At 64.2% G+C, this 56402-nt stretch carries 51 protein-coding genes and 1 tRNA gene (2 of these 52 cut by a window edge); 28 read left to right on the forward strand and 24 right to left on the reverse strand.

Annotated features, from left to right (window positions below):
* From FVD38_RS02175 to corA, 4 genes are all read left to right on the forward strand, one after another.
* Positions 1-100: the end of a TonB C-terminal domain-containing protein gene (locus FVD38_RS02175; RefSeq protein ID WP_147933424.1), read on the forward strand. Its footprint begins 758 nt before the window's first position; only the last 100 of its 858 coding nucleotides appear in the window; its start codon lies beyond the left edge, outside the window; its stop codon occupies positions 98-100.
* Positions 97-912 (forward strand): shikimate dehydrogenase, encoded by an 816-nt coding sequence (gene aroE / locus FVD38_RS02180; RefSeq protein ID WP_147933331.1) that lies wholly within the window; start codon positions 97-99, stop codon positions 910-912. Before FVD38_RS02175 ends, aroE begins: the two co-directional genes overlap by 4 nt.
* A gap of 2 nt (positions 913-914) precedes the next feature.
* Positions 915-1631, forward strand: coding sequence for a monofunctional biosynthetic peptidoglycan transglycosylase (mtgA, locus tag FVD38_RS02185; protein WP_147933332.1), 717 nt, complete (start codon positions 915-917; stop codon positions 1629-1631).
* 108 nt (positions 1632-1739) lie between these two features.
* A complete protein-coding gene (gene corA, locus FVD38_RS02190) occupies positions 1740-2705 on the forward strand; it encodes a magnesium/cobalt transporter CorA (protein ID WP_123072015.1) in 966 nt (321 codons plus the stop codon).
* A 214-nt stretch (positions 2706-2919) separates the two neighbouring features.
* Here the strand turns inward: corA and hemL are convergent, their stop codons facing one another.
* Together hemL and thiD are read right to left on the reverse strand one after the other, a co-directional pair.
* Positions 2920-4218 (reverse strand): glutamate-1-semialdehyde 2,1-aminomutase, encoded by a 1299-nt coding sequence (gene hemL / locus FVD38_RS02195; protein ID WP_147933333.1) that lies wholly within the window; start codon positions 4216-4218, stop codon positions 2920-2922.
* A gap of 48 nt (positions 4219-4266) precedes the next feature.
* On the reverse strand, positions 4267-5076 hold the full coding sequence (gene thiD / locus FVD38_RS02200) for a bifunctional hydroxymethylpyrimidine kinase/phosphomethylpyrimidine kinase (protein WP_123072018.1): 810 nt from the start codon (positions 5074-5076) through the stop codon (positions 4267-4269).
* Between the two features lie 98 nt (positions 5077-5174).
* Here thiD and FVD38_RS02205 point away from each other — a divergent pair, with 98 nt between their 5' ends.
* The 6 genes from FVD38_RS02205 (at position 5175) to FVD38_RS02230 (ending at position 14348) form a co-directional block, all read left to right on the forward strand.
* A complete protein-coding gene (locus FVD38_RS02205) occupies positions 5175-5327 on the forward strand; it encodes a rubredoxin (RefSeq protein WP_123072063.1) in 153 nt (50 codons plus the stop codon).
* Positions 5328-5490: 163 nt separating this feature from the next.
* Positions 5491-5886 (forward strand): response regulator, encoded by a 396-nt coding sequence (locus tag FVD38_RS02210; RefSeq protein WP_137174851.1) that lies wholly within the window; start codon positions 5491-5493, stop codon positions 5884-5886.
* A gap of 25 nt (positions 5887-5911) precedes the next feature.
* Positions 5912-6298: a response regulator transcription factor gene (locus FVD38_RS02215; RefSeq protein WP_147933334.1), complete on the forward strand. Its 387-nt coding sequence runs from the start codon at positions 5912-5914 to the stop codon at positions 6296-6298.
* Entirely contained in the window at positions 6295-6840 is a 546-nt protein-coding gene (locus tag FVD38_RS02220) for a chemotaxis protein CheW (protein ID WP_147933335.1), read from the forward strand. The genes FVD38_RS02215 and FVD38_RS02220 overlap by 4 nt, the downstream gene beginning before the upstream one ends.
* Positions 6841-6877: 37 nt before the next feature.
* Positions 6878-9157, forward strand: coding sequence for a methyl-accepting chemotaxis protein (locus FVD38_RS02225; protein WP_147933336.1), 2280 nt, complete (start codon positions 6878-6880; stop codon positions 9155-9157).
* 7 nt (positions 9158-9164) lie between these two features.
* The gene (locus FVD38_RS02230; protein ID WP_147933337.1) at positions 9165-14348 is read left to right on the forward strand and encodes an Hpt domain-containing protein; all 5184 of its coding nucleotides are present in this window, start codon (positions 9165-9167) and stop codon (positions 14346-14348) included.
* Here FVD38_RS02230 and FVD38_RS02235 read toward each other — a convergent pair.
* The gene (locus FVD38_RS02235) at positions 14338-15804 is read right to left on the reverse strand and encodes a cryptochrome/photolyase family protein (RefSeq protein WP_147933338.1); all 1467 of its coding nucleotides are present in this window, start codon (positions 15802-15804) and stop codon (positions 14338-14340) included. The genes FVD38_RS02230 and FVD38_RS02235 overlap by 11 nt on opposite strands.
* A 232-nt stretch (positions 15805-16036) precedes the next feature.
* On the opposite strand from FVD38_RS02235, the gene FVD38_RS02240 reads away from it, so the two are divergent.
* From FVD38_RS02240 to FVD38_RS02265, 6 genes are read left to right on the forward strand one after another with little or no spacing between them, the layout of a single operon-like run.
* Positions 16037-16651: a YqgE/AlgH family protein gene (locus tag FVD38_RS02240; protein ID WP_123072064.1), complete on the forward strand. Its 615-nt coding sequence runs from the start codon at positions 16037-16039 to the stop codon at positions 16649-16651.
* A 14-nt stretch (positions 16652-16665) separates the two neighbouring features.
* Positions 16666-17058, forward strand: coding sequence for a Holliday junction resolvase RuvX (ruvX, locus tag FVD38_RS02245; RefSeq protein ID WP_147933339.1), 393 nt, complete (start codon positions 16666-16668; stop codon positions 17056-17058).
* Positions 17045-17575: a bifunctional pyr operon transcriptional regulator/uracil phosphoribosyltransferase PyrR gene (gene pyrR / locus FVD38_RS02250; protein ID WP_147933340.1), complete on the forward strand. Its 531-nt coding sequence runs from the start codon at positions 17045-17047 to the stop codon at positions 17573-17575. Before ruvX ends, pyrR begins: the two co-directional genes overlap by 14 nt.
* Positions 17556-18530, forward strand: coding sequence for an aspartate carbamoyltransferase catalytic subunit (locus tag FVD38_RS02255; RefSeq protein WP_147933341.1), 975 nt, complete (start codon positions 17556-17558; stop codon positions 18528-18530). Before pyrR ends, FVD38_RS02255 begins: the two co-directional genes overlap by 20 nt.
* A complete protein-coding gene (locus FVD38_RS02260; RefSeq protein WP_147933342.1) occupies positions 18527-19810 on the forward strand; it encodes a dihydroorotase in 1284 nt (427 codons plus the stop codon). Before FVD38_RS02255 ends, FVD38_RS02260 begins: the two co-directional genes overlap by 4 nt.
* Before the next feature lie 56 nt (positions 19811-19866).
* Positions 19867-20598, forward strand: a complete 732-nt coding sequence (locus FVD38_RS02265; protein ID WP_147933343.1) for a lysophospholipid acyltransferase family protein — start codon at positions 19867-19869, stop codon at positions 20596-20598.
* Here the strand turns inward: FVD38_RS02265 and FVD38_RS02270 are convergent.
* Positions 20595-21443, reverse strand: a complete 849-nt coding sequence (locus FVD38_RS02270) for a symmetrical bis(5'-nucleosyl)-tetraphosphatase (protein ID WP_147933344.1) — start codon at positions 21441-21443, stop codon at positions 20595-20597. The genes FVD38_RS02265 and FVD38_RS02270 overlap by 4 nt on opposite strands.
* A gap of 329 nt (positions 21444-21772) precedes the next feature.
* On the opposite strand from FVD38_RS02270, the gene FVD38_RS02275 reads away from it, so the two are divergent.
* The 6 genes from FVD38_RS02275 to FVD38_RS02300 all read left to right on the forward strand — a co-directional run bounded on the left by FVD38_RS02275 (position 21773) and on the right by FVD38_RS02300 (position 27779).
* Positions 21773-22867, forward strand: coding sequence for an MraY family glycosyltransferase (locus FVD38_RS02275; RefSeq protein ID WP_147933345.1), 1095 nt, complete (start codon positions 21773-21775; stop codon positions 22865-22867).
* 102 nt (positions 22868-22969) lie between these two features.
* The gene (locus FVD38_RS02280) at positions 22970-23281 is read left to right on the forward strand and encodes an H-NS histone family protein (RefSeq protein ID WP_109348056.1); all 312 of its coding nucleotides are present in this window, start codon (positions 22970-22972) and stop codon (positions 23279-23281) included.
* A gap of 240 nt (positions 23282-23521) precedes the next feature.
* Positions 23522-24904, forward strand: coding sequence for a phosphomannomutase/phosphoglucomutase (locus FVD38_RS02285; protein WP_147933346.1), 1383 nt, complete (start codon positions 23522-23524; stop codon positions 24902-24904).
* A 9-nt stretch (positions 24905-24913) separates the two neighbouring features.
* Positions 24914-25894 carry a lipopolysaccharide heptosyltransferase I gene (gene waaC / locus FVD38_RS02290; protein ID WP_147933347.1) on the forward strand — a complete coding sequence of 327 codons (981 nt, stop codon included), beginning with the start codon at positions 24914-24916 and terminating at the stop codon, positions 25892-25894.
* Complete coding sequence (gene waaA / locus FVD38_RS02295; RefSeq protein WP_147933348.1) at positions 25891-27177, forward strand: lipid IV(A) 3-deoxy-D-manno-octulosonic acid transferase; 1287 nt, start codon at positions 25891-25893, stop codon at positions 27175-27177. The genes waaC and waaA overlap by 4 nt, the downstream gene beginning before the upstream one ends.
* A 95-nt stretch (positions 27178-27272) precedes the next feature.
* On the forward strand, positions 27273-27779 hold the full coding sequence (locus FVD38_RS02300) for a YcxB family protein (RefSeq protein ID WP_229493351.1): 507 nt from the start codon (positions 27273-27275) through the stop codon (positions 27777-27779).
* 161 nt (positions 27780-27940) lie between these two features.
* Here FVD38_RS02300 and FVD38_RS02305 read toward each other — a convergent pair whose 3' ends face one another.
* From FVD38_RS02305 to miaB, 10 genes are all read right to left on the reverse strand, one after another.
* Positions 27941-28843, reverse strand: coding sequence for a M48 family metallopeptidase (locus tag FVD38_RS02305; RefSeq protein WP_147933350.1), 903 nt, complete (start codon positions 28841-28843; stop codon positions 27941-27943).
* Between the two features lie 41 nt (positions 28844-28884).
* Entirely contained in the window at positions 28885-29625 is a 741-nt protein-coding gene (locus tag FVD38_RS02310) for a lysophospholipid acyltransferase family protein (protein WP_147933351.1), read from the reverse strand.
* Between the two features lie 70 nt (positions 29626-29695).
* A complete protein-coding gene (gmhB, locus tag FVD38_RS02315; protein WP_123072065.1) occupies positions 29696-30265 on the reverse strand; it encodes a D-glycero-beta-D-manno-heptose 1,7-bisphosphate 7-phosphatase in 570 nt (189 codons plus the stop codon).
* Positions 30266-30299: 34 nt separating this feature from the next.
* The gene (glyS, locus tag FVD38_RS02320; protein ID WP_147933352.1) at positions 30300-32408 is read right to left on the reverse strand and encodes a glycine--tRNA ligase subunit beta; all 2109 of its coding nucleotides are present in this window, start codon (positions 32406-32408) and stop codon (positions 30300-30302) included.
* Between the two features lie 15 nt (positions 32409-32423).
* Complete coding sequence (gene glyQ, locus FVD38_RS02325) at positions 32424-33338, reverse strand: glycine--tRNA ligase subunit alpha (protein WP_147933353.1); 915 nt, start codon at positions 33336-33338, stop codon at positions 32424-32426.
* Between the two features lie 97 nt (positions 33339-33435).
* Positions 33436-35025 carry an apolipoprotein N-acyltransferase gene (gene lnt, locus FVD38_RS02330; protein ID WP_147933354.1) on the reverse strand — a complete coding sequence of 530 codons (1590 nt, stop codon included), beginning with the start codon at positions 35023-35025 and terminating at the stop codon, positions 33436-33438.
* Positions 35025-35903, reverse strand: a complete 879-nt coding sequence (locus FVD38_RS02335) for a CorC family transporter (RefSeq protein ID WP_147933355.1) — start codon at positions 35901-35903, stop codon at positions 35025-35027. The genes lnt and FVD38_RS02335 overlap by 1 nt, the downstream gene beginning before the upstream one ends.
* Before the next feature lie 93 nt (positions 35904-35996).
* Complete coding sequence (ybeY, locus tag FVD38_RS02340; RefSeq protein ID WP_123072041.1) at positions 35997-36464, reverse strand: rRNA maturation RNase YbeY; 468 nt, start codon at positions 36462-36464, stop codon at positions 35997-35999.
* The gene (locus FVD38_RS02345; RefSeq protein ID WP_147933356.1) at positions 36439-37527 is read right to left on the reverse strand and encodes a PhoH family protein; all 1089 of its coding nucleotides are present in this window, start codon (positions 37525-37527) and stop codon (positions 36439-36441) included. Before FVD38_RS02345 ends, ybeY begins: the two co-directional genes overlap by 26 nt.
* A complete protein-coding gene (miaB, locus tag FVD38_RS02350; RefSeq protein ID WP_123072043.1) occupies positions 37524-38885 on the reverse strand; it encodes a tRNA (N6-isopentenyl adenosine(37)-C2)-methylthiotransferase MiaB in 1362 nt (453 codons plus the stop codon). Before miaB ends, FVD38_RS02345 begins: the two co-directional genes overlap by 4 nt.
* Before the next feature lie 607 nt (positions 38886-39492).
* Between miaB and FVD38_RS02355 the strand changes: the two genes are divergently transcribed.
* Positions 39493-39900, forward strand: a complete 408-nt coding sequence (locus FVD38_RS02355; protein WP_147933357.1) for a hypothetical protein — start codon at positions 39493-39495, stop codon at positions 39898-39900.
* A 134-nt stretch (positions 39901-40034) separates the two neighbouring features.
* Here the strand turns inward: FVD38_RS02355 and FVD38_RS02360 are convergent, their stop codons facing one another.
* Together FVD38_RS02360 and FVD38_RS02365 are read right to left on the reverse strand one after the other, a co-directional pair.
* The gene (locus tag FVD38_RS02360) at positions 40035-40886 is read right to left on the reverse strand and encodes an HDOD domain-containing protein (RefSeq protein ID WP_147933358.1); all 852 of its coding nucleotides are present in this window, start codon (positions 40884-40886) and stop codon (positions 40035-40037) included.
* Positions 40883-41212 (reverse strand): hypothetical protein, encoded by a 330-nt coding sequence (locus tag FVD38_RS02365; RefSeq protein WP_147933359.1) that lies wholly within the window; start codon positions 41210-41212, stop codon positions 40883-40885. Before FVD38_RS02365 ends, FVD38_RS02360 begins: the two co-directional genes overlap by 4 nt.
* Positions 41213-41353: 141 nt before the next feature.
* Here FVD38_RS02365 and FVD38_RS02370 point away from each other — a divergent pair, with 141 nt between their 5' ends.
* Positions 41354-41905 carry a DUF1697 domain-containing protein gene (locus FVD38_RS02370; RefSeq protein WP_147933360.1) on the forward strand — a complete coding sequence of 184 codons (552 nt, stop codon included), beginning with the start codon at positions 41354-41356 and terminating at the stop codon, positions 41903-41905.
* Between the two features lie 18 nt (positions 41906-41923).
* Here FVD38_RS02370 and FVD38_RS02375 read toward each other — a convergent pair whose 3' ends face one another.
* Entirely contained in the window at positions 41924-42196 is a 273-nt protein-coding gene (locus FVD38_RS02375) for a hypothetical protein (protein WP_147933361.1), read from the reverse strand.
* A gap of 561 nt (positions 42197-42757) precedes the next feature.
* Here FVD38_RS02375 and FVD38_RS02380 point away from each other — a divergent pair.
* A complete protein-coding gene (locus FVD38_RS02380) occupies positions 42758-44716 on the forward strand; it encodes an AAA family ATPase (protein ID WP_147933362.1) in 1959 nt (652 codons plus the stop codon).
* Between the two features lie 83 nt (positions 44717-44799).
* Here the strand turns inward: FVD38_RS02380 and FVD38_RS02385 are convergent, their stop codons facing one another.
* Genes FVD38_RS02385 through FVD38_RS02400 form a run of 4 tightly spaced genes read right to left on the reverse strand, consistent with a single transcriptional unit; the run spans position 44800 to position 51289 of the window.
* Positions 44800-46890, reverse strand: a complete 2091-nt coding sequence (locus FVD38_RS02385; RefSeq protein WP_147933363.1) for a T6SS phospholipase effector Tle1-like catalytic domain-containing protein — start codon at positions 46888-46890, stop codon at positions 44800-44802.
* Entirely contained in the window at positions 46887-47636 is a 750-nt protein-coding gene (locus FVD38_RS02390) for a DUF3304 domain-containing protein (protein ID WP_147933364.1), read from the reverse strand. The genes FVD38_RS02385 and FVD38_RS02390 overlap by 4 nt, the downstream gene beginning before the upstream one ends.
* A 16-nt stretch (positions 47637-47652) precedes the next feature.
* Positions 47653-48465, reverse strand: coding sequence for a DUF4123 domain-containing protein (locus FVD38_RS02395; protein WP_147933365.1), 813 nt, complete (start codon positions 48463-48465; stop codon positions 47653-47655).
* Position 48466: 1 nt separating this feature from the next.
* The gene (locus tag FVD38_RS02400) at positions 48467-51289 is read right to left on the reverse strand and encodes a type VI secretion system Vgr family protein (RefSeq protein WP_147933366.1); all 2823 of its coding nucleotides are present in this window, start codon (positions 51287-51289) and stop codon (positions 48467-48469) included.
* Positions 51290-51520: 231 nt separating this feature from the next.
* Here FVD38_RS02400 and FVD38_RS02405 point away from each other — a divergent pair, with 231 nt between their 5' ends.
* Positions 51521-52027: a lipocalin-like domain-containing protein gene (locus tag FVD38_RS02405; RefSeq protein WP_147933367.1), complete on the forward strand. Its 507-nt coding sequence runs from the start codon at positions 51521-51523 to the stop codon at positions 52025-52027.
* Between the two features lie 461 nt (positions 52028-52488).
* On the opposite strand, the gene FVD38_RS02410 is transcribed toward FVD38_RS02405, so the two are convergent.
* Both FVD38_RS02410 and FVD38_RS02415 read right to left on the reverse strand, forming a co-directional pair.
* Positions 52489-52743 (reverse strand): hypothetical protein, encoded by a 255-nt coding sequence (locus FVD38_RS02410; protein ID WP_147933368.1) that lies wholly within the window; start codon positions 52741-52743, stop codon positions 52489-52491.
* Positions 52744-52800: 57 nt separating this feature from the next.
* Entirely contained in the window at positions 52801-54504 is a 1704-nt protein-coding gene (locus tag FVD38_RS02415) for a cation:proton antiporter domain-containing protein (protein ID WP_147933369.1), read from the reverse strand.
* Positions 54505-54651: 147 nt separating this feature from the next.
* On the opposite strand from FVD38_RS02415, the gene FVD38_RS02420 reads away from it, so the two are divergent.
* A complete protein-coding gene (locus FVD38_RS02420) occupies positions 54652-55920 on the forward strand; it encodes a DUF445 domain-containing protein (RefSeq protein ID WP_147933370.1) in 1269 nt (422 codons plus the stop codon).
* An 11-nt stretch (positions 55921-55931) separates the two neighbouring features.
* Positions 55932-56264, forward strand: a complete 333-nt coding sequence (locus FVD38_RS02425; protein WP_147933371.1) for a putative signal transducing protein — start codon at positions 55932-55934, stop codon at positions 56262-56264.
* A 93-nt stretch (positions 56265-56357) separates the two neighbouring features.
* Here FVD38_RS02425 and FVD38_RS02430 read toward each other — a convergent pair.
* Positions 56358-56402: transfer RNA gene (locus tag FVD38_RS02430), tRNA-Met, on the reverse strand (it continues 32 nt past the right edge of the window).

Raw genomic sequence — 56402 nt, forward strand, 5'->3', positions numbered from 1 at the left:
GCGCACCGAGGGCAAGGACGACCTGTGGGAAGTGTTCACCCGTTTCCGTTTCACCCGTGAGGACAAGATGCAGGCAACCCTTGGAGAAGCCGCCAAATGAGCGACCGCTATTGCGTCATCGGCAATCCGATCGCCCACAGCAAATCCCCGCAGATCCACGCCGCCTACGCGCTGCAGACCGGCCAGGATCTGGCGTACGAACGCTGCCTGGCGCCACTGGACGGCTTCGAGGCCACGGTGCGGCGCCTGGTCGCCGAAGGTTATCGGGGCGCCAACGTCACGCTGCCGTTCAAGCTCGATGCGGCGCGGCTGGCGACCCGGCTGGCGCCGCGCGCCCAGGCTGCGGGCGCCGTGAACACCCTGATCTTCGACCACGGCGAGATCGTCGGCGACAACACCGACGGCCCCGGCCTGGTGGCGGACATCGTGCGCAATGCCGGCGTGCCGTTGGCCGGAAAGCGCATCCTGCTGTTGGGCGCCGGCGGCGCGGCGCGCGGCGCGCTGCTGCCGCTGCTGACGGAAAACCCGCGCCAGATCGTGATCGCCAACCGCACGCTGGTGACGGCCGAACGGCTGGCGGCCGATTTCGCGGCGCACGCGGACCGGCTGGCGGTGAGCGGCTTCGCCGACGTGGAGGGCGGCTTCGACGTCGTCATCAACGCCACCTCGGCCAGCCTGGCGGCCGACGTGCCGCCCGTGCCGCCATCGGTATTCGGCCCCGGCGTGCTGGCGCTGGACATGATGTACGGGAAGGAGCCGACCGTGTTCATGGCATTCGCCGCGAGCCATGGCGCTAGTGTGCGCGACGGCCTGGGCATGCTGGTCGAGCAGGCGGCCGAAGCCTTCCTGCTGTGGCGCGGCGTGCGGCCGGAAACGGATGCCGTGCTGGCCGCGACGCGCCAGGCAGGCTGACCATGGCCAAGTCGCGCAAGGCCGCGCCGACCGGGCGCCGCTGGATCAAGTGGATCTTCCTGGCCCCGCTGCTGCTGGTGCTGCTGGTCCAGCTGTATTTCTTTGCGATGGTGTGCTGGTATTCCCAATTCAATCCCGGCTCGACCAGCTTCATGCGCGAGCAGCTGTCCCAGCTGCGCGAAAAAAATCCGAACGCGACCCTCAAGCACCAGTGGGTGCCGTACGAGCGCATCTCGCGCAACCTGAAGCGCGCGGTGGTGGCGTCGGAAGACGCCAACTTCAGCGTGCACAATGGCGTGGACTGGGAAGGCATCGAGCGCGCCTACGAGCGCAACAACCGGCGCAGCAAGGTGGTCGGCGGCGGCTCGACCATAACCCAGCAACTGGCCAAGAACCTGTTCCTGTCCGGCTCGCGCAGCTATGTGCGCAAGGGGCAGGAGCTGGTGATCGCCTTCATGCTCGAGACGGTGATGAGCAAGGAGCGCATCCTCGAGCTCTACCTGAATGTGGTCGAGTATGGCCGCGGCGTGTTCGGCGCGGAAGCTGCTGCGCGCTACTACTACAAGACGTCGGCGGCCAAGCTGAACCCGGCCCAGGCCGCCCGGCTGGCGGTAATGCTGCCCAACCCGCGCTACTACGACAAGCACGGCACGACCAATTATCTGCAGCGCCGCACCAACGCGATCATGCGCCAGATGCGTTTCGCCGAGGTGCCTTGACGCGAAATTGTCGTTACTGAGTTGGCTCAGTGCACGGCGAACGGTTACACTTGCGCTACTTTCCGACCCGGCTAGAGATTTGCAAGAACAGCGAACGAGACCCAGCGCATGATCAACGTATTTGTCCTACAGAATGGCCGCCTGAATCAGGCAACGATCGCTTCCCGGGAAGACCTGGAAAACGTCGCGCCGGTCTGGGTCGACCTGACCGATCCGGACGAAGAAGAGCGCACCTGGGTCAAGTCCAAGTATGGCGTCACCCTGCCGGGCGAGGACGAAGTCCAGGACATCGAAGCCTCGGCGCGCTACTACGAGGCCGAAAACGGCGACCTGCACCTGCGCACCGACTTTTTGCTCGAAGAAGAAGACGGCCCATCGCGCGTGGTGACGGTGGCCTTCATCCTGTCCGGCAAAATCCTGTTCTCGGTCCATAACGACGACTTGCCCGTGTTCCGCCTGGTGCGCATGCGCGCGCGTTCGCGGCCCGGCTCGATCGAAGACTATATGGACGTGCTGCTCGACCTGTACGCGACCGACGCCGAGTATTCGGCCGACGCGCTGGAGGGCATCTACGAAAGCCTCGAAGAAGTCTCGACCCGCGTGCTGCAGAAGGAATTCACCGACAATGACGCGGCCGCCGCGCTGAACGCCATCGCGCACGAGGAAGACTTGAACGGCCGCATCCGCCGCAATATGATGGACACGCGGCGCGCGGTCAGCTTCCTGATGCGCGGCCGGCTGCTCAATTCCGACCAGTTCGAGGAAGCGCGCCAGATCCTGCGCGACATCGAGTCGCTCGACGGCCACACGTCCTTCCTGTTCGACAAGGTGAACTTCCTGATGGACGCCACCGTCGGCTTCATCAACATCAACCAGAACAAGATCATCAAGATCTTCTCGGTGGCCTCGGTCGCCTTCCTGCCGCCGACCCTGATCGCCAGCCTGTACGGCATGAACTTCGCCCTGATGCCGGAACTGAACTGGCGCTTCGGCTATCCGTTCGCGATCGCCCTGATGGCGGCCAGCGCGGTGGCGCCGTTGTTGTACTTCCGCCGGCGCGGGTGGTTGAAGTAACGTTCACTTGGGCTCAGGTTCGCAGACCCGCACCGGCATTCTTCCTCTAACCGCTGAATCGTCATTCCCGCGCAGGCGGGAATCCAAGTCCTGTGCGCTGCCACTGCGATTTGCCCTAGTGGTAGGTTAAGAACTTAGGTTCCCGCCTGCGCGGGAACGACGGCCATCAGTCAACAATGGAATAGGCGGGACGGCATTGCACCGTCCCCCATCCTTAGCCGATCCGCTTGAACACCCGCCGCGCCGCCTCGATCGTCTCGTCGATCACGGCGTCGTCGTGCTGGATCGACACGAACCCCGCCTCGAACATGGCCGGCGCAAAATACACGCCTTCCTCCAGCATGCCGTGGAAGAAGCGGTTGAAGCGTTCCTTGTCGCCCGCCATCATCTCGCTATAGCTGCCCGGCACGTCCTTCGAGAAGTAGAAGCCGAACATGCCGCCCACCGAGTCGCCGCAGAAATCGATGCCGGCTTCTTGCGCCGCCGCGGTCAGCCCCGTCACCAGGCGGTCGGCGGTCGCCGTCAGCTGCTCGTAGAAGCCGTCTTCCTGGATCAGCTTCAGCGTGGTCATGCCGGCCGCCACTGCCACCGGATTGCCCGACAGCGTGCCGGCCTGGTACACCGGGCCGATCGGGGCCATCTTCTGCATCAGGTCCGCGCGCCCGCCGAAGGCTGCCACCGGCATGCCGCCGCCGATCACCTTGCCCAGCGCGGTCAGGTCGGGGGTGATGCCGTACATGCCCTGGGCGCCTTCGAGGCCCACGCGGAAGCCGCACATCACTTCGTCGAAGATCAGCACCGCGCCATGTTCGGTGCACAGTTCGCGCATGCGCTGCAGGAACTCCGGGGTGGCGCGGATCAGGTTCATATTGCCGGCCACCGGCTCCACGATCACGCAGGCGATGGTGTCGCCCATCGAGGCGAAGGCGTCTTCCAGCTGCGGGACGTTGTTATAGTCGAGCACCAGGGTGTGCTTGACGAAGTCTTCCGGCACGCCGGCCGAGGTCGGGTTGCCGAAGGTGAGCAGGCCGCTGCCGGCCTTCACCAGCAGCGAATCGGCGTGGCCGTGGTAGCAGCCTTCGAACTTGACGATCTTGTCGCGGCCGGTGGCGCCGCGCGCCAGGCGCAGGGCGCTCATGGTCGCCTCGGTGCCCGACGAGACCAGGCGCACCTGCTCGATCGACGGCAGCAGGCGGCAGATTTCCTCGGCGATCTCGATCTCGCCCTCGGTCGGTGCGCCGAAAGATAGACCATTCTCGGCCGCGGCCTGCACCGCCTTCACGACTTCGGGACGGGCGTGGCCCAGGATGGCCGGGCCCCACGAACCGATGTAGTCGATATAGCGCTTGCCGTCGGCATCCCAGAAATGCGGGCCCTTGGCGCGTTCGATGAAGCGCGGGGTGCCGCCCACCGAGCGGAAGGCGCGCACCGGCGAATTGACGCCGCCAGGGGTCGATTGCTGGGCGCGGGCGAACAGGGTGTCGTTGCGCGAGGTGGTGTGTTCAGTGGTCATGATCGATGCTTCGTGAATGAAAAGAACCCGTCCGCGCGCTACGCGTGACTACGGACGGAAGAATTTACTGGGAATGAACTTGCCCATGCCGAAGCGCTGCGCATGCTCGAGCGCGCCGGTGGTGTACTCCTGGGCCAGGGCCAGCGCCTGCGGCGCGTCCATGCCGCGCGCCAGGCAGGCGGTGAAGGCGGCCGAGTAGGTGTTGCCGGCGCCCAGGAAGGGGCCGGGCAGGTGCTGCCAGTCGACCCGCGCGACTTCGCCGCTGGCGTCGTACAGGCGGTTCGAGCAGGCGCCGTGTTCGTCGCGGCTGCCGGTCACCAGCACGTAATGCAAGCCGCTCGAGGTGAGCTCGGCCACGTCTTCCTCGAAGTCGCCGTCCTTGCCGTCGGCGCCATCGCGCCACAGCTCGGCCATGCGGCCCAGTTCGGACTGCGACAGGATCAGCGCGGTGGCCTGCGGCGCCAGGATCGAGCGCAGCGCGGACAGCATTTCCTCGTCGCCCAGGCCGGCGTCGGGCAGGGCCGACAGGAAGGGATCGAGGACCAGCGGCGCGTCCGGGTAGTCGGACACGATCTCGGCAATCGCGGCCAGGTGCAGGGCCGAGCCGACGGCGCCGACCTTGAAGGCGGCGATCGGCATGTCTTCCAGCAGGGTACGCGCCTGCTCGGCCATCCAGTCGCTGTCGAGCTCGTACATATTCTCGATGCGTGCGCTGTCCGAGACCAGCAGGCCGGCGATGGCCGACAGCCCATGGCACCCGAGGGCGGCGAATGCGGCGCAATCCGCCTGTACGCCGATGGCGCCGACAGGATCGCAGACGCCGAAGCTCAGGATGAGGGGGAACGTTTGGTTTTGCACGTCGGGTAGATTAAGATGCCGGATTCCGATTCCACATTTTACTAGATACAAGGACCAATACTGTGAGTACCGAATCCACCGCGCCTTTCCAGACCTGGATGTGCCTGATTTGTGGCTGGGTCTACGACGAGGCTACCGGTTCGCCCGACGACGGCATCGCTCCCGGTACGCGCTGGGCCGACGTTCCGATGAACTGGACCTGCCCGGAGTGTGGCGCGCGCAAGGACGACTTCGAAATGACGATGATCTGAACCTCGAGCCATGCAATAAAGATCACAACGTGATCAGCTTGATAATGGCATCTCGTCCACTCTCGGGATGCCATGTTGCGGGGTAGTTGACTCCCTGCAACACTTTGCGCACAAGAAAGATGCGCTGTGCTATCGTGGCGCTTCAAGCCGAAGTGAAACGAAAATGACGACATCGCCGCAATCCACGGCCCTGACCATCATGGTAATCGACGACAGCAGCACGATCCGCCGCTCCGCCGAGATTTTCCTGAACCAGGCCGGTTACCAGGTGGTGTTGGCCGACGACGGCTTCGACGCCCTGGCCAAGATCAACGACCATCATCCGGCGCTGGTGTTTTGCGACATCCTGATGCCGCGCCTGGACGGTTACCAGACCTGCGCCCTGATCAAGAAGAGCGCGCGCTTTCGCGCCACGCCGGTGCTGATGCTGTCGTCCAAGGATGGCCTGTTCGACCGCGCGCGCGGCGCGATGGTCGGCGCCAGCGCCTATCTCACCAAGCCCTTTACCAAAGACAGCCTGCTGGCGGCCGTGCGCGAGCACGCCACGCCCCAGGCCTGATTTACCTACTGACCCGGAGCCGTAAGTGGCCATCAACAAGATCCTCATCGTCGACGACTCCCCGACCGAACGACTGTACCTGACCGACATCCTGGTGAAGAACGGCTTTACCGTCAGCACCGCCGTGAATGGCGACGAAGCGATCGAGCGCATCCGCGCCGAACGCCCCGAACTGATCCTCATGGATGTGGTCATGCCGGGCGCCAACGGCTTCCAGGTCACGCGCGCCATCGCGCGCGACCCGGAGCTGGCGGCGCTGCCGGTCATCATCTGCAGCAGCAAGAACCAGGAAACCGACCGCATCTGGGGCCTGCGCCAGGGCGCGAAGGATTACCTGGTCAAGCCGGTCGATCCCGAGCGCCTGCTGGCCAGCATCGCGGCCCTGGCGACCGCCGGCAGTGTGAGCGCATGACGGTCACTGCGGGCGACGTCGGCGAGAGTGAAGAGGGCGGCCGGCGCGATCCCGCGGCGCGCCGTACCCGCCTGCGCCTGTACCAGGAGCAGCTGCTGGGAAAGATGCAGGCGGCCAAAACCGGCGCCGGCGCCAGCACCGGCCAGCTGGGCCTGGCGATCGGCGCCACGCGCTACCTGGTCGACCTGCTCGAGGCCGGCGAGATCGTCGCGCCTCCGCCCCTGACCGCCGTCCCGCTGACCCAGCCCTGGTACCTGGGCCTGGCCAATGTGCGCGGCAGCCTGCTGGGCGTGATCGACCTGGCGCGCTACCTGGGCGAGGAAGCAGCGCCCGATGGTCCGGCGACGCCGCGCCTGGTGGTGTTCGCACCGCATCTCGGCTTCAACTGCGCCTTGCTAGCCTCGAACGTCTACGGACTGCGCCAGGCCAGTGCGATGGAACGCGTGGGGGATGCCTTGCGCGACGCCGACGGCAATACCTGGACGCCGCTGTCGCTGGCGGCGCTGGTGCGCGAAGAGCGATTCCTACAGGTCGCACGCTAAAACAACCACACTCACAAGCAGGAAACAGGGAGCAGTAATGGGATTCGCTTCGAAACTGACCACGAATTTTTTCGCCAAGGATGATGCCGCTGTCGATGCGGCCACGCCCGGCGAGTCCCCGCAAAACGCCGACAGCGGCGGTTCGGCCACCGCGGCCGCGCGCCGGCTGGGGGGCTTTCGCAGCCGCAGCGCGAGCGAGGCGCTGGCGGCGGAAAGCGCCGGCGACCTGCGCGCCGTCCAGGTCGGGGGGCAGTTCGGCAGTCAGTTCCAGCCCAGCCGCCTGAACCTGCTGCTGGGCGTCTTCGTTGGCGGCGTGCTGCTGACCATGCTGGCGGCCTGGCAGAATTCTGCGCACGACGCCCGCCTGGCCGGCCAGAGCCAGGTGACCGGCGACGCCGTGATGCACTCCCAGCGTTTCGCCAAGGCGGCGCCGATCGCGCTGCGCGGCGATGCCGCCGCCTTCGACCAGCTCGAAGACAGCCGCACCCAGCTGGGCCGCGAACTGGACCTGCTGGCGCGCGGCGGCCAGTCGCCGACCGGCCGCATCCCGGCCGCCAGCGGCCAGCGCGCCGACGACCTGCAAAAGGCGATCGTGCTGTGGAACGCCTCGTCCAAGGCCGCCGCCAGCATCATCGCCAACAAGCGCAACCTGCTGGCCTTCGGCGTCAGCCTGCGCCAGTATGAAGAAGTCGGCCCCGAACTGACGGCGATCGCCGAGCGCCTGCAAAAGGACGAGTCGAGCGACGCCCGCCGCCAGGTGGCGGCGCTGAGCATGCAGTCGCTGGCCCAGCGCCTGTCGGCCGGCACCCAGACCTTCACCACCCCGGGCTCGGCCCAGAACGCGGTGACCTACATCATGGGCGACATCGAGTCGCTGCGCGCGATCGTCGACGGCCTGCTCGACGGCGGCGGCAAGCTGGGCCTGGCGCCGCTGACCGACCTCGAACAGCGCATGCGCCTGGCGCGCACCCGCGACAGCTTCGACGAGTACGTCAAGACCATCACCCCGCTGCTGGGCAATCTGACCAACTACGCCAGCGCGCGCGCCGCCGAGCGCGTGATCTCGCGCGACAGCGAGCAGCTGCGCGTCATGCTGGCCAAGCTGCACGGCGACTATCAACGCGACCAGGCCGGCACCAGCGGCTGGTTCTGGCTGACGGTCGGCGCCGCCCTGTTTACCCTGGTCGCGGCGCTGGGCATCTCGCGCGCCATGCTGCACGATGCCGCCTCCCGTGCGCGCGCCGCCGACGAGCGTCGCCGCGAAGCGGAAGCGATGCGCCAGCTGGCCCAGGCCAAGGAAGAAGAAGCCAAGGCCACCAACGACCAGAACCAGGCCGCGATTTTGCGCCTGATGAACGAGCTGCAAGAAGTGGCGGACGGCGACCTGACGGTGCAGGCCACGGTGTCGGAAGACATCACGGGCGCGATCGCCGACTCGGTCAACTACACGGTCGAGGAATTGCGCGAGCTGGTGGTGCGCGTCATCAAGACCTCGGAACAGGTGGCGCGCGCCTCGAACGGCGCGCAGCAGGTCTCGACCGAGCTGCTGGGCGCGGCCGAGCGCCAGTCGCGCGAGATCCAGGAAGCATCCAGCACCACCATGAAACTGGCCGGCCTGATCACCGACGTGTCGCGCTCGGCCCTCGAATCGGCCAGCGTGGCGCGCCAGTCGGTGGCGGCGGCGGAGCAGGGCGCGACCGCGGTGCAGAACGCCATCGAAGGCATGCAGGAGATCCGCGAGCAGATCCAGGAAACCTCGAAGCGCATCAAGCGCCTGGGCGAATCCTCGCAGGAGATCGGCGAGATCACCGAACTCATTTCGGACATTACCGAGCAGACCAACGTGCTGGCGCTGAACGCCGCGATCCAGGCCGCGTCGGCCGGCGAGGCCGGTCGCGGCTTCTCGGTGGTGGCCGAAGAGGTGCAGCGCCTGGCGGAACGCTCGGGCGATGCGGCCAAGCAGATCGGCGCGCTGGTGCGCACCATCCAGACCGACACCCACGACGCGGTGGCGGCCATGGAAAAATCGACCCAGGGCGTGGTCGAGGGCGCGCGCCTGTCGGACGCCGCCGGCGCCGCGCTGTCGGACATCTCGCGCGTGTCGAACCGCCTCGGTGAACTGATCGGGGACATGTCGACCGCCACCGAGCGCCAGGCCACCAAGGCCACCGGCGTGGCCGACAAGATGCAGGAAATCCTGTCGGTGACCGAACATACCCAGCAGGGTACCCGCCAGACCGCGCGGTCGATTCATGAACTGGCCTCCCTGGCCCAGGAGCTCAAGGATTCGGTGTCGCGCTTCCGCGTGGTATCCTGAGCGGCCCATGGCTACCCCGAGTCCGACCTTGCAACGTTCCAGCTTCGACACCGGCCCGCTGTCCTGGGTTATCGGCGAAATCCGCGACGCCCTGGCGCGCGCCTCCACCGCCTTGCGCGAGGCCGCCGGACGTTCGCCGGAGGCCCAGCCGACCCTGCTGCTGCACGCCAAGACCCACCTGCACCAGGCGCACGGCGCCCTGCAACTGGTCGACGTCGAGGGTGTCGGGGTGTACACCGGCGCGGCCGAGGCGGTGCTCGATCGCTTCAAGAATGGGGAACTGCCGTGCACCGTGGATAGCGTGCAGGTGGTGCTGGACGCCTTCGGGGCGCTCGGCGAATACCTCGACGAACTGCTGGCCGGCATGCCGCAACAGCCGGCGCGCCTGTTCCCGTATTACCGCGACATGGTCGAGCGCCAGGGCGAGCGCAAGGTGCATCCTTCCGACCTGATGCCGCTCGACCTGTCGGCGGTACCCGATTTGCCCGCGCCGGAAGGTGACGGCGGGCTTGACGTCGCGGCCTGCCGTGGTCGATTCGAAAAAGCCTTGTTACCCTACCTGAAGGCCGAGGACGACGCCGGGCGCCAGATACACGCCGCCGACCTGGTGGCCGCGATCGCGCCGATCGCAGCGACACAGGACGAGCCGCGCGTGCGCCTGTTCTGGCAGGCGATGCATGCCTTCGCCACCGTGGTGGCCGACGGCCAGGTCGAGAGCGATCTCTATATCAAGCAGCTGTTCGGCCAGGTCAACCTGCAATTGCGGCGCCTGGTGAAGGGCGAGACGGACGCGCCGGAAGCGATGCTGCGCGATGCGCTGTTCTTCATCGCCGCCGCGCGCGAACCGGGACCCGAGGCGCGCGCGTTGCGCCAGGCCCTGGGCCTGGATGGCGCCGTGCCGCCCGACTATGCCGAGCGCCGTTACGGCAAGCTCGATCCGCAAGCGCTGCAAGAGGCGCGCGAAGCGCTGGCGCGCACCAAGTCGGACTGGGACCGCATCGCCGGCGAGGGCAAGCCCGACGCCCAGGTCGAGAGCGACTTCAACGACGCGCTGGCGCGCCTGGCTGGCGCCAGCGAAAAGCTGGGCGCCCCCGCGCTGGCCCAGCTGCTGCGCGAACTGGGCCGCGCGGCGAGCGACTCGGTGCAGTCGGGCCGCGACGACCAGTTCGGGCTCGAGATGGCGGCCGCCATGCTGTTCGTCGAGAACGGCCTGGACCAGCTGCGCCAGCTGCCCGACGATTTCTCGGAGAATGCCGAAGCCGTCGGCGCGCGCCTGCTGGCGCTGGCCGCCGGCGAGACGCCGCCCGACGCCCCGCACTGGCAGGGCGAGCTGGCGCGCCAGATCCAGCAAGGCCAGACCGTGGCCGTGCTGGCGAACGAGGTCAAGGCCGGCCTGCGCCAGATCGAGAAGCTGCTCGACGATTACTACGACGACCCAGGCAAGCGCCAGGTGCTCGAACAGGCGGCGCCGATCCTGCACCAGTTGCAGGGGGCGTTCGCCATCCTCGACCAGGACCAGGCGGTGCAGGCCGTGCGCCACGTCGAGGAAGCGGTGCGCGCCTTGGCCGCCAGCCAGGCCGATGTGACCAACCAGCACGCCTCGCTGCACAATATCGCCCAGAATATCGGCGCGCTCGGTTTCTTTGCCGACCTGCTGGCCCAGGACGCCGAGGCCGCGCGCGGCCGCTTCACCTTCGACCTCGACAAGCTGCTGCTGCGCGAGCTGCCGTTCGAGTTCGTCGAGGCGCCGGCTGAGGCCGAGCAGGTGGCCGAGTCGGCGGAGGAGATCGCGAACGGCGTCGACGCCGAACTGCTCGGCATCTTCATCGCCGAGGCGCAGGAAGTGCTGGCCTTCGTGGTCGAGACGCTGCCGCGCGCGGCCGACGAGCCGTCCAACCAGGAAATCCTGACCCAGTTGCGCCGCGCCTTCCATACGCTCAAGGGCAGCAGCCGCATGGTGGACCTGGAGGCCTTCGCCGCCACCGCCGCCGCCATCGAACGGGTGATGAACGTGTGGCTGGCCGACGGCCGTTCGGCCACCGCCGACCTGCTGGCCCTGCTGGCCCATGCCTATGCCGAACTCGATGCCTGGGTGGCCGAGCTGGCCGCCGGCCGCACGCCGGACCGTGATGGCGCGGCGCTGATCGAGGCTGCCGCGCGGGTGCAGGAGGGCGGACCGTTCGAGCCGCTGGGCGATGAGCCACTGGTGCTGGACGATATCATCGAAGCGCCGGCGCTCGACGACATTCCGCTGCTCGACGAGCCTTTGGCGATGCCGGGCGACGATGGCGTGAAGCGCGTCGGCGACCTGGCCATCCCGCAGGCCTTGCACGACGTCTACCTGGGCGAAACCGAGACCCTGTGCGCCACCCTGGAGCAGGCTTTCGACGCGCTGCGCCGCGGCCTGGACAAACAGCTGGTGCAGGACGCGGTGATGGCGGCGCATACCTTGTCCGGCACCTCCGCCACGGTCGGCTACGGTGCCCTGCGCGACCTCGCGCACGAGCTGGAGACGACGCTCGAGAAGCTGGCGGCGCCGGGCACGAAGCTCGAGGACGCCCAGTTCGAGCTGTTCGATGCGACCCTGTCGCGCATGCGCACCATGCTGCAGGTGTTCACCCTGGGCGAGCTGGCCCCCGGCCAGCCCGACCTGGTGGAACAGCTGGCGGCGCTGCGCGAGCGCCTGGCCAGCCAGCAGGCGGCCGCCTTGTATGGCGAGGCCGATCCGGCCCTGGCCAGCCAGCTCGACGCGCTGTTCGCGGCCGCCTACGAGCAGTTGCTGGCCGCGCCGCCCGCATTCGAAGCGCGCCAGGCGCCAGAGGCTGCGCCGAAACCGGCCGTGACGGACGACGTCGACGACCTGTTCGATTCCTTCCTCGACGATGCCTTCGCCGCGCCGCCAGCCGATTTTGTGGCCGTCACCCCTGACGAAGCGGTGCTGGTTGAAGCGGCCGCGGAACCCATGCCAGAGGCCGAACCGGAGCCTGAGCCCGAACTGGTCGGCGCCAGCTTTGCCGACGAGATCGACCCCGACCTGCTGCCGGTGTTCCTGGAAGAGGCGGCGGACCTGCTGCCGCGCATCGGCCACGACCTGCGCCAGTGGCAGCAAGAGCCGACCAATACCGCGATCGCGCAGGGCATGCAGCGCGACCTGCACACGGTCAAGGGCAGCGCGCGCATGGCCGGCGCGATGCGCCTGGGCCAGCACGCGCACGAGCTGGAAACCCAGATCGAGAACATGGTCCACGCCGGCACGTCCACCTTGCCGGCCACCGCCTTCGACGAGCTGCTGGCCAACTACGACGCGGCGATGCTGCTGTTCGAGGCCTTGCAGCAACCGGCCCAGGCTCAAGCCGCACCGGAGCGGGCGCAGGCACACGCGCCGCCGCCGGCCGAGCCGGTCCGTTCGCCGCTGGTGCGGGTGCGCGCCGACATCCTCGACCGCGTGGTGAACCAGGCCGGCGAGGTGTCGATCACGCGCTCGCGCCTGGAAAACCAGATGGGCGCGCTCAAGGGTTCGCTGGGCGACTTCTCGGACAACGTGGCGCGCCTGCGGCGCCAGCTGCGCGAGATCGAGATGCAGGCCGAATCGCAGATCGCCTCGAAGCTGTCGATCTCGGGCGAGCGCGAATTCGATCCGCTCGAATTCGACCGCTTCACGCGCCTGCAGGAACTGACGCGCATGCTGGCCGAGAGCGTCGACGACGTCGCCTCGTTCCAGGAAAGCCTGGCGCGCACGGTCGACGGCGCCAACGAGGAACTGGCCAGCCAGGCGCGCATGACGCGCGACCTGCAGCGCGACCTGATGCGGGTGCGCATGGTGCCGTTTGCCAGCCTGTCGGAACGCCTGTTCCGCGTCGCGCGCCAGACCGCCAAGGAAACCGACAAGCGCGTCAACCTCGACATCCGCGGCGGCGCCGTGGAAATCGACCGCGGCGTGCTGGAACAGATGGCCGCTCCCTTCGAACACCTGCTGCGAAACGCGATCGTGCACGGCATCGAGCCGCGCGCGGCGCGCCAGGAGGCGGGCAAGGCCGAGACGGGAGAATTGCTGGTGCAGGTCAGCCAGCACGGCAACGAAGTCATGATCGTGTTCGGCGACGACGGCGCCGGCCTGGACCTGGAGCGCATCCGCGCCAAGGCGCAGGCCAACGGCCTGCTGGAGGGTGGCGAAGACGCCTCCGACCAGGACGTGACGGAACTGATTTTCGAGCCCGGCTTCTCGACGGCGGACACGCTGACCGAGCTGGCCGGCCGCGGCGTCGGCATGGACGTGGTGCGTTCCGAAGCCCAGGCGCTGGGCGGACGCGTGGCCGTCGTGTCCGAGCCGGGTCAGGGCGCGCGCTTCACGATCACGCTGCCGTTGACACTCGCTGTCGCCCAGGTGGTGCTGGTGACGGCCGGCGGGCGCACGCATGCGGTGCCGTCGACTCTGGTCGAGCGGGTGGAGCAGGTGCGCGCGCTGGACCTGGCGGCGGCGATCGAGGCCGGCACTATTTCCCTGGCCGGCGCGACGCTGGCGCTGCATGCCTTGCCCGGCCTGCTGGGCGAAGACGAGGACGAGCGGACATCCAGCCAGCGCTCGACGCCGGTGCTGGTGCTGAACGGCGGCGCGAGCCGCATCGCGCTGCGCGTGGACGAGGTGCTGGGCAACCGTGAGGTGGTGGTCAAGAACATCGGCCCGCAGCTGTCGCGGGTGCCGGGCATCGCCGGTGCGACGGTGCTGGGCTCGGGCGAGATCGTCCTGATCCTCGATCCGCTGGCGCTGGCGCAGCAGCCGCAGGCCGCCGCCCAGGTGAAGAAGGACGTGGCGCGTCAGGTGCGGCGCCCGACTGTGATGGTGGTCGACGACTCGCTCACGGTGCGCCGCGTGACCCAGCGCCTGCTGGAGCGCGAAGGCTATCGGGTGCAGCTGGCCAAGGACGGCGTCGAGGCGCTCGAACTCATTGCGCAGGGCGCGCCCGACCTGATGCTGGTCGATATCGAGATGCCGCGCATGGACGGTTACGATCTGACGCGCAATGTGCGCGGCAACGAGGCCACGAAAGACATCCCGATCGTCATGATCACCTCGCGCACGGCGGACAAGCACCGCAACGTGGCGCTGGGGTTGGGCGTGAATGCCTATTACGGCAAGCCGTATCAGGAGCCGGTGCTGCTGGCGGCGATCGAAGAGCTGCTCAAACGCTGACGGCTTTTTTCACCACTGCAAACCGCTCCAGCGTGCGCCTGCGCGCCGCGTCGTGGTCCACGACTGGCGCCGGATAATCCTGGCCCAGCACCACGCCGTGCTCGGCCAGCGCTTCCGGCTTGACCAGCCATGGTGCGTGGATCTGCTTGCCGTCGAGCTTCGCCAGTTGCGGCAGGTAGCGCCGGATGAATTGCCCGCGCGCGTCGAAGCGCGTCGATTGCGTCACCGGATTGAAGATCCTGAACCAGGGCTGGGCATCGCAGCCGGTCGACGCCGCCCATTGCCAGCCGCCGTTGTTCGAGGCCAGCTCGTAGTCGTTCAGCTTCAGGGCGAAATAGCGCTCGCCGCGGCGCCAGTCGATGCCGAGGTCCTTGGTGAGAAAACTGGCCGTCACCATGCGCAACCGGTTGTGCATGAAACCGGTGGTGTTCAGCTGCACCATGGCGGCATCGACCAGCGGATAGCCGGTGCGGCCCTCGCACCAGGCGGCAAACAACGCATCGGCGTCCGGATCGTCGTCCCACTGCACCGCGTCGAAGGCCGGCTTGAAGGAGCGCTCGACCACGTGCGGATTCTGGGACAGCACCATCGCATAGAAATCGCGCCAGATGAGTTCGGACAGCCATACCGAGGCGCCGCTGCCGCCCGCGCCCGACAGCATCAATTGCTGGGCTGTGCGCACCAGGTGGCGGATCGAGGTGGTGCCGAAGCGCAGGTGGGTCGACAACCGCGACGTGCCATCCTCGGCCGGGAAATCGCGCGCGCGGCCATAGTCGGCGATGTCTTCCACGAAGGCCTCGAACAGCGCTTCGGCCCCGTCCATCCCGGCCGGCAGCGGCGCTTCGCCGGACTCGAAGCCGATGTCTTCCAGCGTCGGCAACGCGGAGGGTGACGCGGAAGGTGACGCGGACGGCGCAAACGCATGCGCATAGGCGTCGACCGGATACGCCGCCAGCGTCTCGGGATGCGCCGCCAGCCGCTTGAGCCAGGCGTTCTTATAGGGCGTAAACACCGAGTACGGCTGTCCCGCCAGGGTCAGCACTTCATCCTTCTCGAAGATGACCTGGTCCTTGTACGAGTGAAAGGCGCGGCCTTGCGCCGCCAGCTGCTGCGCCACGTCGGTATCGCGCGCGATCGCTGCCGGTTCATAGTCGGTACAGGCATATACTGCGTCAATATCGAGTGCAGTCGCCAGCGCAAGAACCTCATCCCGGGCGCTGCCATGGCGCACGATGAGGTAGCCTCCAAGACGACGCAATTCCTCATCCAGGCTGGCCAGGCTGGCGTGAATGAAACGCAGGCGCCGATCGTCGCGCGGTAAGCCGTCGAGGATGTCGGTGTCATACACGAAGACACAGAACACCTGTTGCGAACAGCGCAAGGCGTGGTGCAGCGCGGCGTGGTCGAATGCGCGCAGGTCGCGCCGGAACCAGACTAAAGACTTGCTCAAATTCATCACTGTGTGCAGGGTCAAGGCGGGAGCAGATTTTACTGTCTAGGATCGGATCGTGGTGTGCGCGTCGTGATGGTTCCGAGGGTCCTGCGGCCAAATGGGTGTAAACTAGGGAAAAGCGTAACGTTGTGCTGCAGAACGTTGGCAGTCGATCATGTTTTAACGCAAGAGTGCGCCTTTTGAGAGTATCCGTATGAAAAAAACCAAAGTTGGCAAAACTCTACCGATGCCGGGTATGCCCCGGGAGCAGGATGACACACTCGCCAAGGCGGGTCCGGCAGCATCCGGGCTCAATCTTGCGAACCACTTCCTGATCGCCATGCCATCGATCCAGGACCCGATTTTCGGCGGCACCGTCGTTTATGTGTGCGAGCACAACGACAAGGGCGTGCTGGGCGTGGTCATCAACAAGCCGACCGACATGACGATGGAAACGCTGTTCGACCGCGTCGACCTGAAGCTGGCCGAAGGCCTGCGCGCGACCGTGGTGGACGAGCCGATCATGTTCGGCGGGCCGGTCCAGGACGACCGCGGCTTCGTGCTGCATTCGCCGGGCGGCCGCTATTCCTCGTCCCTCAACGTCACCGATGACGTCGCCTTCACGACCTCGATCGACGTGCTCGAAGCCGTCGCCAGCGGCGGCGGTCCCGCGCGCATGCTGGTCTCGATCGGCTACGCCGGCTGGAGTCCCGGCCAGCTCGAAGAAGAACTCTCGCGCAACGGCTGGCTGACGGTGGGCGCCGACGCGCGCGTGCTGTTCGACCTGCCGATCGAGGAACGCTACAACGCCGCCATCAAACTGCTGGGGATCGATCCCTTCATGCTCGCTACCGAAGCCGGCCATGCTTGACCTGACGTACCAGCATGGTTGACATCGTTCTTGGCTTCGACTTTGGCGTCAAGCGGATCGGCATCGCCATGGGCAACACCCTGACTGGGCAGGCACAGCCGCTGCGCGTCATTGCCGCCATCGACAACGCCACCCGCTTCAAGATCATCGGCGAGCTGATCGCCGAGTGGTCGCCGGCGCGCCTGGTGGTGGGCGAGCCGCGCCATCCCGATGGCGCCGAGCACGACATGACCCTGCGCAGCCGCCGCTTCGCCAATCAATTGCATGGCCGCTTCAACCTGCCGGTCGAGCTGGTCGACGAGCGCTATTCGTCGGCCGTGATCGCAAGCAAGCGCGGCGACGTCATCGACGACAAGGCGGCCGCCATTATTTTGCAACAATACTTTGACGCTCATGTCCACAACTAATCTTGATTTAGATGCCGAAGCGCTCTACCGCGAGCTGCTGGCCCAGGTCCGCGCAGGCCTGGGCGGCGTGTCCGACGCCGCGATCGTCGGCATCCATTCCGGCGGCGCCTGGCTGGCCGAACGCCTGGCGCGCGACCTCGATCTCACCGCCCGCCTGGGCTCGATCGACGTATCGTTCTACCGCGACGACTATGCGCGCAAGGGCCTGCACCCTGACGTCAAACCGACCCACATCCGCTTCGCCGTCGACGGCGCCACGGTGGTGCTGGTCGATGACGTGCTGCAGACCGGCCGCACCACGCGCGCCGCGATCAATGTGCTGTTCGACTACGGTCGCCCGGCCTGCATCAAACTGGCCGCGCTGGCCGACCGCGGCGGGCGTGAGCTGCCGGTGGCGGCCGATTTCGTCGGCACCCGCGTGTCGCTCGCGGCAAACCAGTCGCTGTGCCTGCAGCGCGACGAAACAGGCCAACTCTCGCTGACCATCGAAGAAGACAATGCCGACCCTGCACAATAATCCGCAACTGAACAAGAACGGCGAGCTGCAACACCTGCTCACTATCGAGGGACTCAAGAAGTCGCACATCGACCACATCCTCGACACCGCATCGAGCTTCGTCGGCATCTCCGACCGCGAAGTCAAGAAAGTCCCGCTCATGCGCGGCAAGAGCGTGTTCAACCTGTTCTTCGAAAACTCAACGCGCACCCGCACCACCTTCGAAATCGCCTCGAAGCGCCTGTCGGCCGACGTCATCAACCTGAACATCCAGGCCTCGTCGACCACCAAGGGCGAGTCGCTGCTCGACACCATCGACAACCTGGCCGCGATGCACGCCGATATGTTCGTGGTGCGCCACGCGCAATCGGGCGCGCCCTACATGATCGCCCAGCACCTGAACCGCACCCGCTCCGACGTGCACGTGGTCAACGCCGGCGACGGCCGCCACGCCCACCCGACCCAGGGTCTGCTGGACATGTACACGATCCGGCACTACAAGAAAGATTTTACGAACCTGCGCGTGGCCATCGTCGGCGACATCCTGCACAGCCGCGTGGCGCGCTCGGACATCCATGCGCTGACCACGCTGGGCGTGCCCGAAGTGCGCGCCATTGGCCCGCACACGCTGCTGCCGGGTGGTCTAGATCAGATGGGTGTTCGTACCTTCACCAATATGGATGAAGGGTTGAAGGACGTCGACGTCATCATCATGCTGCGCCTGCAGAACGAGCGCATGAGCGGCGCGCTGCTGCCGTCGGCCCAGGAATACTTCAAGAGCTATGGCCTGACGCCGGAGCGCCTGGCGCTGGCGAAACCGGACGCGATCGTGATGCACCCGGGCCCGATGAACCGCGGCGTCGAGATCGACTCGGCGGTGGCAGACGGCGCCCAGGCGGTGATCCTGCCGCAGGTGACTTTCGGGATCGCGGTACGGATGGCGGTGATGAGCATTTTGGCAGGAACCCACGCATGAAACTTCATATCAAGAACGGGCGAGTGATCGACCCGGCGAACGGCATCGACGCAGCGCAAGACCTGTTCATCGTCGACGGCAAGATCGCGGCCCTCGGCACCGCGCCTGCGGGCTTCACCGCCGACCAGGCCATCGATGCGGCGGGCCTGGTGGTCGCCCCCGGCCTGGTCGACCTGTCGGCGCGCCTGCGCGAGCCGGGCTACGAATACAAGGCCACGCTCGAATCCGAGCTGCAGGCTGCGATGCAAGGCGGCGTGACCACGCTCGTGTGCCCGCCCGACACCGATCCGGTGCTGGACGAACCGGGCCTGGTCGAGATGCTCAAGCACCGCGCGCGCATGCTCGACCAGGCCAATGTGCACCCGCTGGGCGCGCTGACCGTGGGCCTGAAGGGCCAGGCGCTGACCGAGATGGCCGAACTGACCGAAGCCGGCTGCATCGGCTTCGCCCAGGCCGAGGAACCGGTCCTGGACACCACCGTGCTGCTGCGCGCCATGCAGTACGCCAAGACCTTCGGCTACACCGTGTGGCTGCGTCCGCAGGACGCCCACATCGGCCGCGGCGGCGTGGCCCATAGCGGCCCGCTGGCGTCGCGCCTGGGCCTGTCGGGCGTGCCGGTGATGTCCGAGACCATCGCGCTGCACACGATCTTCGAACTGATGCGCGCCACCGGCGCGCGCGTGCACCTGTGCCGCATCTCGTCCGCCGCCGGCCTCGAGCTGATCCGCGCCGCCAAGAAGGAAGGCCTGGACGTCAGCGCCGACGTCGGCGTGCACCACCTGCACATGACCGACGCCGACATCGGCTTCTTCGATTCCAACGCGCGCCTGACCCCGCCGCTGCGCTCGCAGCGCGACCGCGACGCGATCCGTGCGGCCGTGCTGGACGGCACCGTGGACGCGGTCTGCTCCGACCACACCCCGGTCGACGACGACGAGAAGCTGCTGCCGTTCGGCGAAGCCTCGCCCGGCGCCACCGGCCTGGAACTGCTGCTCAGCCTCACGCTCAAGTGGGCCGAGGACCAGCAGGATGCTGACAAGGCGCTGGCCGTGGCGCTCGGCCGCATCACGCATGAAGCGGCCCGCATCGCCGGCCTGCCGGCCGGCACCCTGGGCGTCGGCGCCGCCGCCGACGTGGTGCTGTTCGATCCAAACGCGCGCTGGAAGGTGGAGGGCAAGACCCTGGCCAGCCAGGGCAAGCACACGCCTTTCCTCGGCTACGAACTGGCCGGACAGGTCAGGGCCACCATCGTGCGCGGCCGCGTGGCGTACCAGCGCTGACTCACACCGGACGGCAAGCCTCGCATGAAGCTTCCGTCCTTCGCCTTCTCCGCATCTTGAAAATTCGCCTAGCCTGGCGCCTCGCGCGCGTCGTCGTCCACCTGTGCGAGGGCCTGGCGACCTGCGCGCTCGTATTCCCTTTCGCTTCGTCCCCGCTGCGCATGCGCCTGACGCGCGGCTGGTCGCGCCGCCTGCTGCGCCTGTGCCGGGTCGAGGTCGCGCACCGCGGCGGCGTGCCCGCGCTCGAGCACGCGCTGGTCGTCGCCAACCACGTGTCCTGGCTCGACATCTTCGTCATCAACGCCCTCGACCCGTGCCGCTTCGTGGCCAAGGCCGAGATCCGTTCCTGGCCGGTGATGGGCTGGCTGGCGGCCGGCGCCGGCACCGTGTTCATCGCGCGCGGCAACCGGCGCGAGCTGCGCCACGTGTTCAAGGGACTGGTCGAGGTGCTGCAAAAAGGGGAGCGGGTCGCCCTGTTCCCGGAAGGGACGACCGGCCTGCAGGGCGCGGTACTGCCCTTCCACGCCAACCTGTTCGAGGCCGCGATCGATGCCGGCGTGCCGGTGCAGCCGTATGCGCTGGCCTATGTCGATGCCGCCGGTCGGCACCATCCGTCGATCGAGTACATCGGCGACACCACCTTCGTCGACAGCCTGTTCAGGATCCTGCAGGGCCCGCCGGTGACGGCGCGCCTGGCCTGTCTGGCGCCGCTGGAGAGCAGCGGCGCGCACCGGCGCGAGCTGGCGCTGGCGGCGCAGGAGGCGGTGGCGGCCGCGGTGCGCGTCTAGCGCTTCTTGCCGCCGTGTTCCCGGTACTCGGGACAATCCACCTGCAATAGCGTGCGGTCGTCCAGGCAGACCGCCGTCAGCTTGCCGCCCCACACGCAGCCGCTATCGAGACCGATCAGGTTCGGCCGCTGCACCAGGCCCAGCGCCGACCAGTGGCCGAACACCACCGTCACGTCCTGGGTCTGCCGCTGCGGCAGCTCGAACCAGGGCAGGAGGCCGGAGCCGGCCGGGCCGGCATCGCTTTCCTTGTGCTTGAAGTCCATCGTGCCGTCCGGCGCGCACAGGCGCATGCGGGTGAGGGCGTTGACGATGCAGCGCAGGCGGTCGATGCCCACCAGGCCATCGTCCCAGCGGTCCGGATGGTTGCCGTACATCGCGCCCAGGAACCCGATCCAGCCCTCGCCGCGCAGCGCGGCTTCGACTTCGCCGGCCAGCGCCATGGTCTGGCGCGCGTCCCATTGCGGCGCCACGCCGGCGTGCACCAGCAGGTGGGCGTCGACGAACATCGCCAGCGGACGCTGGCGCAGCCAGGCGATCAGGTCGTCGCGATCGGGCGCGGCCAGGATCTCGTCGAGGGTGTCGGAGCGGCCCAGGCGCTGGACGCCGGCCGCCACCGCGATCAGGTGCAGGTCGTGGTTGCCGAGCAGGGCTTCGATGTGCCCGCCGCTCGATTCCGATAAGGCCTTCATGCGCCGCAGCGCGGTGAGCGAATCGGGGCCGCGATTGATCAGGTCTCCCACGAACAGGATGCGCGCATCGGGGCCCGCCGTCTCGAAGATTCGGTCGAGGAGAAGTTGCGCTTCGTGCGCGCAACCCTGGAGGTCGCCAATGGCATAGGTTTTCATGTTTTTGAGATCGGCCTGTAAAGCTGTTGCGTTCGCGGATACTAAATGATTTTACTCGCCGCCGCTGTCGTCCGGTCCGCGCTTGTAGAACCCCGCACCTGCCTCGTGTGCGAAATGCGTGCGCATCGACATTTTTTGACTCGGTTCCAACACTGCAGGCGAGCGCTGCGGGCATGTTAAATACGTGCGCCCGGAAATGCCCATCCATTCCGGTACAATGAATACGGCTTACTGCGCGGCTTTCCCCCGCGAATAGCATGCACTGGACGTTGCATTTGCCAGGCGCTGCTGCCCGAGGCTCCACATACAGGCATCGAAAGAAAACAATAATGTTCTCGTTTTTCGTGAGCTTCCTTTCCTCCGCATTGCTGACGCTGCTTGTTATCAAGACCGCGCGAAAACATGGGCTGGGGCTCGATGGCGATTTTGGCGGCGTGCAGAAAGCGCACTCGCACGCGGTCGCGCGTATCGGCGGCATTCCTATTTTTCTCGCAGTGGTAGTGGCGTCCGGGATATCGATCCTGCGCGAGCCGCAAATGATGGCGTGGCTCGCCACCCTGATTACCTGCGCCACGATCGCGCTCGCCGGCGGCATCGCCGAGGATTACACCGGCCGCGTTTCCCCGCTGCGCCGGCTGGCGCTGACGATGATCGCGGCGGCGCTCGGCTACTGGCTGCTCGACGCGCGCGTCGGCCGGATCGACCTGCCCTGGGCCGTGGTGCCGATCGAGGCGCTGTGGATCGTGCTGCCGCTGACGATGCTGGCGGTGGCGGGCATCGCCAACGCCATCAACATCATCGACGGCTTCAATGGCCTGGCGGGCGTGATCAGCATCTTCATGCTGCTGTCGCTGTCCTACGTGGCGCTGCAGGTGGGCGATATGTTCGTGCTGGTGGCGGCCCTGATCGTGGCCGGCGCCACCGCCGGCTTCCTGATCTGGAACTATCCGGTGGGGCTGATCTTCCTGGGCGACGGCGGCGCCTATTTCATCGGTTTCCTGCTGGGCGAGCTGGCGCTGTTGCTGGTGATGCGCAATCCCGGGGTGTCGACCTGGTATGCGGCGCTGTTACTGATTTATCCGGCTTTCGAAACGATATTCTCCGCTTATCGGCGCATGTTTGTGCGCGGTAAGTCGCCGGCGATGCCGGATGGTATTCACCTGCACAGTTTGATATTCCGCCGTATCGTGCAATGGACAGTGGGGCCGCGCGAAGCACGGGCATTGATGAAGCGCAATGCGCGGACCTCTCCTTATTTATGGCTGTTTTCACTGCTGGCCGTGATACCGGCAACGGTGTTCTGGAAAAACACAACGACCCTGATGTTCTTCTGTTTGTTGTTCATAATCAGTTACCTCTGGTTGTATGGCCGTATTGTTCGATTCAAGTCCCCGCGCTGGCTTTTTTTAAGCAAGAAGGACTAGTCCTGGTTTATTGATGTATTATATTGCGAGAATTAGTGAGAATTCACTAGATTCAGTAATTGCTGAATCTGCATTTAATATTTAACGAACAAAGGAACGATGATGGATCTGTCGAATATGTCGCTGGGCGATTTGCGTAATCTGCAAGAGCAAATCAAGCAGGAGATGAAGAAGCGTGAAGTCCAGGAAGTGCAAAAAGCACGCGAGCAAATCCTGGCCATCGCCCAAAGCGTCGGCGTGCCGTTGAAAGACCTGATGGCCGCTACCGGCCGCGGTTCGAAAGGCGCCACCGTCGCCGTGCGTTATCGCCACCCAGACGATTCCAACCTGCAGTGGACCGGCCGCGGCCGCCAGCCGAAGTGGGTCAAGGAATGGGTCGAAGGCGGTAAGTCGATCGACGATCTGCGCGTCTGACCGTATTTCCCCTGCGTTGCGGAACCTCACTTCCGCAACGCAGGCGGTAGCAGCATTCCACCAGGCACCGGGCGCTTTCCACGCCGTCCGCTCTCCGCCAATCCTCCGCGCGCCAACCCCACGACGCCAGCGCTTGCCGGTACAATAGCAAGCAATTTTTTATCATTCCTCCAACATCCGGCGATGACCACGGTCGATCCAGTGACCGGTGCATGCCCCTCAAGAATTCCAAGGAAGAACATGGTTGCTCTCTCGAAAACGATTTTCAAGGCCTATGATATTCGCGGCATCATCGGCAAGACCCTGGATGCGGGCATCGCGCGCCACATCGGCCGTGCCTTCGGCGCCGCCGCGCTGGCCAAGGGCGAGCGCAAGGTCGTGATCGGCCGCGACGGCCGCCTGTCGGGTCCGGAGCTGAGCGCCGCCCTGAGCGACGGTTTGCGCGACGCTGGCGTCGACGTGATCGACCTGGGCATGGTCGCCACGCCGATGGTCTATTTCGGCACCAACGTCCTTGAAACCCGCTCGGGCATCATGGTCACCGGCAGCCACAACCCGCCCGACTACAACGGCTTCAAGATGGTGATGGCGGGCGAGGCGATCTATGGCGACGCCATCACCGGCCTGCACGACAGCATTGCCGCCTATGACGGCAAGATCGCCGACCAGCGCGGCGGCTACGGCACCCACGACATCCGCGCCGCCTACATCGAGCGCATCGTCGGCGACGTCAAGCTGGCGCGCCCGATCAAGATCGTGGTCGACTGCGGCAACGGCGTCGCCGGCGCCTTCGCGCCCGAGCTGTTCACCCGCATGGGCGCCGAGGTCGTCGAGCTGTTCTGCGACGTCGACGGCACCTTCCCGAACCACCACCCGGACCCGGCCCACCCCGAGAACCTGCAGGACGTGATCCGCGCGCTGCAAGAGACCGACGCCGAGATCGGCCTGGCCTTCGACGGCGACGGCGACCGCCTGGGCCTGGTCACCAAGGATGGCCAGATCATCTTCCCGGACCGCCAGATGATGCTGTTCGCAGCCGACGTCCTGTCGCGCAATCCCGGCGCCGAGATCCTGTACGACGTCAAGTGCACCCGCCACCTGGCGCCCTACATCGAGAAGAACGGCGGCAAGCCGCTGATGTGGAAGACCGGCCACTCGCTGGTCAAGGCCAAGCTGAAGGAAACCGGCGCCCCGCTGGGCGGCGAGATGAGCGGCCACATCTTCTTCAAGGACCGCTGGTACGGCTTCGACGACGGCCTGTACGCCGGCGCGCGCATGCTCGAAATCCTGACGAAAGGGCAGAACCCGTCGGCGCTGCTCAACGGCCTGCCGATCGCCAGCAGCACCCCGGAACTGCACCTGCACCTGCAGGAGGGCGAGAATTTCACCTTGATCGACCAGCTGCGCCGCGACGCCACATTCCCGACTTCGGAAAAGATCAACGACATCGACGGCCTGCGCGTCGAGTACGCGGACGGCTTTGGCCTGGCGCGTTCGTCGAACACGACCCCGGTCGTGGTGCTGCGCTTCGAAGGCGAGAATCCGGAAGCGCTGGCGCGCATCCAGGCCGAATTCAAGAGCGTGATCCTGGCGGCCAAGCCCGATGCCGATCTGCCGTTTTGAGGTGATCGCTTGAAGATCCTGCTGGTGCGGGTGTCGTCCCTGGGCGACGTGCTGCACAACCTGCCGATGGTGGCCGACCTGCTGCGCCGCCATCCGGGCGCCACGGTCGACTGGGTGGTCGAAGAGGGCTACGTCAGCCTGGTGCGCCTGAACCCGAACGTGCGCAAGGTGATCCCGTGGGCGCTGCGGCGCTGGCGCAAGAGCCTGGGCAAGAAGGAAACGCGCGCCGAGATCCGCGGCTTCTTTCGCACCCTGCGCGAGGAAGAATACGACTATGTGTTCGACACCCAGGGCCTGCTCAAGACCGGCATCATCATGGGCGCCGCGCGCGTGCGCAAAGGTGGCAAGAAGGTTGGCCTGGCCAACGGCAGCGAAGGCTCGGGCTATGAAGGCATTTCGCGCATCTTCCATACCGACAGCATTCCCCTGAGTCCGCGCACCCATGCGGTGGCGCGTGGCCGGCTGGTGGCCGGCGCGGCGCTCGACTATCCGGTCGATACGGCGCCCGATTTCGGCCTGCCGGCGCCCGATGCGTCGACGCGGCCGGCCTTCCTGCCGCAGGAAGACTACGCGGTGTTCTTCCACGGTACGGCGCGCGCCGCCAAGAAGTGGGCGGACGCCAACTGGATCGCGCTCGGCAAGGCGCTCGCGCCGATGCCGGTGCTGCTGCCCTGGGGTTCCGAGGCCGAACGCGTCGATGCCGAAACGCTGGCCGCTGGCATCCCGAACGCGCGCGTGCTGCCCAGGCTGTCGATGATGGACGCCGTGACCCTGGCCCAGCATGCGCGGCTCGCGGTCGGCGTCGACACCGGCCTGACCCATATCGCCGCCGCCTTCGTGCGGCCGACGATCGAGATCTATTGCGATTCGCCGAAGTGGAAGACCGAGGGCAACTGGTCCGAGCGCATCGTCAACCTGGGCGAGCTGGGCACGCCGCCGTCCGTCGACGAGGTGGTGGCGGCCGCGCGCCGCCTGCTGGCCGCGGCATGAACCGCACGCTGTACTCCGCCCTGTGGTGGGTGGCCATGCCGGCCGTGCTGGGGCGGCTGTGGTGGCGTGGCCGCAAGGAACCGGGCTACCGCGCCCACTGGGGCGAACGCCTGGCCCTGGACGGCCCTGCGCCGGGCGACCGTCCCACCATCATGGTGCACGCCGTCTCGGTCGGCGAGACGCGCGCAGCCGAACCGGTGGTCGACGCGCTGCTGGCGGCCTATCCCGACTGCCGCATCCTGCTGACCCATATGACGCCGACCGGACGCGCCACCGGCAAATCCCTGTTCGCGCATCATGGCGAGCGCGTGGTGCAAAGCTATCTGCCGTACGACACGGGCGCGATGACGCGGCGCTTCCTGCGCCGCCATCGCCCGCGCGCCTGCATCCTGATGGAGACCGAGGTCTGGCCGAACCTGATCCACGCCTGCAAGCAGCTTGCGGTGCCGATCGTGCTGGCCAATGCCCGCCTGTCCGAAAAATCCCTCAAGCGCGGCCGCAAGGCGGGCGCCGTGATGCTGGAGGCGGCGCGCGGCTTCACCCTGGTCGCGGCCCAGACCGAGCTCGACGCCGAGCGCATCCGCTCGCTCGGCGCGCCGAACGTGGTAGTCACCGGCAGCGTCAAGTTCGATGTGACGCCGCCGCCTGCGGCGCTGGAAAAGGGCGACTGGCTGCGCAGTCGCATCCGTTCCGGCGGCCCCGAACGGCCGGTGTTCCTGTGCGCCAGCACGCGCGAGGGCGAGGAGGCGCTGATTCTCGACGCCTGGCAGCGGATGCCTGACAAGCCGTCCGGCGCGCTCTTGGCGCTCGTGCCGCGCCATCCGCAGCGCTTCGACGAGGTCGCGGAGCTGGTCGCGGCGCGCGGATTCACGCTGGCGCGGCGCTCCCGGCTCGATCTCGACCATGGCGTGGACGGCGCCGACGTGCTGCTGGGCGATTCGATGGGCGAGATGTTCGCCTATTACGCGGCCTGCGATTGCGCCTATATCGGCGGCAGCCTGCTACCGCTGGGCGGCCAGAACCTGATCGAAGCCTGCGCGCTGGGCAAGCCGGTGCTGGTGGGCGAGCACACCTTCAACTTCCTCGACGCCACCAATGAGGCGGTGGGCGACGGCGCCGCGCTGCGGGTGCCTGACGCCGAGGCCCTGGTGGCGGCGGCCGTGCGCCTGCTGGGCGACGTCGCGGCGCGCGTGGCGATGGGGGAAAAGGCGCTGGCCTTCGCCCGCCGCCACCGCGGGGCGACCCTGCGCACTGTTGAACTCGTGCAACGGCATATCCGGTAGGTTTTGTTACCATTCAAAACTGCACGGTACAAAACAAAAGGGGATGCGCCATGTTGTCGTTGAATCGCCCGAGACCAGTCGGTAATGGAAAGCCCGTGGCTGTATTGGTCCAGGAACACGCGGCAGAGGCGCTGGAGGCCATCATGACCGCAGCACCGACCGAAGTCCCGGCGCCGCCGCGCGCCGACGTCGCGCTCCCTCTGGATGCGCTGCACTTTTTCGTGCGCTATACGCTGCGCGAGTACACCAGTTTCATGTGGCAGCATGGCGGCTTCCTGATCCGCCGCCGGCGCGTGCGCTGGCCGGCCAGCCTGCTGCTGCGCCTGAAAAGCACCTTCAGCGCGGCCCTGAACTTCGTCCTGCTCGGACGCGGGCGGCGCACCTATGAATTCACCATCGACGAACACGGCATCGTGCGCACCAGCGGCGGCGTGACCCTGATCGACTGGGACGACGTGGCCGCCGTGCGCACTTATTCGCGCGGTTTCATGATGGTGCTCAAGCGCGGCACCTTGCCGATTCCCTTCCGTTGCCTGTCCGAGGGCCAGGTTGCCACCATGCGCGAGCTGGCGGCGGCGCGGCACGAGTTGGCGCTGCGCTGATTGGTGCTGGTGGTTGGCGAGCAGACTTAGGTTCCCGCCTCCGCGGGAACGACGTTTCAAGCGTGAGGGTGCTGGGGAACAGCCGTAGTCCGCTACCGCTCCACGTCGTTCCCGCAGAGGCGGGAACCTAAGTTATGCGCGTACCACTGGCATCACCCCCGTCACTCCTCGAACAACACCGGCATCTCGTGCGAGCGGCGGCGCAACGCCAGGCGCGCGCCGTCGTAATCCGGATACACCTCGCCCACCGTGGCCCAGAACGCCGGGCTGTGGTTCATCTCGCGCAGGTGGGCCAGTTCGTGCGCCACCACGTAGTCGATCAGCGCCAGCGGATAGTGGATCAGGCGCCAGTTGAGGCGAATGCTGCCGCCCACCGTGCACGAGCCCCAGCGCGAGCCGGCCGACGACAGCGTGAAGCTGCTGTAGGCCACGCCCAGCTGCGGCGCGAAATGGTCCAGGCGCTCGCGGAACAGGCGCTTGGCCTCGGCCTGGAACCAGAGCTTTACTCTTTCCTTGAGCTGCCATTCGGACAGCCCCGGCACCATGCCGATCCATAATTCATTGCTGGCGGCGTCGAACTGGCAGTGGCTGCGCGCCGCTTCTTGGAGGCGCAGCACGATCTCGCCGCCCAGGTAGGGCAGGCGCGCGCCAACCTTCCATTCGACCGGCTGGCGCTGCTGGCGCTGGTCGCGCCGTTCTCCCCGTTCGAGCAGCTTGGCGACGATCCAGCGCTGCTTGGCGCGCAGCGCGTTGTCGATCTCTTCGAGCGTCACGCGGCGCGGCGCCGTCACGCGCAGGCCGTCGTCGTCGATCGTGAAGCCGATCGAGCGCCGCATTGATCGGCGCAGGGCGTACTCGATGGTGTGGTGGCCGAGATTGATGCGTTTCAGGGGAGGGTCTTGCGGGCCGACGGGCGGCGAGGGAAGCTTGATGCGGGGCGGCGCCGGCGGCGCCTTGAACAGCGGCTGCGCGGGCGAGAGAGGCCTGTCGGAAGGCCTCAGCGCCGCGAAGAATTCTTGCGCGAACAACTCCAACTGGTGGCCGTCGACCTTCGCCGAGGCCATGGTCTGTGGCCTCGACTCACGAATCTGGGCGCTGACGTCGCTCAACCACCTTTGTAGGCGTGGGGCGAAATGACGCGCATTTCGGATTCTATCCAATTTTCTACCTCTGCCATCAGGCTGTCGGGGGTATGGCCTTCGGGCGAGATCGGCTTGCCGATCGAGACCGTGATCAATCCGGGCCGTTTGATGAATGAATTCTTGGGCCAGCACTCGCCCGAATTATGCGCGATCGGCACCACCACCGCTTGGGTTTCCACAGCCAGGCGTGTGCCGCCGCTTTTGTACTTGCCCTTCTGGCCGACCGGGATGCGGGTGCCTTCGGGGAACATGATGATCCACTGGCCGTCGGCCAGGCGGCGCTTCCCGTGGCGCACGACGGAGCCGAAGGCATTCTTGCCCTGCTTGCGGTCGATCGGGATCATGCGCAGCAAGCCCATGGCCCAGCCGAAGAAGGGGATGTACAGGATTTCCTTCTTGAAGACGTAGACCAGCGGCCGCGTGAGATTGGGCAGCAGGAAAATCGTTTCCCATGCCGACTGGTGCTTCGAGAGCACGATGGCCGGCGCGTCGGGCAGGTTGTCGTAGCCCTTGAATTCGTAGCGGATGCCGCAGATGACGCGCGCGCACCAGATGATGAAGACGTTCCAGCGCGAGGTGAACCAGAAACGCTTGTTGTACGACAGCGGCGCCGCCAGGAAGCAGAGGCAGGCCCAGATGACGGTGGCGACGATCATGACGACCGTGAACAGCAGGGAACGCAGGAACAAACTGAAGTTACGCAAAGGGGCTCCGGACAAATCGATCTGGTTCTGGATAGTGCAGGACTACTTTTTTATGACGGCTTTTTTATGATTATGCAGCTTGTGGGCCGCTTGCACCAGTAGCCCCCGGCTTGAGGAATGCAGCGACCATCGATGCCAGGTCCGGGAACACCTGGGTGCCGGGCGGCAGGCCGCCGGTGGCCTGGGTCTTCTCGCCTTTCCCGGTCAGCACCAGGTAGGGCGTGCAGCCGCGGTTGAAGCCTGCCTGCAGGTCGCGCAGCGAGTCGCCCACGGTAGGCACGCCCTTGAGATTGACCTTGAAACGCTTGCCTATCTCTTCGAACATGCCCGACTTGGGCTTGCGGCAATCGCAGCCATCGATCGCCGCGTGCGGGCAGAAGAAGATGGCGTCGATGTCGGCGCCCACCAGCTGGGCCGCCGCATGCAGCTTGGCGTGGATGGCGTTCAGGGTCGCGATGTCGAACAGGCCGCGCGCGATGCCCGACTGGTTGGTCGCGATCACGACCCGGTAGCCCGCCTGGTTCAGGCGGGCGATCGCCTCGAGCGAGCCGGGGATCGGGGTCCACTCCGCCGGCGACTTGATGAAGTCCGGCGAATCGTGGTTGATCACGCCATCGCGGTCGAGGATGATGAGCTTCATCGTCCGTTCTTCCTTGGCTCGCTCGTGGCCCATCTTATGCCGCCAGCTTCGAGATGTCGGCCACGCGGTTCATCATGCCGTGCAAGACCGCCAGCAGGGCCAGGCGGTTGTTGCGCAGCTTGACGTCGTCGGCCATCACCATCACGTCGTTGAAGAAGGCGTCGACCTGGTCGCGCAGCTGGGCCAGGGTCTTGAGCGTGCCGCTGAAGTCGCCCGCGGCGAAGGCCGCATCGACGTCGGGCTGCACGCGGGTGACGGCGGCCGCCAGGTCCTTCTCGGCCTGGTCCTGCAGCAGACCAGGGTCGACCGCGGCATCCTTCGGCATCGCTTCCTCGTTCTTCTTGAGGATGTTGGTGATGCGCTTGTTGGCGGCGGCCAGCGAGGCTGCCTCGGGCAGCGCCGCGAAGGCCTGCACCGCTTCCAGGCGTTGCACCACGTCGTCGACGCGGTCCGGATTCTGGGCCAGCACCGCCTCGACCTCGTTCGGCGAGAAGCCACGCTCGCGCAGCATGCTGCGCAGGCGGTCGAGCATGAAGGCGGTCACTTCGACGCGCGGATCGCGCAGCGAGTCAAAGCGCGCCGGTTCGTCGGCGAAGGTGGTCATCGCGTCGGCCAGCATGTCGGCGATCGACAGCGGCAGGCGCTTCTCGACCAGCATGCGCACGATGCCCAGCGCGTGGCGGCGCAGCGCGAACGGATCCTTCTCGCCGGTCGGCTGCAGGCCGATGGCCCAGATGCCGACCAGGGTTTCCAGCTTGTCGGCCAGGGCCACTGCCAGGCCGGTATTGGTGGCTGGCAGGGCGTCGCCGGCGAAGCGCGGCTGGTAGTGTTCGGACGCCGCGCGCGCGACCTCGTCATGCTCGCCATCGTGGCGCGCGTAATACGTGCCCATGATGCCTTGCAGCTCGGGGAACTCGCCGACCATGTCGGTCAGCAGGTCGGCCTTGGACAGGCGCGCGCCGCGCTCGGCAAGCGCCGCGTCGAAGCCCAGGCGGGTGGCGATATAGGTCGCCAGCTTGGTGACGCGCTCGCTGCGCTCGGCCTGCGAACCCAGCTTGTTGTGGTAGACCACGTTGGCCAGTTGCGGCAGGCGCGACTCCAGCGTTTTTTTCTTGTCCTGCTCGAAGAAGAACTTGGCGTCCGACAGGCGCGGACGCACCACGCGCTCGTTGCCGCCAACGATGGACTCGGGCGCGTCGGTCGCGATATTCGACACGATCAGGAAGCGCGAACGCAGCTTGCCTTCGTTATCGGTCAGCGCGAAGTATTTCTGGTTGGTCTGCATGGTCAGGATCAGGCATTCCTGCGGCACGGCCAGGAATTCTTCCTCGAAGCGGCATTCATAGACTACCGGCCATTCGACCAGGGCCGCCACTTCGTCCAGCAGCGATTCGGGCATCAGCACCTGGTCGGCGCCGGCTTTCTCGAGCAGCTGGGTGCGGATGCTTTCCTTGCGCGCTGCGGCCGACGACAAGACCTTGCCTTCGTTCTCCAGCACTTGCGCGTAGTCGTTCGCGTGCCCGATCGTGATCGGACCGCCATGCGACAGGAAGCGGTGGCCCATTGTGGTGCGGCCGGCGGCCAGGCCCAGCAGGGACAGCGGCAGCACCTGGTCGCCATGCAGCGCGATCAAAAGGTGCACCGGACGGACGAACTGCACGGTGTCGCCGCTCGGACGCTGGTAGCTCATGACCTTCGGGATCGGCAGCTTGGCCACCGTCTCGGCCAGCACGTCCTGCAGGGCGCCGGCCAAGGCGCTGCCGGCGGCCGTATAGGTGTAGAAGAAGCTTTCGGCCTTGCCGTCCTGGGCGCGTTCGAGCTGGTCGACGGAGAGGTCGGGGAAGCCCAGCGCGGCCAGTTTCTTGGCCAGCGGTGCGCTCGGATTGCCTTCCTTATCGAGGGCCACGGAGACAGGCAGCACCTTCTCGCGGATCGATTTGTCGGGCGAGGTGTCGCGCACGTTCGTGATCGTGACGGCCAGGCGGCGCGGGGTGGCGTGGGTGGTGACGCTGCTATCGGCTTCCAGGAAGTCGCGGGCCTTCAGGCCATTCGAGATGCCGGCGGCAAAGGCCGCGCCCAGCTTGACGAGCGCCTTCGGCGGCAGTTCTTCGGTCTGCAGTTCGACGAGGAGTGTTTGGTTCATGGTCTGTTCTGTTCTTTACGCTGCAGCTGGTTCGGTCTTCGGTGCCATCGGGAAGCCCAGCTTCTCGCGCGAATCGTAATAGGCTTGCGCCACCAGGCGCGACAGGGTGCGCACGCGGCCGATATAGGCGGCACGTTCGGTCACCGAGATCGCGCCGCGCGCGTCCAGCAGGTTGAAGCTGTGCGAGGCCTTCATGATCTGCTCGTAGGCCGGCAGGGTCAGTTGCAGCTCGACCAGGCGCTTGGCTTCGGATTCGTGGTTATTGAAAGCCTGGAACAGGATGTCGGTGTTCGAATGCTCGAAGTTGTAGGTCGACTGTTCGACTTCGTTCTGGTGGAAGACGTCGCCGTAGGAGAGCTTTTTCTTCTCGCCGTTCTCTTCCCACTCGGTCCACACCAGGTCGTAGACATTCTCGACGCCCTGCAGGTACATGGCCAGGCGCTCGATGCCATAGGTGATCTCGCCCAGCACCGGCTTGCAATCGAGGCCGCCGACTTGCTGGAAATAGGTGAACTGGGTGACTTCCATGCCGTTCAGCCAGACTTCCCAGCCGAGGCCCCAGGCGCCCAGGGTCGGGCTTTCCCAGTCGTCCTCGACGAAGCGCACGTCATTCTTCTTCAGGTCCAGTCCCAGCGCCTCGAGCGAACCGAGGTAGAGATCGAGGATGTTCTCGGGCGCGGGCTTCAGGGCGACCTGGAATTGGTAGTAGTGCTGCAGGCGGTTCGGATTCTCGCCATAGCGGCCATCCTTCGGGCGGCGCGACGGCTGCACATAGGCGGCGCGCCACGGCTCGGGGCCGATCGCACGCAGGAAGGTGCCGGTGTGGAAGGTGCCCGCGCCGACTTCCATGTCGTAGGGCTGGAGCAGTGCGCAGCCCTGCTTGTCCCAGTAGGACTGCAGGGTGAGGATGATTTGTTGGAATGTGAGCATCTCGAATGGGACGGGGCTAGTGGGCCGCGAACACGGTATGTTTGCTAAATGACTAATTCTACTGAATTTTTGCGCCCCTCTGGGGGGCGATTTCAACTCAGCTATTCGATTGGGCGTTGTTACGACGATAGCGGCGGCCGGCAAACCACGCGCCGAGCAGCATCACGCCTCCCAGCATCAGGAAGGCCGCGCTGCCGAGCCGGATGAACGGCGTCATGCCGCTCGCGCCGCGCACGGTCGCGCTCAGGACGCCGTCGGTATAGAACGGCAGCACTTGCGTGATATTGCCGCGGTGGTCGATCACGGCGGTGGCGCCGTCGTTGGTCGAACGCAGCATCGGACGGCCCGTCTCCAGGGTGCGCATGCGCGAGATCTGCAGGTGCTGCGGGATGGCCACCGACTGGCCGTACCACGACAGGTTCGACACGTTCAGCAGCAAGGTCGCCGGATGCTGCGCATTGCGCAGCTGGTAGGCGATTTCTTCGCCGAACACGTCTTCGTAGCAGATATTCGGCAGCACCCACTGGTCTTTCACCGCGAACGGGGCCTGCAGCGCGGCGCCGCGGGTGGCGTCGCTCAGCGGGATGTTCATCATGTCGGTGAACCAGCGGAAGCCCGGCGGGATGAATTCGCCGAACGGCACCAGGTGCGCCTTGTCGTAGCGATATGGCCTCGGTTCGGGGCTCATCGCGATCAGGCTGTTGCCGTATTTTTCCGGACCGTCGAACAACGGCAGGCCGATCGCCAGCGTGCTGCCGGTGGTCGTGGCGAAACGCTGCAGGCCGTCCAGGTAGCCGTCCGGCAGATTGTGCGGGAAGACGGGCAGGGCGGTTTCAGGCGTGGCGATCAGGTCGGCCGGGGCCGCCGTGATCATGGCCTGGTAGCGCGTCACGATGCTGGTCAGGAATTCCATATCGAATTTCCTGTCTTGCGGGATATTGCCTTGCAGCAAGCGCACGGTGATCGGCTGGCCCGTTTCCTGGGTCCATTCGACCGTGCGCAAGCCGGCGCCCACCAGCAACAAGCCCGCCAGCAGGCCGATCGCCGGCCAGCGTGCGCGCTGGGTCAGCATCGCGATGCAGCCGGCGCCAACGCCGGCCAGGATGCCGAGGCCGTAGACGCCGATCAGCGGCGCGAAGCCGGCCAGCGGCGCCAGGTCGTGGGCATAGCCCGACGAGGCCCAGGGGAAGCCCGTAAACACCCAGCCGCGCAGCCATTCGGACACGCCCCACAGCGTGGGCAGCACCAGCAGCAGGAAGGCGGCCACCGGCAGCGACCAGCGCTTGCGCAGCCAGGTCGCGACGCCGGCAGTGAAAGCGGCGAACAGGCCCATGTACAGGCCGAGCAGGATGATCGCCACCACCGCCAGCAGCACCGGCAGGTGGGCGAAGCGGGTCATGAGGACGGACAGCCAGTGCATGCCGGCGACCGACCAGCCGAAGCCGAAGGCCCAGCCGATCAGGGTCGCGCGCTTGACCGAACTCTTCAACCCGACCTGGTAGAACAGCCAGGCCAGGGACAGGAATTGCAGCGGCCACCAGCCGAAGGGCTGGAACGACAGGATGGAAGAACCGCCGGCCAGCGCGGCGATGAGCAGCAGCAGCGCGGATGGCTTGTCGCCGCGCAGCGCGGCGCGTTGGGCCAATTCGGGCGCCGCCGTCGTGGTCTGGGTCCAGCGGCGCAGCATCAGTCGCGGTCGTCTTCAGGCGATGGCAACTGTTCGACCAGCAGGACGTGGATCTGGCGTGCGTCGGCGCGCAGAATTTCGAAGCGCAGGCCGTGCAGGTCGACCACTTCGCCCTTGTGAGGCATGTGGCCCAGGTGGCTCGCGATCAGGCCGCCGATGGTATCGACTTCGTCGTCCGGCAGCTCGGTGCCGAGTTCCTCGTTGAACTGCTCGATCTCGGTCAGCGCCTTGACGCGCCAGCGCGGGCCGTGCTGGCCTTCGCGGATCGAGATGATGTTGTCTTCTTCTTCATCGAAATCGTATTCGTCCTCGATGTCGCCGACGATCTGCTCGAGCACGTCCTCGATCGTGATCAGGCCGGCCACGCCGGAATACTCGTCGACCACGATCGCCATGTGATTGTGATTGGCGCGGAAGTCGCGCAGCAGCACGTTCAGGCGTTTCGATTCGGGAATGAAGACCGCCGGGCGCAGTTTGGTGCGCACGTCGAAAGATTCTTCAGCGTAATAACGCAGCAAATCCTTGGCCAGCAGGATGCCGACCACCTTGTCACGCTCGCCTTCGATGGCGGGGAAGCGCGAGTGGGCGGTTTCGAGCACATTGGGCATCCATTCCTCGATCGGTTTCGTGATGTCGATCACGTCCATTTGGGAACGGGGAACCATGATGTCGCGCGCCGACAGGTCGGAAACCTGGAACACGCCCTCGATCATCGACAGCGCATCGGCGTCGAGGAGGTTGCGTTCGTGGGCATCGTGCAGCACTTCGAGGAGCTCTGCGCGATTTTCGGGCTCGGGGGAGATGAAGGCGGTCAGCCGTTCAAGCAGTGACCTGTGGGGTTTGGCGTCCGGTCGGACGTCACTGGGATACTCGGGCATAGTTGGCGGGAAGCCGTTGTTGCAATGGGGTGTAGGATACACCAATTAGGGGTGCGACCAGTATTTACACGAGTGCGCACCCGTCCGCTTACCTCAATCCGCGTACGGATCCGGGAAGCCCAGCACCTCCATGATGTCGCGCTCGAACTGCTCCATTTCTTCGGCGTCATCCTCGTTTTCGTGGTCCCAGCCCTGGGCGTGCAGCACGCCGTGCACGACCAGGTGGGCCGTGTGCTCCTCGACCGTCTTGCCTTGTTCCTCGGCCTCGCGCTGCAGCACGTCGGTGCACAGCACGATGTCGGCCTGGGTCGGGTCGTCCTCGCCCAGTTCCTCTTCTTCGTTATAGGCGAAGGTGAGGACGTTGGTGGCGTAGTCCTTGCCGCGGTAGGCCTTGTTCAGGGCCTGGCCTTCCTCGGCATTGACGAAGCGGATGGTCAGCTCGGCCGGGCCGAGCAGGGATTCCTCGACCCAGCGCTGCAGCTTGGCTTCGGTGATCTCGCCTTCCAGGCGGGTATCGGCGAACTGGACTTCCAGCTCAAGGGGATGTTTTTTTTCTTGCATGTTTCACCGGGGTCGGTTTGGGGAGGGCGCCCAGTTCCTGGACGGACATATCCTTGTCATACGCGTCGATAATGCGTGCCACCAGCGGGTGACGCACCACGTCGGCGCTCGAAAACTGGGTGAAGGCGATGCCGCGCACGTCCTTCAGCACGTGCATGGCGTCGACCAGGCCGCTGCGCTGGGTCTTGTGCAGGTCGACCTGGGTCACGTCGCCGGTGATGACGGCCTTGCTGCCGAAGCCGATCCGGGTCAGGAACATCTTCATCTGCTCGACGGTCGTGTTCTGGGCTTCGTCCAGGATCACGAAGGCGTGGTTCAGGGTGCGGCCGCGCATATAGGCCAGCGGCGCGATCTCGATCACCTGCTTTTCGAACAGTTTCTGGGTGCGGTCGAAGCCCAGCAGGTCATACAGCGCGTCGTACAGCGGACGCAGGTAAGGATCGACCTTCTGCGCCAGGTCGCCCGGCAGGAAGCCCAGGCGCTCGCCGGCCTCGACGGCCGGGCGGGTCAGGATGATGCGCTTGACGGCGTCGCGCTCGAGGGCGTCGACGGCGCAGGCCACGGCCAGGTAGGTCTTGCCGGTGCCGGCGGGGCCGATGCCGAAGCTGATGTCGTGGTTCAGCACCGCGTTCAGGTACTGGATCTGGTGCGGCGTGCGGCCGCGCAGGTCGCTGCGGCGGGTCTTGAGGATCGGGCTCTCGAGGCTTTCCGGTACGGCGTCGGCTTCGGCTTGCTCAGGGGCGTCGGCCTTGCCAGCCGGGGCGGCATCGGGATCGCCGGCGCGCGGCTTCAGTCCGGCGCGCTGCTCGACCAGGGCCAGTTGCACCTCCTCGATCGGCACGACCTTGTTGGCGACCGCATAGAAGCGTTCCAGCAATTCGACGGCGCGCCCGGCATTGGCGCCGCTAACGATGAATTTCTCGCCGCGGCGGAATACCGTGACGTCGAGCGCGGCCGAGATCTGGCGCAGGTTTTCGTCGAGCGGGCCGCACAGGTGGGCGAGCCGCGTATTGTCGAGCGGTTCGGGAATGAAGTACGAGGGCAGGGTTGGCTGTGTTTTCAACTGGCTTTGGCTATCGTATCGAGGTTGGCGACGAGTTCGCCGCGCAAATAGTAATCGTGGCTGGCGACGATGCGCACGTCGGCCAGCTGGCCGATCAGCGAGGCATTCGTCTCGTCCAGCGGGAACAGAACCACGCGGTTGTTCTCGGCGCGGCCCTGCAATTGGGTGGCATCCTTCTTGGCGACGCCTTCGACCAGCACCCGCTGCACGGTGCCGACCATGGCGGCGCTGTGCTTGCGGGTGTTCAGGTCGATCAGGGCTTGCAGGCGCTGCAGGCGCGCCAGCTTGACCTCGTGCGGGGTATCGTCTTCGAGGTTGGCGGCCGGCGTGCCGGGGCGCTTGCTGAAGATAAAGCTGAAGCTATTGTCGAAGTTCACGTCCTCGACCAGCTTCATCATGGCCTCGAAATCGGCCTCGGTCTCGCCCGGGAAACCGACGATGAAGTCGGACGAGAAGGTCATGTCCGGGCGCACCGCGCGCAGGCGGCGGATGATCGATTTGTATTCGAGGCCGGTATAGCCGCGCTTCATGGCGTTGAGCACGCGGTCGGAGCCGTGCTGCACCGGCAGGTACAGGTGGCTGACCAGTTGCGGGATGCGCGCATAGGCGTCGATCAGGCGCTGGCTGAATTCCTTTGGGTGGCTGGTGACGAAGCGCAGGCGTTCGATGCCGGGAATCTCGGCGATGTATTCGAGCAGCAGCGCGAAGTCGGCCGTCTCTCCGCTTTCCATGGCGCCGCGGAAGGCATTGACGTTCTGGCCCAGCAGCATGATTTCCTTCACCCCCTGGGCCGCGAGGCCGGCGACTTCGGTCAGCACGTCCTCGAAACGGCGCGAGACTTCCTCGCCGCGCGTGTAGGGCACGACGCAGTAGCTGCAATATTTGCTGCAGCCTTCCATGATCGACACATACGCGATGGGGCCTTCGACCTTAGCCGGAGGCAAGAAGTCAAATTTCTCGATTTCGGGGAAACTGATGTCGACTTGCGCCTTGCCCGACTGGCGCCGGTCCTGGATCAGCTGGGGCAGGCGGTGCAGGGTCTGCGGGCCAAACACCACGTCGACGTAGGGTGCGCGCTTGACGATGGCGTCGCCTTCTTGCGACGCGACGCAGCCGCCGACGCCGATGACCAGCTCCGGCTTCTTACGTTTGAGTTCCTTGATACGGCCCAAGTCGGAGAACACTTTTTCTTGCGATTTTTCGCGGATCGAGCAGGTATTAAACAGGATCACATCCGCGTCTTCCGGCGTGTCGGTGCGCACCAGTCCATCCGAGGCGCCAAGGACGTCGACCATCTTGTCCGAGTCGTACTCGTTCATCTGGCAGCCGAAGGTTTTAATGAATACTTTTTTTTGCATGGAATTGCTAGTTGGGGGCGAGCGCGGCATCGACAAGGTATGGGCGAGGCCAGTTTACCGTACTTTGGTAATGACCCTGTTTGGCCACGGATGTGGCCATTTTAGTGCCGCGCGGAATGGTTAATTTCTTTACCTAAAGTAATTGTATTTATACTCAGATTGTTAAATGTCCGCTAGCGAACATACTTTATTATTCATGACACATAGCCTAGCTGTCATGAAGTGTTTCCCTATGTAAATCAATGACTTCTGAGTGGATTCCGATTTACAAAATTTATCCAAGAAATCTCTTGCGTGCGCCACAATTGAGCCCCATGTGCTGAAATGCAAACGTGACAAGCTTTCCACACGATAGCTTGATTTCCGACAAGGAGTCACATGCGCCGGTTCGTCATCGCACTAGCGTACGCGGCAGATAATTTGTTTGAAAGACAAGTGCGTATGTGGAAAGAAACATGGAGCACTGTGGGCCGGAATTCTTAAGGGAATGTTCAGATTAGGGCTGTTTAATCCCTGAACAAGTTCCGGGAACTTATGTTGACGAAATGTAGTCTTTAACAAAAGTTCGTAAGGGAACTATTTTAACCAAACTCGTGAGGTAATTATCATGGCACAACAACATCACGCTCTATCTTCGCAGGAAAGTTACAACCCGAACCATCTGTTGGACATCCTGCTCGGCAAGATGCAGCTGAAAAACGACGCCGCCCTGTCGCGCATGCTGGAAGTGGCGCCGCCGGTCATCAGCAAGATCCGCCACCACCGCCTGCCGGTCGGCGCCTCGCTGCTGATCCGCATGCACGAAGTGACCGGGATGAGCATCCGCGACCTGCGCGACCTGATGGGCGACCGCCGCACCAAGTACCGCCTGTCGGATGCCCAGGGTCGTCCGAAGCCAGAAGAGAAAGCTGCACAGGCCGCAGCCGCTGCCGCCCAGCAGCAACCCCAGCCACAAGGCCAGGGCGCGCAGACCAACGAAGCGTCGAATAAGACCTCCGGCAACTATGCGCACTGATGCCGTGGGCATGACAGCCGCATCTGTCATGCCTTCGGTATTGGCGGGCTGCGGCGCCGCCACGCTGGCCTTCCGGCCGCGGCGCCGCACTACGCACTAGTTTTCTATCGATTCATCGTGCACCGTCCTGCGGCCTAGGCCATCAGGATGGCTGTCATTTCCTCGTACTGCAGTTCCGTCTCGCGGAACACGTGCAGCCATGTTTCCTCAGACAAACCGAGCGCCGTCCAGGCCACGCTGGACACGGCAGGCACCAGCTCGTCCGCGTCGCCGGCCAGATCGAGCGCATGCGCCACCGCATTGGCCACATGGACGATGGTGGCCAGGAAGCCGGCTCCCGGCGTTTCCGGCGCATGATAAAAGGCGATCGCCTGTTGCATCGTGCCTGAGAACTGCCAGTGCTCGGCCAGCGCCGCGCCGGCCAGCAGGTGGTCGACGCCCAGCATCGCCCGTTCGGTGTCGAGCAGGTCGCCATCGAGGCGCTTGCGTTCGCGCAGCACGGCATCGTACTGCTCGGGATAGCGCGTCACCAGCACCAGGCGGCCGATGCCGTGCAGCAGGCCGGCCGTGAACGCCACGTCCTGGTTGAAGCGCATATGGCGCGCCAGCACCCGCGCGCAGGCGGCGGTGGCGATCGACAGGCGCCAGAAACCCTTGTCGTCGAAGCTGGGGCAGCGTCCGCTCGGGAAGCAGCCCGTCATGGCGGCCGCCATGATCAGGTTGCGCGTGGCCTGGAAGCCCAGATAGGTCATGGCTTGCTGGATCGTGGTGGCCTTGACCTGCAACCCGAAGGCCGACGAATTGGCCAGGCGCAGCGTCTTCGCCGTCAGCGCCTGGTCGGCCGATACTTTGCGGGCCAGCACCGAGATGTCGACGTCTTCCTGGTCGATGCTGCCGAGCAGCTCCATCACGACGGCGGGCAGCGAGGGCAGGTCTTCCAGGCCCTGGACCAGCTGTTCGGAGGTGATCGCCGATGTGGTCGTCATGGCGCCACCTGCCGTTCCAGGCGGTAATCCTCGACGTAGAGGCGCAGCAGCTTGCCGGCCCAGTCGTTGTCGCCCTCGAGATCGTGCTTGCGGAACAGGTGGTCGAGCCGGGCGACGACCGCCGCCTCGTCCGGCGCGCGGTGCGCTTCGACGCGGGCCACCGGCACCGCCTCGATATGGTGACGCTGCAGCGAGGCGATGGTCGCCTCGCTGAGGACGGCGCCCTTGGCCAGCAATACCAGGCCCTGATTGTCCAGCAGCTCGTCCGAGAGCACCATGCCCGGCGTTGCCTGGGTCACGGGGACCATCGCGTGGTCATCGCTCATATTACCTCCATTCAATTCAGCGCCGATGTTATCACCGGCGCGGCTGAATATCTGTAAGCATCGGTCATCGTTTGTCTGTCCCACCTGCCATATGCGTCAAGACGCGCGCACCGATTGCCCGCCCCACGTTACCATGATCCCATGACCAGCCAACGCTACATTGCTCTGCTGCGCGGCGTAAATGTCGGCCGCGCCAAACGAATCGCCATGGCCGACCTGCGCAAGCTGGTCGAAAGCCTGGGCTATACCGGCGTGCGCAGCCTGCTCAATAGCGGCAATGTGATCTTCGACGCCGACGTGCCCTCCAGCCAGGCGGCGCAGGCGCTCGAGGAAGCGATGGTGCTGCGCCTTGGCGTGGCGGCGCGCGTGTTCGTGCTCGAGCACCAGGAGCTGGCCGACATCATCGACGACAATCCCTTGCTGGACCTGGCCGACGATCATGCGCGCCTGTTCGCCTTCCTGCTGGCGGGCGAGCCGCAGCGCGAGGTGGCGGCCTGCCTGTGCGGCCAGGACTGGCAGCCCGAGGCGCTGGCGATCGGCCGCCGCGCCGCCTATGTCTGGTGTCCTGAAGGTGTGCTCGACAGTGCCGCCGCGGCGGCCCTTGGCAAACAGTTGGGCGACGGCACGACCTCGCGCAACTGGCGCACAATCACCAAACTGCACGGCTTGTGCAGCCATCAGGCCGGGTGCTGACCCGGCGTTGTCGGCCGCCTACTTGAACTTGTCGCTGCTGTCGCGGCCCGCGCGGTAGCCGATGAGGATCAGGCCGACCAGCATCATCGCGAACACGTCCGGCTCGGGCAGCTCGGACAGGTGGGATGGCGGAGTGACGATGTGCGTGTGGCCCGTGACGGCCAGGTCGTGCACCGCCTGCGGGGCCGGAGCGGCGCCGACGCCACTGCCGGGAGCAAGATCGATAACGGCGGCTTGGGCTGCGTTGCCGAGGAAGAGCGCAAGCGCCGCCGTCAAAGCAAGTCTGTTCATAGCCATTCCTCTTTACAAGCTAAATGCCACCGAGCTTTGGACAAGTTGGAACTTCATCCGCGGTCGCCGTCTTGCTACATCAGCATAGCAAATCCGTAGCCACGTTGCGCGCATTTGAATCCATGAGTTGTAGAAAGAAGTCATGTTTTTGCTGAAAGATGCGAGCATCTTGCGTTCACTCAAGGCAAAAGTTGACTGTGGTAAATAAACAGCGCTCAGCAGTAAATATAATGCGGGATTGGGCAGAGTGATAATGCGAATTTCGCAAGAAATCGTCAATTGATTGGCACATTCATCATTATTGCTGTCACTCGAATAATTAAAAACGTTATCAGCTTTTTCATCATCATCAAATTCCGCATTTTTTTATCCTTGAGGTATTCACCGCGGTTTTTTTTGAATGTATAGTCTCCTTATCCCCTTGCCCTCGGGCATCACAGCAACGTCCCAACCAACACGTCTGAAACCTTCGGCCCTGGCCGACGCCGCGTTCGCCGCCTTCCGCGATACGGCAACAGCAGCCCCACTTTTTGCACGACGCACCTTTCGACGAGTAACCAGATGCCCAACTTCGCCCGACTTCAGATTGCATTCAAGAACGTTTACGTCCGCATCCTGTCCGCTATCCTGCTGGGCATGCTGGTGGCGCTGGCGATCTTCAAGTCCGATGTGCCGCAAGACCCAAGCCCGGTGCTCCACTCGCAGAACATTGCCGAGATCACGTCGCTGGCCGAGCAGAAGGCGCGCCTGGATTACCTGTTGATCGCGCATCCGCTGTCGGAGGCGCCGCGCTACATCTATAAATTCAAGGACGCGGCGAGCCTGCACGTGGTGAAGGTGCCGAGCACCTCGCACCTGTCGCTCGAGCGCGAAGTGCTGCTCAAGAACGCGATTCCGTATTCGATCGCCAAGGACGATTTCCTGGCCAGCCACAAGGCGGTGATGGACGAGGGTGTGGGCATGCTCGAACAGACCGGCGACTTCCTCAAGCGCAATGCTTTCCCGATCATCCTGGTGCTGATGGTCCTGTATGTGATGAAGTTCGGCATCCCTGGCATGGGGACGAGCGCATCGATGATCACCCCGGACAAGCTCAAGGGCAGCCTGGACGACCTGATCGGCATGGACGACATCAAGCAGGAAGTGCTGCACCTGGAAGACATGATCCGCAACCGTGCGGAATACCAGTCGCACAATATCGACAAGCCGTTCAATGTGATGCTGACCGGGCCTGCGGGTACCGGCAAGACCAAGCTGGTGGGCTACCTGGCCAAGCGCCTCGACATGCCGATGATCTCGGCCTCGGGTTCGGCGCTGGAGTCGGGCTATGTCGGCGGCGGTTCGAAGGCCCTGAACGCCCTGTACCGCAAGGCTTGCGCCAAGGGCAAGTGCATCATCTTCCTGGATGAAGCGCAAAGCCTGTTCATGCCGCGCGGCCGCAGCGAAAAGAAATGGGAAGACGACACCGCCAACACCATGCTCGGCCTGCTGGATGGCGTGAAGAGCGACAAGGGACAGGGCGTGATCTGGATCGTCGCCTCGAACTTCGACGACAACACGACGGAAATGGACGAAGCGATGCTGCGCCGCTTCTCGGTGAAGATCAACTTCCGCCTGCCGAACAAGGCCGAGCGCCGCGAACTGCTGCGCAGCTTCCTGGGACGCAAGAAGGATGGCCTGGTCGATTGGGAAGACCTGAACCTGGACCAGGTGGCCGAGATCACCCAGAACCTGAGCCCGGCGCTGCTGGAAACCGTGGTCGAGCGCGCCAGCATGCTGTCGATCCAGGAAAAGACGATCATCAACACCAACCTGATGTTCCGCGCCTATGAACGCGCCACCATCGGCCTGACCGACCGCGCGACGACGGCCGAGAAGCACAAGCAGCGCGAGCGCATCGCCCTGCACGAGCTGGGTCACTTCTTCATGCAGATCGATCCGCACCTGCGTGCCGGTCTCAGCCTGGCCGAAGTGAAGGAAAAGTCACACCTGCTCAAGATCAGTACCGAAGCGGTGTCGAAGATCGGCGCGCTGGGGTATGTGCTGCAGTCGGGCGAAGACATGTCGCTGCGCACCCTGGAAGAGCTGGAGCGTGACGTGGTCGGCCTGTACGGCGGCGTGGCGGCGGAAGAGATGTTTTATGGCGCGCGCGGTATTTCGGTCGGCAGCCAGAACGATATCGAGAAGATCACCAAGATGCTGAACCTGATGGTGAGCCGCCTGTCGATGTATTCGCGCTCTAAGATCGATTACAGCCAGCTGGGGCAGGAAGCCAGCGGCGAGCACACCGTGCGCCTGGTGGAAGAGAAGGCGGATGCGCTGTATAGCTACACGCTCGATTCGATCCGCGATTACAAGCTGGTGATGGAGTCGCTCAAGGATACGTTGCTGGAGCAGTATGTGTTGTCGAAGGATGAGGTGTTTGCGTTGTTGGAAGAACGCAGTGAGTTGTTGATGCCGCAGTTGCATGGGCATCGGGCGGCCAAGCTGACTTTGTGCGAGGAAGAAGTGGCTGCTTGATCAGCACGTTCGTTTTCATGAAACCCGTCCTGCGCAAGCCGGACGGGTTTTTGTTTGTAAAGGGGGAATGTGTGGTGAGCTGATCATGCTGGTGCAATATAGTCGGGATGGTGGTCGGATGCGGACGCGTCGACTGCGGATAGCAAAACCGAATCGTGTCCGCCGTAGATCTTCCTGAAGCGCAGATAGCCGGCGCCTGCAAGCCAGGCGATGGATGACTCCCAAGGCTCGCGTCCAGTGGTGGACATGCGCGGAATGGCTTTCGTTTTCCTGTATTCATCGACAGCTCGCCGCTGTTCCGGGCTCAATCGGTCCGAGGCGACCTTGTAATCGGACTTGCCCGCAAGCGTAGGTAGCCTGACCTTTGCCTCATCCAGCTCACGTCTTCGCTGCCAGCCCTGCAATTCCTTGTGGGCCTTGTCCTCACTGTCGGGATTGCCCGGTCTCAGCTTGAACCAGGCCCGCGAATCGTGAACGTAATTGTCGAAGAAAGTCACGACGCAGGGAGCTACTGAAAGTTCGCCTTTCCACCACGTGGCGATTTCGAGCCATTCCGATTCATGGTCGTTGTTGAAGCCTCGATGCTGTGCCCTGAATAGCGTGTGCGCGCCTTTTTCGCGTCTCCATTCAGTGAATTTCTCGATCTCATCTTCGAATTCCAGGGCGGCGCTGTACAAATCGTTCTTGTCGAAATTGGACGCCTTGGAAAAGCTTTCGCTGGACTGCAGCGGATGTGCGCTGCTGACGCGGCGCCAGAGGCGCCATTCGATGCATTTCCGCGCCTGCTCACGCATGATCAGGTGCAGTGGGCCTGTCTTGACCTCGCATGTGGCGATATACGCGTTGAAATCTGCAATGGCTTTCTTGGTCAGCGCAAATCTCGATTTGGCCGATGTGCTGGCGAGTTCGAGCTTCAGCGGTACGCCGCCTACTCGCGCGGTCCTGTACATCATCAAGAGTGGAATTCTCGACAGCATGTCGTCCCCGTTTGGATCGGTACCCCGGCCCTGTTCGGTTGGACAATAACCGCAGCCTATGTCGGAGTGTGCTCCCGGCAGCACGATCTCCTCATGACGTGATGAAAGGTTTCCGCCTACCGAGATCGAATCGACCGGGAAGCTGCGTCTGATTTCATGGGCTGCGACCAGATGAAGGCATGGGATATTTGCTGGAACACGCAGGCTGTCCTCACTGTCCGCCCACGCGCCGTGGCCGGTTGAACCACCCAGGGTATTTCCCACTCCAATCGCCGCAACGGTATCGAACAGACCCAAGAAATCGAACTGGACTGGGAATCCACCAAGCGACATGCCGCCGGATTTTCCACTAAGCTGGGCATCGAGCTCGCACAAGGACTGCAGCCAGTTGGTGAAGGCGCGCGCTTGCGTCGCACCGCGTGAAAATCCGAAGATCGAGATGTAGATTGTCTTGACCACTGCTGGGCTGATCTTCGGCGGTCGTCCGGTATGGCAATCCGGCCAGTGCTGGGCTATGGCTTTATGCAGACGACCCAGGATGCGCTCGAATACTGCCCGGGCCATGCGATCGGCTGGTACTCCTTTCTTGCCAAAGCTGGACGTCATCGGCGGCAACTTGCCCGTCATGTTCCTGCGCGTGCTCTTATTCAGGGTTATGTCCCGGAACATGGCGTCCATCTCTGGTGACTGTACCAAGGGGACTTTCAGGAAGTAGCGATGGACGTTATTGATAGCTTGCACGAGTGACCATAGAATTCGTCGTTCACCCATGCGACCTGCGGCAGCGCCAAACGGCTCGTCCAGCCAGTCGGCTTTATCGCCGACTTCCTTGAATGGAGAAGAGACACCGGGGGCGTAGACTTTAAAAAAATTCGTATATTGGCTCGCGTCCGTTACCCAGTCGGTCGTTTTTGGGAGTACGCCAGGAACGCTTAATCCAGGATAGCAATCATATAGCCGAGCCACGTTGGAGTGATTCCTTGCGGTTTCAGCCTGTACATAATTGTTCTTGGTGCCATCGAAAAAGAATCCGAAAAACAGGTTCGTTGTACAGGAATCTTTAGGTTGACCTTTTTTAGAATTCTCTCTATTTTCGTGGGCCTTGATCGTTTCGATCTCTTCTTGGCCGAAGAATTTTTCTTTCAGCGAGACATTGGTAAAATTCACGTTGACGGACGGCGACAGCTGAGTATTCATGGCTTGGCCTCCATGATACTTTGCAGGTCTCGTTTGCTTGACTCCAACGCTTCAGCGTAGCGCATCTTGCGCTCAGCTATATAGAGTGGATCATCAGGACCACTAAACCCGCTTAGCCGATAAGGGGAATGTGACTTGGTTGACTCCCAATCCTGTCTTGTTTGGGTTAGCGGGGAGGTTTCCAACTCCTCCAATGCTTCAGTGAAAATTTTCACTTCGTGGGCGGTTAGCTTTCGATGCAGTTCCCATCGCTCACGTCTATACTCGATGGATGGCACCGGCCACCCTTTGATCGCTCCCGGCCAATTGGGGTGATCAGGCTGATAATCGCTCGAGACCACTTCTACCTTGCCATCGGCTTTACGCAGCACCCATATCTCTCCCGGCTTGCCGTCGACATATTGGGGAACTTCAGCCTCGACAACTTCCTTTATCTCCGGGATGGTGCCTTCAGACTGCTTTTCTAAATAGTGTGTCGTGTGAATTTTCAACTTCAGCCCAGGGTGCCATTTGCGTGGCAACACGGCGCAACAGGTGATTCCGCTGGCACCATATGGATCGATCAAACCACTGCCGCCGCTGATCATTTCCGGATTCTCCGGATCCCTGAGATAGAAGCTGAACGTCTCGTCGGTATGATTCACACCGTGCAGACTCACGCCAACAGTCTCTTCCTCACGCGCCAAGACATAGACAGCCGTCGAAATGAGTACCAGTACGACCAGGAATACTTTGTTACCACTCATGGCATCACCGCTCCTTTCAAGCTCGATCGACTTGCGTCGCTTGCCAATTGGCAAAATTGTCTGCGGCAGTCGTTGGCGTTTCGATTTGTCCCTCCCGCCACAGGAACTCGCACCAGTCCAGCAGCGCCGGTTCTTTTAATCGCGCTTTTTCCGCCACCTGCAGCGCCAGCGTCAGCACTTCATATCCCTGCCATGCCGGGATGAACGGCCCCGGATGACGCCGCATGAACAGCGCCTGCATCTCGTCGATAAGACTGTCTTCCACTAGCATCGCGAACTGCCGCGCATCCAGCACAGGAAAAGCTGCGACCTCTGCATCGGCACCGTCGAGCCGAATCTCCTGCCAGGCACCGCTGCGAGCGACACAAGCCCAACTCGTCGCAGGACCGAGAAGCTGCGCGCGCTGACCTGGATCCAGCGCCTGGACGATTGCCGGAATCCGCCGTGTATCGGCAAAGCGCAAATGAAACCGCTGCCCATCCGCTTCGACGACTGTCCATGCCGTTATCCTCGCAGCGAGCTGTCCCAGATCCTCGTGCGTCCGGATCACGCTGACCATGGGCCAGCCGCTGCAGCGCTGCAGTATGCGTCGGGCAGATGCATCCTCCGGATCGAATGGCATCAGGAACGACGACAGATCCAGCGCCTCTTCGCTGCAGCCCGGCAGCGAGGCGAACAGCATGATTTTCCGGTCTGGATGGATGCTCCGATGCAGCCCGGGAACGAAAGCACCGTCGATCAACAAATGCAGCCGCTGTCCAGCAGCGAGGTCTCGCGTACGGGCGCACAACTCGTCCATCCAACTATCCACAAACGGTGCGATCAGCATGTCACTCCACCATGGTGAACACCGGCCCTGCGGCCAGCGATTTCCTGAGGCATTCGAGGCAGATACTGCGTGGCAGGGCCGGCATCGGATATCCCAATTTCTCCGGTCCGGAAAGACTCTTCTTTCCCGCTTTGACCACCAACTTTCCTGGACACTGCACGACGATGTTTCCACCGTCGATCGTGATGTTGGCGCCGCCGGCGACGCTCAAGGAGATGCTCTTTGCCGCAGCCCATTCGATATGGGCGTTGGCGCTGACCACGTCGACGTCGTCCCGTGCCTGGACCGTCACGCCGTCGAACTGTGCCTGGACATCGATGCCATCCCGCGCCGTGATCAGTTGCAGGCCGGGCTGGCCAGCCTCCTGCTTTGCCGCACCGCCGAGCATGCCGATCGCCTGGCCTGAATGCACCCGCATCCGGGCGCCGCTGACGTATTGCGCGTCGTCGCCCCCAATGAGTAAACAGGTCTCGCCATTGGTGAGCTGCAGGCTTTGCCCGGCGTTGACGCCGAGCCCCTCCTTGGCGACGAACGCGATCAACGGATCGGCCATATGCGGCAGCCTTCCCGATCCGGCGCTGACGAAGCCCTGCTGGTCGACCTTGCCCGAGAGTGCAGCGTGCAAGGCGCGCAAGGGTGGCGCTTCGTCATCGAGCACACTGGCATCGGATTTGGCCGCACCGGTATGCGCTGCCAGTCCCACCGTCTCATGAGCAGCCGCGGCGCCGTGCAGGTTACCGACCAGTTTCAGGACCTGTTCCAGCAAGCCAATGCCGGCATCATTGGCGCCAGCAGGGGCGCGTGCGGTCGCACCATGGACAATCGGGTAGCTCGATACCAGCAGCCCTGCACCTGCCCGCACCGCCCCATAGGCATCGGTACGAAGCTCCGCCCCAAGCCCGCGAAAACTGCCGCGATAGTTGTCGGTAGAGTGGACCAGATGCCCAAGATTGAGTTCGCTCGCGGCATGACTGCACTTGAGCTGCACCCGGCCCTGTGCATCGGTGTCATCGAACAGCAGCTGGTTGTAGCCGCTGCCACCGAATTCCTTGCTGCGGATGCCCCATTGCGCCGCGCCGTTGCGGTGACCGGCGCTGTCGGCCGAAGCCCCATGCCATACAGGACTGTTGCCGCCAGCGAGATTGCCCTGCCCGGATCGTGCGTGGTCATGCGCCCGCTCGAACGGAGACGTCGACTTGTTCGCGGTGTGCTGTCCACCGGGCGTCGGAGCGATGCCGCCTTCACCTTTCCCGTTGTATAGCGCGCCAATGATGATCGGGCGATCGATATCATTTTCAAGAAACTGGACGAGCACCTCTTGCCCGATACGCGGCAAGAACTGACATCCCATGCCGCTTCCAGCCGATCTTTGCGCCACGCGCACCCAACAGCTCGCATTGCCTTGATCCTGCCAGTGAAACCGGATCCGCACACGCCCGAGACGATCGCAATACAGCTCATCCGCACCATTGGGACGATCGCTGCCGTCCGCGCCAACGACAATCGCGCTTTGCGACCCGTGTGCCGTCGGTTTGGTGTAATTGCGCCCGGCGCTGACAGCCAGTCGCGGGCGCCACGGCAGTTCTACAGGAATGGCTTCAAAGCAGTTGGCATAACCAGTCCGGCGCGCCTGCTCGATCGCCAGGCCAAATTCTTCCGACACCTCACGCATCACTTCTCCCAGCAGCTCTGGGATGGGACCGAACAGCTCGGCCAGTGCGTGCTGGGCCGCTGGCGGCAAATTGTTGACCCCGACGCTCCTGACGCGCAATATGGTGAACGCCGCGCTGCCACCGGATTGCCGCAGCGGCATGCCGCTGACTTTCAGGCGCGTTCCGGCACGCAGCGTGCGCACCGTGGAACGGCCTTGCCAATGCTGTCCGCGCGCTTCGGCTTCCTGCATCTGCAGGTCGGCATAGCGCCGCGCCTGATCGCCATTGGCATAGGCGTACTGCCCCGGTACGTCGTACGTCTCTAACTCTGGGAGTTTATTGTTGCGCACGAAGGATGGAGAGTTGGCGCTGACGCTGCGTTTCGATTTGTAATCCGGGCTCAGCAAGGTGGTAAGCGATGCATGCAGGCGTCGCTGGGACACCAACGCTTGCACGGAGTCGGCCTGCTCGACCGAGCTGGCGCCGTGAAAGCGGATGCCGTCACCGGATGCGCTGCTCGCATCTTCCGGCACGGCGCTGGCCTGGGTGCTGTCCGCAAACAGCACCAGCCCGTGTCCGGCATCGTCCTGCTCGACGCGCCAGCCCAAACCTTCTTCGGCCAGTAAGCGACGGACGAAGTCGAGATCGGTTTCCCGGTACTGGCAGCAATAGCTGCGCGAATGAGTCCCCGTCATGAAGGCACTGGTCTCGTCGCTCCAACGCCAGCGTGCCAGCGGCAAATATGCGGAAAATACCGCATCGACGATATCGATCACGCGCTTGTCCTGCCATACGCGGCAGTTGCGGACATGCCCTAGGCGCCATAGCCAAGGCGAGATCCGAATCCGGTAGCGTGCCAGGCCGCCATCGCTGCCTAACTGCGCAACCTCGCTGATCTCGCCGGACAGGGGAGACCGTGTGCCGTCCGCCAGGCTAAGTTCGAGCTTGGCCGCTTGCCCCAGCAAGGCCTGGGGCTGGACGAATGCGCTCGGAGAAAGTGCGATTAACTCGCAACCGCCTACGTCCTGTAACCCATCTTCAGCGTAGAAAGCCTCGGCCAGAAAATCGCACCGTGCCCCACGACTGTCTCCAATAGACAGATTCATCAATCTGGATGTGCCTGAATACTCAGCCAATGCGGTCTTGATCTGCTCCGTCAATGCGGTGGCCATGTCGAGATGTGCTCCAGATAAACTTATCGGAGACACGATATCGGTGCTCTGAAGTTTAGCTATTGCGTTACGTCATCACTCGCCGCGTGAGCTTTGTGCCGGACCACGAGATCACGAAAAGTTGATGTCATTGTTCTGCGCTGTTCATTACCGCATGCAAGCTCAGGTAGATGATCAGGCTCTTCCGCTTGGCTATGATGGGTGGGCGTACTTCATATACAGGAGATTTTGATGCATACCCAGAAGCTTGCCTGTTTCGTCCTTCTCGCAGCGCTGATCGGTATCACAGCGCCTGCCGAGGCCAGATCGCCGAATCAGGTTCTTGGCACCTGGCGCATGGTGACCGCGCAGATCGACCCGGACGGCAAGAACGTGCCGGCCTACGGCGACAAGCCAAATGGCCTGCTGGTGTTCACCGAAGACATGCATTTCATCGAAGTGCTGAGCGATGCGAACATTCCAAAATTCGCCTCAAATGTCCGAGGGCAGGGCACGACCGAAGAAAACCGCGCCGCGATGGCCGGCAGCATCGGCTTCTTCGGCACCTATACGGTGGACAAGGACGGCGTCTTCAGCGGCAACCGCGTCGAAGCATCGACCTTTCCGAACTGGATCGGGCAGGTGCGTACCCGCAAGGAGCTGCGCCTGGTTGTCGAAGGCGATCGCATGACCGAGAATTTCCAGAGGCCGGACGGCACCAGGATCCGGATCGTCTGGCAGCGGGTAAAGCGTCAGTAGCGGTCACAGGACCATGCCATTATCTCGATAGCGAAGATCGACTCCTGTAATCCGATGATCAGGCTGGCCTCGCGCGTCAAGTGCGAGGTGAAACCGGCCCCTGTGAAGCAGGAATTCAACAGCAAAGTTAACTATGGATAGCTTTGCGTAAGTTTGAAGGAACGGAAAATGGCGTCTCGCACACTCATGATGATTGCTCCTGGGATAGTGAGTCAATAATTTAGTAACCACTTCACCATATTTTGCCGTAACTGCCTGTGCTGTCGCGTTCGCTTGCGCGGTCTCTGCTCAGGGAGGTCCGCCGCCAGCCGATATCGAGAAGATCACCAAGATGCTCAATTTGATGGTGAGCCGCCTGTCGAAGTATTCGCGTTCGACGATCGATTACAGCCAGCTCGGGCAGAAGCCAGCGGCGAGCACACCGTGCGCCTGGGGGCCTGCATCCATCAAACGACCCGATGTTAGAAATCACTCAGCTTTGCGCCATCGATCTCCTCGATCTGGTCCAGACGCACGGTGTCGCCAGTACTTATCGACATGTACTCGGCACCATTCTTTGCGTATAAGTCGGTAATGGAGGCCGTGTAATACTGTATGGCGCCTGTCTCGTTGCGAATGCCGATCTGCACTGGCTTGCCTAAGGTGGCGTTGGCCTCGAGCAGATCGTGAAATTCGCAGTTGATCGGCTGGTATGGGGAAGAAAAGTTTGTCGTCATGGTCGAGTCACTTTCAATGGGGTTATCAAGGCGAGCGAGTTGGGCAAATTTGTTGAGCTAGGCCCGTTTTTGCTCCTGTAATGTTTCTAGTACATGCCGCGTCATGCTGCTGGCCAGCTCCTCCTCACCAACGAACACCCGTCCGCCGGTCTCCGCCCGCAACAACTCCGCTTCCTTGTCGTTATGCGTGCGCACCACGCAGCGGATCGATGGATTGAGCGCCTTCGCAATCTCCACCATCTTGCGCACGTCGAAGGTGTCCGGCGTCGCGATCACCAGCATCGCCGCCTTGTGGATATGCGCCTGGATCAGCACCGCCGGTTCCGCCGCATTGCCCACCACCGCCGGAATCCCGCGCTGACGCGCCTGCTCGACCAGTTCGCGATGCTGCTCGGCGAGCACGAAGTGAATGCCACGCGCCGTCAGGTCGTCCGCAATGCGCCGCCCGACCCGTCCAAACCCCACCAGCACCACTTGGTTGCTGAGCTTTTCGCGCGAGGTCGTCATCGGCAGTTCCGCCAGCGGATCGGCTGGCCGTTCCAGCCTGCGCGCCAGATGCATCAGGTGGTCTTGCGTGCCCAGCCAGCGCTGCACCGGCTCGATCGACGAAAACACCAGCGGATTGAGGGCGATCGAGATGATGGCGCCGGCAAGGATCAGGTTTTGCCCCAGCTCCGGCAACAGCCCGAGCTGCATGCCCAGCGCCGCGAGAATGAAAGAGAACTCGCCGATCTGCGCCAAGCTGGCCGACACGGTCAGCGCCGTATTGAGCGGATACCGCAGCGCCAGCACCAGGATAAAAGCGGCGAGTGACTTGCCAACCACGATCACCAGCACCACGCCCAGCACGTGCAGCGGATTGTCGACCAACACCATCGGATCGAACAGCATGCCAACCGAGACGAAGAACAGCACCGAGAACGCATCGCGCAGCGGCAGCGATTCCTCGGCCGCGCGGTGGCTCAGTTCCGACTCGCGCAGCACCATGCCGGCAAAGAAGGCGCCCAGCGCGAACGACACGCCGAACAGGCTCGATGACGCATAGGCGATGCCGACCGCCGCTGCGATCACGGCCAGCGTGAACAGCTCGCGCGACGCGGTCTTGGCCACCCGCCACAGGAACCACGGAAAGACCTTGCGCCCGACGATCAGCATGAAGGCGATGAAGCCGCCCACCTGCAGCAGGGTCATGCCCAGTGCCGGCCACAGATCGAGCCCGGCGTCGCCCTTGCCGCCCAGCGGGCCTGCGAGCGCCGGCAGCATCACCAGCACCAGCACCATGACGAGGTCCTCGACCACCAGCCAGCCCACCGCGATGCGGCCGTTCATCGAGTCGAGCACCCCGCGTGCCTCCAGCGCGCGCAGCAGCACCACGGTGCTCGCCACCGATAGCGCCAAGCCGAACACGATGCCCGCGCCCAGGCTCCAGCCCCACCACCACGACAGCGCCATGCCCATCCCGGTGGCCACGCCGATCTGCAGCAGGGCGCCGGGCAGGGCGATGCGGCGTACATCGAGCAAGTCCTTCAGCGAGAAATGCAGCCCGACCCCGAACATCAGCAGCATGACCCCGATCTCGGCCAGCTGTGACGCCAGGCCGATGTCCGCCACGAAGCCCGGCGTGGCGGGGCCTATGAAGACGCCGGCGGCCAGGTAGCCGACCAGCGCCGGCAGTTTGAGGCGCACGGCCAGCATGCCGAATATCAGGCCGAAACCGAGTGCGGCGGCAATCGTGGTGATCAGGCTTAATTCGTGATGCATGTAGTGGAGGACTCTTGAACAGGTGGGAAGGTCTTTAGTATAAGTCAGCAGTATGTACAGGCTAAAAAAACCCGAGCAACGCCGGCGCGTCGTCCGCGCCTGAAGTGCGATAGCATTGGTATAACGTCACTGCCGAGCTAGCGCTGCATGGAAAAACAAGATGAACTGCGCCGTTCCAAACGGATCGCCCTCGGCTTCTTCATAGGCGCGGCCGCGCTGTTCGTGATCAGCCTCCTGCTGCCGTATACCTGGTGGACTGGCCTGCTGCGTGCCTTCTCCGAAGCGGCCATGGTCGGCGCGCTGGCCGACTGGTTCGCGGTGGTGGCCTTGTTCCGGCGCGTGCCGATCCCGATCGTGTCGCGCCATACCGCCATCATCCCCAGCAACAAGGACAAGATCGCCGACAACCTGGCGCTGTTCGTGCGCGAAAAATTCCTCGACACCGATTCCATCGTCGGCCTGATCCGGCGCCACGATCCGGTGCAGAAGGTGGCCGAGTGGCTGGTCAAGCCGGCCAATACCGAATTGATGGGCGCCCACCTGGTGCGCGCCGCGACCTTCATGCTCGACTTCATCGAAGACGCGGCGGTGCAGAACTTCATCCGCCGCGGCGTGCACACGATGGTGAACAGCGTCGACCTGTCGAAGTCGAGCGGCGCCATCCTGGAAAGCCTGACCCGCGGCCGGCGCCACCAGGAACTGCTCGACGAAGGCATCCGGCAACTGGCACACTTGCTGGACAACGCCGACACGCAAGACTACATCGCCCAGGGCATCGTCGAGTGGCTCAAGGAAGACTATGCCTTCATCGAGAAGATGCTGCCCTCGGACCTCATCGGCCGCAAGGGCGCCGACATCGCCGTGCGCCTGGCCGCCGGTGTGCTCAACAAGGTGGCGGCCGATCCCGAGCACCCGCTGCGCCACCGCTTCGACGACTACGTGGCCGGCTTTATCGAACGCCTGAAAGGCGACCCGGCCTTCCTGGCCAGGGCCGACGACGTCAAGCGCTACCTGCTCGAGGACGAGACCGTCAACACCTATCTCGGTTCGCTGTGGGCCGAACTGAAGGCCTGGCTCAAGCGCGACCTCGAAAGCGAGGATTCCAGGCTGCGCGTTCGCATCGTCGCCATGGGCGCCTGGATCGGCAAGGTGCTGAGCGAAGATCCGGCCTTGCGCCAGTCGCTGCACGAGAACCTGGAAGCGGCCGCGCGCGGCGTGGCGCCCGAGTTTGCGGGCTTCCTGACGCGCCACATCGCCGACACCGTCAAGCAGTGGGACGACCGCGAGATGTCGGCCCAGATCGAACTCAATATCGGCAAGGACCTGCAGTACATCCGCATCAACGGCACCATCGTGGGCGGCATGATCGGCGTGACCTTGTACCTGCTGTCCCACCTGCCCGCGCTCCTGAACTGAAGGCCTCCACCATGCACACGCTCGCACTGAACGACTGGCTCGCCGCCCACCCCGAGGTCGAGCGCATCCCCGAACGCGACCTGTACGTGGTGGCGCGCTACATGATCCCGATCGACGCCAACCTGGCCCAGGGCTGCCTGGAGGCGTCCGGCATCCCCGCCATGCTGGCCGATGCGCATTTGATGCAGACCGACCTGCTGCTGGCGCCGGCGCTGGGCGGCGTGCGCCTGCTGGTCGATGCGGAGCACGTGCAACAGGCGCATACGGTGCTCGAAGCGCTGGCGCGGGGCGACTTTGCGCTCGACGAACACGCGCCGGACGGCGAGTGGCAAAAGGCCGAGTAGGCCGGGTCGACAAGCGGGGTAGCGTACGAAATGATGTTAGCAGTGCCGAAAACAACAACGGCCCGGTTCTTGCGAACCGGGCCGTTCTGTATTTGGTGGTGATAGGTGGACTTGAACCACCGACCCCAGCATTATGAG

Origin of the sequence: Massilia arenae, from assembly GCF_008014745.1 — a bacterium.
In the GTDB taxonomy this organism is placed as follows: Bacteria; Pseudomonadota; Gammaproteobacteria; order Burkholderiales; family Burkholderiaceae_D; genus Telluria; species Telluria arenae.

Bases quoted from the DNA above. Each gene is read 5' to 3' on its own strand.
- aroE (WP_147933331.1), top strand. From the start codon at position 97: ATGAGCGACCGCTATTGCGTCATCGGCAATCCGATCGCCCACAGCAAA.
- mtgA (WP_147933332.1), top strand. From the start codon at position 915: ATGGCCAAGTCGCGCAAGGCCGCGCCGACCGGGCGCCGCTGGATCAAG.
- corA (WP_123072015.1), top strand. From the start codon at position 1,740: ATGATCAACGTATTTGTCCTACAGAATGGCCGCCTGAATCAGGCAACG.
- hemL (WP_147933333.1), bottom strand. From the start codon at position 4,218: ATGACCACTGAACACACCACCTCGCGCAACGACACCCTGTTCGCCCGC.
- FVD38_RS02205 (WP_123072063.1), top strand. From the start codon at position 5,175: ATGTGCCTGATTTGTGGCTGGGTCTACGACGAGGCTACCGGTTCGCCC.
- FVD38_RS02210 (WP_137174851.1), top strand. From the start codon at position 5,491: ATGACGACATCGCCGCAATCCACGGCCCTGACCATCATGGTAATCGAC.
- FVD38_RS02220 (WP_147933335.1), top strand. From the start codon at position 6,295: ATGACGGTCACTGCGGGCGACGTCGGCGAGAGTGAAGAGGGCGGCCGG.
- FVD38_RS02225 (WP_147933336.1), top strand. From the start codon at position 6,878: ATGGGATTCGCTTCGAAACTGACCACGAATTTTTTCGCCAAGGATGAT.
- FVD38_RS02230 (WP_147933337.1), top strand. From the start codon at position 9,165: ATGGCTACCCCGAGTCCGACCTTGCAACGTTCCAGCTTCGACACCGGC.
- FVD38_RS02235 (WP_147933338.1), bottom strand. From the start codon at position 15,804: ATGAATTTGAGCAAGTCTTTAGTCTGGTTCCGGCGCGACCTGCGCGCA.
- FVD38_RS02240 (WP_123072064.1), top strand. From the start codon at position 16,037: ATGCCCCGGGAGCAGGATGACACACTCGCCAAGGCGGGTCCGGCAGCA.
- ruvX (WP_147933339.1), top strand. From the start codon at position 16,666: ATGGTTGACATCGTTCTTGGCTTCGACTTTGGCGTCAAGCGGATCGGC.
- pyrR (WP_147933340.1), top strand. From the start codon at position 17,045: ATGTCCACAACTAATCTTGATTTAGATGCCGAAGCGCTCTACCGCGAG.
- FVD38_RS02255 (WP_147933341.1), top strand. From the start codon at position 17,556: ATGCCGACCCTGCACAATAATCCGCAACTGAACAAGAACGGCGAGCTG.
- FVD38_RS02260 (WP_147933342.1), top strand. From the start codon at position 18,527: ATGAAACTTCATATCAAGAACGGGCGAGTGATCGACCCGGCGAACGGC.
- FVD38_RS02270 (WP_147933344.1), bottom strand. From the start codon at position 21,443: ATGAAAACCTATGCCATTGGCGACCTCCAGGGTTGCGCGCACGAAGCG.
- FVD38_RS02275 (WP_147933345.1), top strand. From the start codon at position 21,773: ATGTTCTCGTTTTTCGTGAGCTTCCTTTCCTCCGCATTGCTGACGCTG.
- FVD38_RS02280 (WP_109348056.1), top strand. From the start codon at position 22,970: ATGGATCTGTCGAATATGTCGCTGGGCGATTTGCGTAATCTGCAAGAG.
- FVD38_RS02285 (WP_147933346.1), top strand. From the start codon at position 23,522: ATGGTTGCTCTCTCGAAAACGATTTTCAAGGCCTATGATATTCGCGGC.
- waaA (WP_147933348.1), top strand. From the start codon at position 25,891: ATGAACCGCACGCTGTACTCCGCCCTGTGGTGGGTGGCCATGCCGGCC.
- FVD38_RS02305 (WP_147933350.1), bottom strand. From the start codon at position 28,843: ATGGCCTCGGCGAAGGTCGACGGCCACCAGTTGGAGTTGTTCGCGCAA.
- gmhB (WP_123072065.1), bottom strand. From the start codon at position 30,265: ATGAAGCTCATCATCCTCGACCGCGATGGCGTGATCAACCACGATTCG.
- glyS (WP_147933352.1), bottom strand. From the start codon at position 32,408: ATGAACCAAACACTCCTCGTCGAACTGCAGACCGAAGAACTGCCGCCG.
- glyQ (WP_147933353.1), bottom strand. From the start codon at position 33,338: ATGCTCACATTCCAACAAATCATCCTCACCCTGCAGTCCTACTGGGAC.
- lnt (WP_147933354.1), bottom strand. From the start codon at position 35,025: ATGCTGCGCCGCTGGACCCAGACCACGACGGCGGCGCCCGAATTGGCC.
- FVD38_RS02335 (WP_147933355.1), bottom strand. From the start codon at position 35,903: ATGCCCGAGTATCCCAGTGACGTCCGACCGGACGCCAAACCCCACAGG.
- ybeY (WP_123072041.1), bottom strand. From the start codon at position 36,464: ATGCAAGAAAAAAAACATCCCCTTGAGCTGGAAGTCCAGTTCGCCGAT.
- miaB (WP_123072043.1), bottom strand. From the start codon at position 38,885: ATGCAAAAAAAAGTATTCATTAAAACCTTCGGCTGCCAGATGAACGAG.
- FVD38_RS02355 (WP_147933357.1), top strand. From the start codon at position 39,493: ATGGCACAACAACATCACGCTCTATCTTCGCAGGAAAGTTACAACCCG.
- FVD38_RS02360 (WP_147933358.1), bottom strand. From the start codon at position 40,886: ATGACGACCACATCGGCGATCACCTCCGAACAGCTGGTCCAGGGCCTG.
- FVD38_RS02365 (WP_147933359.1), bottom strand. From the start codon at position 41,212: ATGAGCGATGACCACGCGATGGTCCCCGTGACCCAGGCAACGCCGGGC.
- FVD38_RS02370 (WP_147933360.1), top strand. From the start codon at position 41,354: ATGACCAGCCAACGCTACATTGCTCTGCTGCGCGGCGTAAATGTCGGC.
- FVD38_RS02375 (WP_147933361.1), bottom strand. From the start codon at position 42,196: ATGAACAGACTTGCTTTGACGGCGGCGCTTGCGCTCTTCCTCGGCAAC.
- FVD38_RS02380 (WP_147933362.1), top strand. From the start codon at position 42,758: ATGCCCAACTTCGCCCGACTTCAGATTGCATTCAAGAACGTTTACGTC.
- FVD38_RS02385 (WP_147933363.1), bottom strand. From the start codon at position 46,890: ATGAATACTCAGCTGTCGCCGTCCGTCAACGTGAATTTTACCAATGTC.
- FVD38_RS02390 (WP_147933364.1), bottom strand. From the start codon at position 47,636: ATGAGTGGTAACAAAGTATTCCTGGTCGTACTGGTACTCATTTCGACG.
- FVD38_RS02395 (WP_147933365.1), bottom strand. From the start codon at position 48,465: ATGCTGATCGCACCGTTTGTGGATAGTTGGATGGACGAGTTGTGCGCC.
- FVD38_RS02400 (WP_147933366.1), bottom strand. From the start codon at position 51,289: ATGGCCACCGCATTGACGGAGCAGATCAAGACCGCATTGGCTGAGTAT.
- FVD38_RS02405 (WP_147933367.1), top strand. From the start codon at position 51,521: ATGCATACCCAGAAGCTTGCCTGTTTCGTCCTTCTCGCAGCGCTGATC.
- FVD38_RS02410 (WP_147933368.1), bottom strand. From the start codon at position 52,743: ATGACGACAAACTTTTCTTCCCCATACCAGCCGATCAACTGCGAATTT.
- FVD38_RS02415 (WP_147933369.1), bottom strand. From the start codon at position 54,504: ATGCATCACGAATTAAGCCTGATCACCACGATTGCCGCCGCACTCGGT.
- FVD38_RS02420 (WP_147933370.1), top strand. From the start codon at position 54,652: ATGGAAAAACAAGATGAACTGCGCCGTTCCAAACGGATCGCCCTCGGC.
- FVD38_RS02425 (WP_147933371.1), top strand. From the start codon at position 55,932: ATGCACACGCTCGCACTGAACGACTGGCTCGCCGCCCACCCCGAGGTC.